The sequence below is a fragment of the Bacillus stratosphericus genome, from assembly GCF_020524495.1.
Taxonomy (GTDB): domain Bacteria; phylum Bacillota; class Bacilli; order Bacillales; family Bacillaceae; genus Bacillus; species Bacillus stratosphericus_B.
The window spans coordinates 57672-106048 of the sequence record NZ_JAIVLB010000006.1; the positions used below are offsets into that span (position 1 = coordinate 57672).

Sequence of the window (48377 nt, forward strand, 5' to 3'; positions counted from 1 at the left end):
GCATGGAACCCGTTCATTGATTTAAAACGGACAATAAAATCTTTCAAAATTTTATTGAGTGCGTGTCCCATATGAATGTCACCATTCGCATATGGAGGTCCATCATGCAAAATAAAAGTAGGGCGTCCTTTTGTCCGCTCTAAGACCATTTGATAGATATCTTTTTCTGCCCACTGCTCTTGAATTTCAGGCTCTTTGTTTGGCAAATTCCCTCTCATCAGGAATTCTGTTTTTGGCATTAATAAGGTGTCTTTGTAGTTCATACCCATTCCTCCATATGCAAATTCGTATTAAAAAAAACAATAAAAAAAGCCCTCTCATCCCTAAGGGACGAGAAGGCTTATCTCGCGGTACCACCCTTTTAGACAAGCGATATGAAACAGTCGCTTATCCACTCTAAAATCGTAACGTGATCAGACGCCTTTTCTTACTGATTCATTTCAGAAAAGGAACTAAAGGGGTGATCTCATTGCAGCGCTTCGTAATTTCAGGCTTCCACCATCCCTGATTCGCTTTATTACACATACAACAACTGCGAGTGTCCCTATCAAACGTTTATCTCTTGTTAATTTATGATGGTATTATATGCAACATGAGCACATCATGTCAAGATGATGCGCTTATTCTTTTTCGTCAAAGACAGCGTCAACTTCATATTCCAGCAAATGATCCCAATCATCATTTTTCAGAAGATCAAGCTGAGCTTCGATGAGCATTTGGAAACGAGTTCTAAAGACCTTCGATTGTTTCTTCAGCTCTTCGATTTCCATCGCAATTTTTCTTGATTTTGATAGCGCTTCGTTGATAATACGGTCTGCATTTTTTTCTGCCTCACGAATAATCAATTTCGCTTCTTTGTCAGAATGACGTTTCACGTCTTCAGCTGCTTCCTGTGCAACAAGAATCGATTTGTTTAATGTTTCTTCAATTGTCGCAAAATGACCTAGTCTTTCATCAAGCTCGTTGACTTTGTCTTCAAGTTCGTTTTTTTTACGAAGCACGATCTCGTAATCTTTACGTACTTGGCTTAAAAACTCATTTACTTCATCTTCGTCATAGCCACGAAAACTTTTTGTGAACGTTTTATTATGAATATCATTAGGTGTTAATGGCAACCTCGCCACCTCCAGATTCAAGTTCGTTATGTCAGAAGCTCAAATGTTACTTTAAATTTATCTTTTTTTGTCTTCCCATCAATTGTTTTTAAGTTAAAGCGGCCATATCCCCGCAATGAAAGCTGATCGCCTTCGCCAATCGTGAAGGAAGGGTCCTCAGTGACTTTCCAGTTTACTTTTACAAGGCCATTTTTGACTAAAAGCTGTGCTTTTTGCCGAGATTGCCGGCTGACTGCGGCACATACAGCGTCAAGTCGCAATGAAGAAATGGTATCTTCTTTGATATCGATCTTGCTGATGACTGGCTTTAAATCCGCCTGGCTAATTTCCTCTAATGAAACGGATGCTCTGCCGACATGTGTCAGCTGCACTTGAACAAAATCGGCTACATCGCTTGTACAAATAAACTGCACAGCGTCCTCTGAAAATAACAGATCACCGAATTTTTGTCGCTTCAAGCCTGTCCCAATAAGTGAGCCAAGGAGCTTCGGGTGTTCAATGGAAATAAACTTTTTCGCATAGTTCACCTGAAAATAAGACAGCTCAGAATCCCGAATAGACGGTTCTAAATAATCGGGATAGATCAGGGCTCTTTTGCGCTCCGCTTCCTCATACCCGCCAAAAAACATGATCCCGAGATCATTAGAATGCTTGATCACGGAATGGGTAAGAAACTGCTCACGCGGATTAAGAAAGTCTGTTAATTTCAAACGATATTGATCCAGTGCAATTTTTTTCCAGTCAAACACTTGATCGACAAATGGCTGTTCGTCTTTTCTAAAATGTTGATAAATATCGCTCATTTTGTTCCCCTTTTATGTAAAAGAGCCTGGCAGTTGCCAAGCCCGGCAGCCTGTTTACATGATTCCGGAAATCATCTGATAAAGACCTCTTAATCCATAATCTGAGGCAAAACGGATCACAAGCAATGCCACAATTGGCGAGATGTCAATCATGCCAATTGGCGGAATAATTTTACGAAATGGTTCTAAATACGGTTCACAAATGGATGCCAAAAATCGGCCAATCGTTGTTTCTCTTGCAGAAGGCACCCATGACATAAAGATGTAAATAATAATCGCGAATGAATAAATCGTTAATGCACTCTGTAAAATCTTAAAAATGTAATATAGAATCACTTTGATTTACCACCTCTGAGGTTCTTCCTCTGTTAATAACTCTGATATTGTGCCAGATACATCCACATTATCAGGTGTGCAGAGAAATATATTCGAGCCAATACGTTGAATGTCTCCACCGATTGCATAAACCGTTCCGCTTAAGAAGTCAATAATTCGCTTTGCTTGATCATGCTGAATGCGCTGCAAATTTACGACGACTGCACGCCTGTTTTTAATATGGTCTGCAATCTCTTGCGCCTCTGCATAAACCCGCGGCTCACTTAACACCACTTTAGAGGATTTCTGCATGCTTTGCAAGCTGACGACATTTTGTTTTCCTGTCTGCGGACGCTCTTGAAATGCCGCTTTGTCTTTTGTTCCTTTTTCTTCTTGAGCTGGTTCTCTTTCTTCATCAATGTATTCGTACTCATACTCTTCGTCATCGAGTGTGAAAAAGCTTTTAAACTTATTTTTTATGCTCATGTCACGCACCTCCTGTTTCATTTCCAACAAGTGAAGAGCCAATCCGAACAAATGTCGCACCTTCTTCAATTGCGATTTCAAAATCGTTTGACATGCCCATCGATAAATGCTCACAAGGTGCATTTACTTGGTTAAGATGTTTCACCTCTTCTTGAAGGCTTTTTAATGTTTTAAAACAGTTTCGAATCACAGCCTGATCATCTGTGAATGGAGCCATTGTCATCAGGCCAGCAATTTCAATATGTTTGAAATCTGCGAGCTGTTTGACAAATGGAGTCACGTCTTCGCTTTGTAAGCCGTGTTTTGACTCCTCAAGAGAGGTGTTCACCTGTACAAAACAGCAAACGGTGTGATCCGCTCTTTTTTCAATTTCATTCGCAAGGGACATTCTGTCAAGCGAATGTAAATAGTCAATTGTCTGAATGACAGATTTCACTTTTCGCGTCTGTAGACTGCCGATGAAATGCCAGCTAATGTTTTCATCAGTTATCGCTGCTTGTTTTTCAAATAACCCTTTGTCACGGTTTTCACCAAAGTGCAAAATTCCAGCTTCCTTGGCTTCTAGTGCTCGTTCAATCGAGACATATTTTGTCACAGCGACGACCGATATCTCTGCTGGATTTCTACCTACTCTTTTACATGCTTCGTTAATTTGTTCATTTATTTGTCTGAAATTCTCTCGTACATTCAATTGCAATTATTATGCCTCCTTAAACCCGACAAAAGACATCATACGTCCTGTTTTCCCTTGATCACGCCGGTGTGAGAAGAAAAGCTGATCGCTGCAGCTTGTGCACATCGAACTGACATGTATGTTTTCTTCTTTTATTCCTACATGAAGCAATACGTTTTTGTTTAATGTTTTCAAATCAATTTTGTATTGTCCTAGCGAAATCTCGGAATACACATAATCTGTTGAAAAAGGAAGCTTTTTTACTTGATCTATGACAACATCATCTACTATGTAGCAGCAGCTGCCAATTGATGGTCCAATGACCACTTGTATATGATCGACCTTGGCGCCTTCCTTACTGCACCATAAACCAATCATTTTTGCGCCAATTTGCTTGACGGTTCCTTTCCAGCCGGCATGAGCCGTTCCAATCAATCCATTTTGCGGAGCTAGAAAATAAAGCGGAACACAGTCAGCGAAGCAAAGAGCGAGCATCATGTTTAGTTCAGAGGTATATAAGCCGTCGGTTCCAGGCAGTGCCTCATGATAATGAAGACTTCCTCTTCCTCTTTGCTCTTTGGTGACTTTCATTATACGGTCCTCGTGTGTTTGGTCAGCAAACACCCAATCAGAGAGCGGCACAGCATTCGCATCTGCTATGACTTGACGATTCATTTTGACACTAGAAGCATCATCTCCTACATGGAGTCCAGTATTCATTGATTGATATGGAGAAAGGCTAAAGCCCCCATTTTTTGTCGTAAATCCGGCTAATACCTCTTTACCAGAACATGTCATGTTCGTCCAATCATGAATGGTCATTGCATAAGGTGATTTCTGCTGAAAGGGGTCATATTTGTATGTCAAAGCTGCCTCCCACCTTTCATTCATCTCTCTTTATATCGCTCCTATTTTACCACAAGACATGCATAGACAGTTAGTGGAATTCATTAAATATTACACTCAAATGTGCCCTTTCTACAGGATTTTTTTCAAATTGATATGAAAACGTAATCTTTTTACCCGAAAAAGACATTTGCTGAGAGTGGAGAGAAGGTTAATAAGGAAATTTCGATAGAGGGTTGGTATGAATTAAGAAGATAACCGGACAAGTATCACATCTTCGCCAATTTTTACTATATTTCGCCATGGGACGATCATTTCCTCTTCTTTTCCGAAAAATCCCATCATTTTACCTGTACCGCCTATAATAATCGCTTGTATTTTACCGCTCGTGACATTAATATCTATGTCACCAATTGTGCCTAGTTTTTTCCCGCTGGACACATCGACAACATCCTTAATTTGAAATTCAGAAATACTGATCATCTATCCTTCCCCGCCTTTCGTTTTCTACTATAATGTGTATGATGGAAAAGCAGGGATGCAGACCAATAGTTTCTCTTATCTACAATTTACATAAGTGAGGACATCCATTCCCCCACATGACTTCAACAGGACATTCAAAAAAGGAAAAAAGCAAGTCGCTTGTCATCATCTGCTTTGTCCTCCCCTTTACAAAAAACTGCCCTAACACTGTCATCTCACCTGACGTTGGAAAGTAATACGAGCACAGCACATTTAATAAAGCGGTTTTCCCCGCACCATTTAATCCACAAAGCATCCAGTGTTCCTGCTTTTTCACCTCCCAGTCGACAGAGACAGAATGACGTAGCCATTTCCCAATTCTTTTTCAAGAAACATCCTTCAAGTCAAGTGATTTTCCCATGGTAAAAATTCTGAATATACAAATAATGAAAGTCTACAGCATATCGGCAAATGCTCATTTCGGTAAACCTTACATAAAAAAAAGCTACTCCTTTTTAGGAACAGCTTTTCTGATCTCTTAAGAGATTTCTATACGTACGCCTTCTGTTATATCAGGATACGTATGCGGGGATGCAAAGACAGCTCCCGGTAATACATCATCAAACGGCTCTTGAAAGTAAATCGAAATATGACCAAGCTCTTTAAAGTTGTCATTTGCTTTTTTGCCAAGTGCTGTGATCGTGTAAGTTTGGTCTCCGACTCGAATGGTTCCTCCTAGTTTGAGCGGCTCTTCTTCTATATGTTCGAACTCATGAATAACGGACATGTCTTTTAATTCCTGCGGTGCTGCTGGTCCAAATAAAACAATCAGCTTTTCTTCTTTAAACTGCGGTACTAATATCCCAATTTCTTTTACAACAGATTGTGTGATCATGTATCTCGATTCCTCCTTTAAGACGTTTAATACATACCGAAGCTGGCAACATATGCGATCATAACAGATAGAATCCCTGTAATGAGACGGCTATACAAAACAGCTGGTACCCCATATTGTACCGTTTCCGGCTTCGCTTCACCAAGTGATAGCCCAACTGGAATGAAGTCACACCCTACTTGACCGTTGATAGCAAATAGTGCAGGAAGTGCAAATTGAGGCGGAATGTTACCTAGTGCAATTTGACTACCAATGAGTACACCGATGACTTGCGCAATGACTGCTCCAGGTCCTAAGACAGGTGATAGAAATGGCAATGTACACACAACAACGAGCAGTAAGAGCCCCCATAAAGATCCCGCCAAAGGTGATAGGAAATGAGCAATTAAATCCCCGATTTTTGTATAATTGATAATTCCTATTAACATACTGACAAATGCCATGAATGGGATGATGTTTTTCAAAAGCATATCAACAGAATCACGACCTGCTTGATAGAACGTGCCAGTTACTTTCCCTATTCCTCTTGAGAATCTCATGAGGAAATCACCTTTTTCCTGACGCTCGATATTTTCCTGTTTTAGCTTTGAATACGTTTCTTTAAAATTCTCTTTGTCAATGGACTCACTGCTTTCTTGACCTTCTGGTTTCGCCTCGCCATCTGATTCTTCCGCATAGGAAATATCTTTTTCTGTCACTCCTGATACGAAGATATCCTCTGTAATATGTTTTGCAAGCGGTCCAGAAGGAGAGGATGCCAAAACATCTACAGTTGGAATACGCTTCATCGGATAAAGTCCAATTCGTGCAGTTCCTCCGCAGTCAATGACAACACACATCATTTCATCTTCTGGAATGGAATTTTTAAAGCCATCACATGCTTCTGTCCCTGTCATTTCCGCGATTTTACGTGCAACTGGGTGAATACCTCCCCCTGTAATGGAAACGACCTTTCTTCTTTTACTGTTTGGTTCAAGCTCTAAGCCAGTTCCCCATCCGCCAGCACCTTTTGCAACAAATACTTTGTGGTTTGTCATGTCTAACCCTCCTCTATTATGAATCCGCTTTCATTTTTCCTGCTAAGTATTTTGTAATCCATTCAGTAATGATTCCTCGAAGTAAAATGACGACGATCCCAACTAAAAAGTAACGAACAGCAAGCTCTGACATTGAATATCCAGCTTCTTTAATCCCATTAGCAATTCCTAGGTAGACAAACAGTTCTCCTGCGTTAGCATACGGAAACAGTGATGTCACCGGATGAACAAATGAAACAGCTGAATCATAGAATGCTGGTTTTTGTTTTTCAGGTAAGAAGCGGCCAAACGTATAAGCCATTGGGTTTGTCAAAATAAGAACGGATAAGATCGGCATTAACGTATAGCGTAAAATGGTATATTTTGCTGCAAACTGGATCGCTCTATTCACTCGCTCTTCTCCAATAAACTTCATCACAGCATAGGTGAAAGTAAGCAACACAACAAGCGTTGGAACGATACCTGTGACAAGACCCATGAATTGCTTTCCGCCGGCTTCAAACATTCCGATAAAGTGCTCCCCAAACCATTGAATCCATTCCATGTTTTATCTCCCCTTTCTTTAGTTCACATTTGTTATATTTTTTTCGAAATCGAGACAAGTGCCTGCTCAGCTGCCATTGAGAGTGCTTGTATGACAGCTGATCCTTTTTTGCGTTTATTCAATGTTTGCTTCATCATATGGTGCTCATCTAGCACAGCACCTACATGCTTGCCTTCATATGAAGGGACTTCCTTAAATTTAGACAAAATCGAGACCCCGCCAAGCACATGACATTTTTGAATGATATACGATTCATCCACAATGATGAGCGCAATGGCCCCAGGACCAAATTTGCGCCGCTCCATTCCTGAAAACAAGTGATAGCCTTTCTTCCCTTTGTAGTCATCAATGAGTGTATCCATGCTTTTACGGTAGTACTTGATTTGAAAAAAAGGTAAGCCATACTGCACAATGAGAATGATACAAAGTACGATTGCTAATTTTTCCATAGCCTCACGTCCTTATGATTGAAATAGATGATCTTGTAATGAACGCAGCTTCCAGACCGTTGTGTTTGAATCAAGTTCTACATCATCATGAGATAGGAATTGTCCTAATTTAATGTCTTTTTTTGCAACCACTTTCCCGCTGATTAAGCCAATTGGAATGTGACCGTTTGTTTTCATGTCTTGATGCGTTACAAGTACACCTCTTACAGAGTAACCACCAATTCCGTCAAGTGTTTCGCCTGCTTTAATATCTCTTTTCGCAACGGCTACCGTTTCTGAAACTGGTACACCAATTGGATGGATGGAAGAATCATGCTGTAAGACCGCTTTTGCGATGGTAACTGGTGTTTCAAGACTCGCTAAGTGGAACGGACGATAAAGCGTGTAGTGAGGACCTTTTCCAACTTTTAAGTAGCGAAGCTCTTCATCTACTGGCTCAAGCTCACTTTTGACGATGACAAAGACGCCTGGTGCAAGTCCATTTACATATTCAACAACTCCGAAGTTATCCAGCACGCCGCCCTGTTGTTTTTGATTCAATTTATCTGCTACATTCTCTAAATTCGCTTCTACTCCGTGCATGCCCACTTTATCTGGCAAAAGCCCTGTCGCATTACTCAATAAGTTCATTTCTGCCATTGTTTTTGTTCCGTCCTGGAACGCAGCCAACATATGCGTACTCATATGTTTACTATCTGCCTCTACTTTACACGTATCTGGATTCGCTTCTGGGAAGAATGGGTTGTTTTTACCTTTCCCAGCAACTAATACTTCAAGCCCCATTGTTTTCGCAAATTCATATAATTCTAGCGTTGCGGCTGGTTCATCTCCAGCTGATCCAGAGTAAACAAGTCCTGTATTCGTGAATAATTTATGCATCACCAAACCAATTGTAATATCGACCTCCACATTTAAAAGAACGAGATGTTTTTTTGAATTAAGCGCTTCCAAAGAAATGTTAGCTCCGACCTCTGGAACACCTGTTGCATCCACAACAACTTCCACGCCATCTGATTGAATCACTTCTCTGTAATCATTTGTGACAACCATTTGATGAGGCTTTGTATGCTGCTTGTAAAAATTCGCTGCCTTCTCTGCTGCATCAAGCTGAATATCACAGACACCTGCTACAATCATGCCTGGAATTTTAGAAATTTGTGAGATGAGTCCAAATCCCATTTGGCCTGCGCCGATAATCCCTACTTTGATCGGGTCGGCACTGCGTTCTCGTGCTATCAACTGTTGATAGATTGACATCTAAATCATCCTTTCAGTTTTTTATGCTTTACAATAGATTGCTAGAAAAAATCTGAAACTTTTAACAAATGTTATTAAAATTAACAAAAATCGATTTATTGTAACATTTGTTATTTTATTTACCATTTGTTATGAATTCAGTTTATATGATGTGTCAACTTTGTGTCAAGCTAAAATAGATGGAATTTTCATTCTTTTTGAGTCTAAAGACTTAAAAAACTACCTATCATATTAGGTAGTTACTTTAATAAGGCATCTCCAGTTCGTTCATCCGTAATTAATACATGAATTAATCCACCCTCTAATACCGCTCGGATGGCTTCTATTTTTGCTTCTCCTCCAGCGACACCAATGACAAGCGGAATTTCTTTCAGCTTTTGCGGGCTTATGCCCATCACCTGGTCGTTCCATGGATGCGGATAAATTTCTCCTTTATAATCAATAAAATTGTAGCAAATGTCACCGGCCACATCCTTCATTTGGAGTATATCCCCCTCGCCGTTTGTCATGTAAGATTTCACCATCGTTGAATGCTGCGGAACCCCGCCTATTCCGACAACGGCAATATTTGATGATTCTCCTAGCTCAATGACTTTTTTTATTGATGGCTGTCTAATCAATACTTCCTTCGCTTCTTTCGTATCAAGCATGACAGGAACATGTAAAAATTCACATTTTGACTTGAGTGCTTCTGTACATCTCGCAATAATATAATTGGCATGGATATCAACATCTTCATTCCCAACCCCTCCGACAAGCGGAACAAATGTAACGGATGGAAAGTGCTGAACAGACGTAAGCGCTTTCGCCATTTCATGTAAAGTTGTTCCTGATGAAAAGCCGATGACTTGTCCATCCTTCATAACTTTTAATAAAAAACCCGCAGCCGCAGCTCCGATTCGACTTTTTGTTGCTTCTTGACTGAGAGATTCAACACATACGACTTCTCGTAGCCCATATTTTCGCTCTATTTTTCTTTCTAACGACCCGTATTGTTGATTGACTTCATCATGAATAATGATTTCCACGATTCCTGCTTCCCGTGCTTTTGCCAAATATTTCGATATGAGCGAACGGCTAACCCCCACAGCTTCTGCAATTTTAGATTGGGTGGCGCCTTCTTCATAATACATATGCGCAACCTTAATAAGCACCCTTTTTTCATCATGGAATGTCATAATAACCCTTCTTTCCGTTTATGTGTTCCTTAACAAATGATATATGAAATAACATTTGTTAGAAACAGATTAAATGAAAAAAATAACAGAGTCAATACTAGAGGCGTGTTCTCTAGAAGAATGAAAAAAGCCGCACATCAAGTGGCGGCTTTAAAAAATGTTTTTATTCATTTGTTTGATGGCTGCTTTTTCAAGCCTTGATACTTGTGCTTGAGAAATCCCGATTTCTTCAGCGACTTCCATTTGTGTTTTGCCTTGGAAGAAGCGTTTTCGAAGAATCATTTTTTCTCGATCATTTAATCTGCGCATTCCCTCTTTTAAGGCCAATTCTTCCACCCATTGTGTGTCTTTGTTCCGTTCATCACTAATTTGATCCATCACATAAATCGGATCTCCTCCGTCATTATAGATCGGTTCAAACAAAGAAACAGGATCTTGAATCGCATCTAGGGCAAAGACAATTTCCTCATGAGGTACTTCTAGCACTTTGGCAATGTCTTCTGCCGTCGGCTCCTTGCTTGTCTCACTAATTAGCCTCTCTCGGACTTGGAGTGCCTTGTAGGCAATATCTCTAAGTGAACGAGACACCCGAATCGGGTTGTTATCACGCAAGTATCGACGTATTTCTCCTATGATCATAGGAACCGCATAAGTTGAAAATCTGACATTGTGGCTTAAATCAAAATTATCAATTGATTTCATTAATCCGATACATCCTACTTGGAAAAGATCATCAACATACTCGCCTCTGTTGTTAAAACGCTGAATCACACTTAAGACCAACCGCAAATTGCCATTGACTAGCTTTTCTCTCGCTGTATCGTCACCTTCATCTTGCAGCTGTCTGAACAATTTTCTCATCTCTTCGTTTTTCAGAACAGGCAGTTTGGAGGTGTCGACTCCGCAGATTTCCACTTTATTTTTGGACACTTTTTTCCCTCCCTACAGGAGCTGTTGTACAAAGTACAGTATCTCCTTGGGATGGAAAAATATGCACGAGCTATGACGAGAAACATGTGAAAAAATGATGATCCCTTTGACAGCACAGGGAAAGAGCTTTCAAAAAATTTTTTTAGACCATTTTATTAAATTCTTTTTGCAATCGTTTAATAATTCTTTTTTCGAGTCTTGAAATATAGGACTGTGAAATACCTAGCATGTCAGCGACATCTTTTTGCGTTTTTTCTTCACCGCCAACTAAGCCGAACCTGAGTTCCATGATCTGCTTTTCACGGTCATTTAATTGCTCTAACGCTTTTTTCAGTAATTTTTTATCTACATTTGCTTCAATATCCCTGGTGATAATATCATCATCTGTTCCAAGTACATCTGACAAAAGCAGTTCATTCCCGTCCCAATCAATGTTGAGCGGCTCATCAAACGATACTTCTGAACGGATTTTATTATTTCGGCGCAGGTACATCAAAATCTCATTTTCAATACACCTTGAGGCATATGTCGCAAGCTTGATCTTTTTTTCCGGATTAAATGTGTTGACTGCCTTGATCAGTCCTATCGTTCCTATACTAATTAAATCCTCAATATTAATACCAGTGTTTTCAAATTTCCTTGCAATATAGACCACTAATCGCAAGTTTCTTTCGATAAGAATAGCCCTTGCTGTTTGATCACCCTTCGGTAATTTGACAAGCAGTTCTTGTTCTTCATCCTTTGATAAAGGAGTCGGCAGTGCTTCACTTCCACCAATATAATAAATTTCATCACTCTTTAGACCTAGCTTCATGAGAAGTTTATACCAGTAGTAAGTGAGTTTAAATTTTAATTTTTTCATCTTCTTCTCCCTTCTAAATGTCAAATTGACCTCGTAAGATAAAAGACATCACCAAAAAACTACGACACCCCTTGTATGATTTTCCCGTCTAACATATCTGGATGAATGATGGATTGAAATTCCTGATCTACTGATAAGCCTCCGAGGCTCATCCCAACAAAACACTTCGATGGTTCGATGATATGCGTTTTTGAATAAATGACGACAGTATCTGGCTTTAAACATAGTAGAAACCCGTGATCATGACCGACGGCACGATATGGAACAAGTCTTAAACGATCGAGCAGTGGAAAACGATCATCAAGCTTCTGCATCACTTCAACAGGATGACACTGTTTCATCAGCTCTAAAAACGGCTCCCCGCAAATAGACGTTAGCTGATCAAGCTGAACGATCATAACAGGTGTTTTTGTCATAGGATCATACAGACGATTGCCAGAATCAACGAGTCCATTTAAGCGAATGGTCTCTCCATCAATGTGTATCTCCACAAGTACTTGTTCATCATACTGTCTTTTTTTCACACCAACCTCTCCTAATCTTTTCTTTGAAAACAGCCAAATGGCTGGAAAGCCAGTTAAAACGAAAAACCAGCTAACGGGATCACCAAATCCATCATTTTGTGAAATAAACAGTCCGTCTTGAATGATTGTATTTGTTTGCAAAAACGAATGAACCCCGATCATGCCTCCTCCCATTAAAAATGTGACAAAATAAAAAACAAACAAGTTTTGAAAAAAGGAACGAAATCTTTGAAAACCAAAGGTTGCAATCACGATCAAGACAGAAAAGAGTAGCTTGCCTAAAGGGTGTGACGCAAACATCGCAAATGGTGTAAAGAGCAAGAGAACCATACTCGATCCAATCAGAGCTCCTAACATATATCGCCATTTTTTCACTTCTCGTTTGAGAATAAATGCAGTGAGTAAGAGAAGCAAGAGATCAAAACAAAAGTTTAACAGCCCAATTACGTCTAAATAAATGACCACCTTCTGCTCCTTTCATCTGAACCAAAGAATCAAAAGCAGTACTTGCACTTGTTTGTACCAGTATAAAACAGTCATCACAAGGAAGTCTGTCAATTCTTGTTGGGGATGATGGAGAACTTTTGATGGATTGTTATTGTTTTTGTCGAGGAATGAGAGTGAGAGAATTGGGTGCAGTGTTCGGTACTAAAAAGACACGCTCCAAAGAGTCGTGTCTTTTGTTGATGGTTACTTCTCATTAATGTTTACTGTTCCTGATGCCTTTTGTCTTGTGACATTTCCATAATCATGTCGCACAATGACTTCAATCAGCACGCCTTTTGCTTCTGCGGTAGATGTAGCCGTACAGTATCCTTTATATGTTCCTTCTGCTACTTCAAGCTTATTCAGCTTTTTTGTTTTTTGGAGCTTTGATCTAGCGCGTGTCAGGGGCATGACAAAGGTTGCCTCTAGCTTTTTCCTGCTTTTAAATGAATCTTAACAGATTCTCCTGATGATAGCTTGACATCTGTTTTTGGGGTCAGCTCAGAAATGTCAGGTGCCTCATGAACATCGATGTCAACTTTTCTAGTCGTTAGTTTCCTGTTACATCTTTCGCTATCACTTCGTATTCTTCCGTTCTTAAACAGCACTCTTGCGGAATACTTCCCATCTTTCATTGTAGCCTTCTTCCCATGGACTTTGACTTTATCAAGATGATCGTCCGCTACTTTTCCTTCCAAAGTGAGCAATTCTCTATTTGATTTTTCTCCATTTTTCAGTGTATCAATGGTCAAAGTTGGTGCTGTTTGATCGATGACAATCTTTACCGGCTTTGATTATTTCGTTGCACCTTTATCATTTTGACTAGGAAGGTGACCTTGTCTTCCTGTTGAAACTGTTTCATTAAACTAGATGAAATCTTTGCTTTTGTTTCTTAGAAGAAACGGCTTCCCCCTAAATGAGGTGGAAGTCGAATTTGATTGAAACCATCCCAAAGCTTGTCATCGTTAACGTACCAATCATCAAAACACTCATAAAACGATAGACGGCGGTTTTACGAAACTTCACTTTTAATAAAATCCCTCATCCCCAAATGATAAAGCAGAGTATAATCCTCATCCCCCTCTTCCCTTTTGCTCATGACAAGATTCATGGTGTTCTATTTAATGTAGTCAAACAAAGTTCATCATTTTGTCGTTTTTTGCAAAGGAATCCAAAAATGATTTTTTGTATTAATATGTATAAGTCAAAATACATATAATAGATTGAGTGACTCTCACATATTTAAGACTTTCCGATCAAAAAAACAACAGGCCACTTTATACTTTTAAACATTAAAAAATCCCCTTCCAATGAAAGGGGATGAGCTATGCTCAATTAGCTTTTGTTGCGGTTACGCAAGAACGTTGGGATATCCAGCGTATCATCGGTTGATTGTGTATTTTGTCTTGGCTGAGATGATGTTTGCTGATGTTCCTCACGTTTGAATTCGCGCTTTTGAGGAATGGATTGATTTTGCTGTAATCCTTGTGCTAATGGATTTCTTTGTGGTTTTGTCACTTCTGGCTCTTGCTCAATAAATCCAGTTGCGATTACTGTCACCACAATTTCATCCTTCAAGTTATCATTAATGACAGACCCGAAAATCATGTTTACATCTTCATCAGATGCAGATGCAACAATATCAGCTGCTTCTTGTACCTCATAAAGACTTAGGTTTGTACCACCCGTAATATTCATGATAACGCCTTGTGCTCCGTCAATCGCCGTTTCAAGAAGTGGTGAAGAAATCGCTTTTTTCGCTGCTTCAGCCGCACGGTTTTCACCTGTTGCCACACCAATGCCCATAAGAGCTGAACCTTTATTGGACATGATTGTTTTCACATCAGCAAAGTCAAGGTTAATCAAACCTGGTGTTGCAATTAAATCAGAAATTCCTTGTACACCTTGTCTTAACACGTTATCCGCTGCACGGAACGCTTCAAGCATCGGTGTGTTTTTATCAACGATTTCAAGTAAACGATCGTTTGGAATCACGATTAAGGTATCAACAGCTTCTTTCATAGAAGCAATTCCTTCAACTGCTTGAAGCTGCCGCTTTCTTCCTTCAAATGTGAAAGGGCGAGTGACTACTCCAACTGTCAAAGCCCCTGAATCTTTTGCGATTTTTGCAATAACAGGTGCAGCACCGGTACCAGTTCCACCGCCCATACCAGCTGTAACAAAAACCATGTCAGCTCCTTTTAATACTTCTTCAATTTGTTCCTTGCTTTCCTCAGCAGCCTTTTTACCGACCTCAGGATTCGCACCTGCTCCAAGCCCTCTTGTCAGCTTAGCACCGATTTGCATTTTCGTTTCTGCTTTTGATAAGTTTAATGCCTGTGCATCTGTATTCACTGCAATAAAATCGACACCCTGTACGTCATTTTCGATCATTCGGTTGACAGCGTTATTTCCGCCTCCACCTACTCCGATTACTTTGATTGATGCTAGGCCGTCTATATTTGTTTCAAACTCCAACATGCTGAATCCTCCTAATCCGTCAAAAATCTAATTCTATTCCCAGAACATATTAAATAGTTTTTTCATTTTGCCCTGTTTTTTATTTGTCTCTTGTTGTGCTTTTTGTTTTACTTTCGGTCTTGGCTGCGCTTCTTTTATTTGTGGTGTAGAAGAAACCGGCTCCATAGATGTGCCTACTTCATAAAACGCCTCATCCGGCATTTGGAATCCAACCTGTCTGCCCTGAATTTTTGCATTGCGATAAGCAAAATGGATCAGACCCACTCCTGTCATATATTGAGGCTCTCTCACCCCAATATAATTAGGACTTGCAATTCTTACATTGTTTTGTAAGACCGTTTGTGAAAGTGAAAGGATACCAGGTATGGCCGCCTGTCCACCTGTTAGAACAAAACCGCCAGGCAAATCATGGACACCCATATTTCTTAACTCTTCTGCCACAAACAACAGGATTTCTTCCAACCGTGCCTCAATGATATTGACCGCTTCAAGTTGTGTATACGTCTGTTTTTGGTCGGTACCAATGACGGAAACTTCAAATGTTTCCTCAGACGATGCCTCATCATAGAACGCATGTCCAAATTGTTTTTTGATTCGTTCAGCTTCTTCCGTTGAAGTTCTCAATCCTATAGACAAATCTTTTGTAATGTTCTCTCCGCCCAAGGGGATACTGTGAGTAGAATAGAGATGCCCGTTTTCAAATACTGAAATCGTTGTAGATCCGCCGCCAATATCGACAAGAGCTACCCCTAGATTTTTTTCATCTTTCGATAATGCTGCTGAGCCCGATGCGAGTGACTGCAGGCAAATATCCATAATTTCAATTCCAGCTCGCTCTACACATCGGAGCCAGTTATGTAGAATCGTTTTAGAACCTGTAATTAACGATCCGTCCACCTCTAGTCGAACGCCAAGCATTTTTTTGGGATCTGTAATCTCATCTCTTCCGTCGACAATAAATTGCCTTGGGATGACGTCTACTACGAGATGTTCTTGAGGAATAGATACTACCTGAGCAGCATCTAAGACACGTCTTACATCTTCAGCATGTATTTCTTTGTTTTCACTAGAAACTGCGACCACGCCGCTCGTATTCTGAATATGAATGTGGTTCCCGTTAATTCCAACAATCGCCTTTTGTAAAGGAAAACCTACCATTCTCTCAGCCTGTTCAAATGCTTGTCTAATAGAATGAACTGTCTCATCTATATCAACAATCGATCCTTTTTTTAACCCCTCTGAAGGGACATTTCCAACACCTATAATGTTAAGCGAATCATCCGCCATTTCTCCGACGATGACTTTTATATTGGATGTACCGATGTCAAGGCTGACGTAAATTTCATTGTTGTTCATTCTATGGCACCTCCTCACATATCAATACTTTCTATTCTATTATTTGCTGAACAACAATACAATGAATGTGTTTTTACAAGTGTGTAACAGAACTTAAAAAATCAACATTTTTTATTAGGATTACTGAAAATATTCGTTACATCATATGTATATCCTTTTTTATGACTCACTTTTTTTCTTTTTTTCTCTAGAAATTGTCCATTTAGTTAGTAGAATTCTTCGAATAACTGCTATATTTTGAAACAACCTAACGCCGAACGCAAACATTCCGACTAAATACAAGTCTACACCAAGATGGACGCCCAGAAAAGCTAAACTTATTGCTAGTATAATATTAAAGAAGAAGCCTGATACAAACACGAGTTCATCGTATGCCCCTTGCAGATGTGCTCGAATTCCACCAACCAAAGTATCAAGCGCAGCAAGCACAGCAAGGGAAAGATAGTTAGAATACTCATTCGGTATCGTAAAATTAGTTAAGAAACCGATCGCAACTCCTATAATTAAACCAAGTACAGGAAGCCACATTAAGATTTTCCCTCCTTTACATCGTCAAGAGGCTTCAATTCGTTTAATTGAATTGCACCGTCATATGCTTTTAAGTGAATTTTTTTCTTCGGCTGACTAATACTCAAGCTGAAATTTTCTTGAGCGAACAAATCGCCAATATCTGTTACATTTAAACGGCTATACAATTTGTCGGCCTGCTGGCTAATCATCTTAATAGTGACGACATCTCCATCTAAGCTGTAGCCATCCATTTTCGTTGTACCATTAATATCTCGAATGACACTTGTATTAATTACTCTGTGGCCATTAATAGAGATATGTTTCGCCCCAAACATATTGGCTTCGTTTATTAATTTTTTGAAAAGGTCAGGAGGAATATTTTTGACTTCTTCTCCGGTCAGATCCTTGGAAAAGAGCTGAGTGATTTCAACTTCAATTCCTTCCCCCACTACCTCTGTAAAACCAGCCTTTTCTTTTAAATCCTTTAACGTTTTTGTTAGTTGTGCTTCTTTTGATTGATCTTCTTGCTTACCATACTTTTTCAGCATCTCGTCATATTTATCAATCTCTTTCAACAAATCCAATTCTTTATTTTTGGAAGCGGATAAATCCTCTCTTAATTCCCAAACATCGCGAGTATCACGAATTTCAGGCTTTTTTAATGAGTTAAATTGGATGGAGACCATCACGCCAAATATCACCATCAAAGCAGTCAAACTAAGTAAAGGCTTTTTTTTCCTCAACACCACTCACCTTTTCACTTTTAATCTTTGTTTCTTAAAAGAGGATTCATGCGAATATCCTTTTTTTCAATTGTCATTGAAATGTGATCACTTGTCAGTTGATCAACCACCCCACCTACAATATTTAAAGCAGGTATTAATACAGCAGGATCACCGATAGCAGATATGACAAAAGGCGCTGGATGCTGAACTCCATCAACTGTGACAACTGGGCCGTTACAATGTATGGATGATTGGTGTGTAATTCTTTGTCCATTAATCGATACAGCAGATGCCCCTGATATAAACAATTCGTTTATCACATGAAAAATGTGGCTCTCATGAACAATGTAATTATTTACATTTTTTCCACTCGGGATATAAGATGCATCTTCAAGAGATACTTTTATTCCTTTCCCTTTTACACCTATTTCCCCAGTAAACATTCTATATTTTTCAACATCTTCCAAAACATTAAAATACTGCTCTTTTTCATTCTTTAAACTGGACTCTATCGCTTGAACCTTTGTTTGAAGGTTATATAGTTCTTTTTCGAGTTTCTGATTTTCCTTTTCTTGCTTTGTCTGCTGACTTTTCAATGAATATTCTTTTTTCCATTGTTCTGTTCGATTGACATCTGCCTGATGTTGCTTGGTATATTGATATGAAAAAGAAATCAGAAACCCAAGAACAAGCATCACAATTGAGAATATCACTGTTTTGCCTCTCAATGTTCATCTTCCTTTTTTCTAGACTTGAAAGCTTCAAAATACGTCGCTACTTCCATATGAATAATGCCTTTCTCAGATGAGGAAAGTTCTTTAACAATGGCTGGATAGGTTTTCATTTTATCGGCGAATGTTTTAATTGATGCGATTACAGTGTTTCCATCATTCATATAAAATTTCACAAGCCACTGATTTGAACTTGTTGGCACATAATACGCTTCTGAGATGAGTTCCTGAATAGAGACTGGCAGTTTATTCAAAGATCTAACTGTTTGCTTCAATTTCTCTTTATTGTCCCAATCGACAAAAATAGGTCCTGCCTGACTTGGCGTTACTTCATCTGGTAAAGTTGTCCCATTTTCAAGAAGCTCATAATATAGATTTCCCTTTTGAAGATACGCAATGTTTGAATATTCCTTTACATCAATACTGACCTTATTAGGAAAATGTTTTTTAATAGTGACACTTTTAATTAGTTGATTTTGCTTAATATGATCTGCTGTTACATCTTTATTTAAATTCCAAAACTCTGTCTCGCCTTCTTTAATTTGTGAAAGATTAGCAAGCTGTTTTGTTGATAAATGCTCGTTACCCGTAATGGTTAAAGAAGAAACTTTACTAATAGGTGTTTGCAAATAAATAATGATTAAAACCATGATAAAAAACAACAGAATAAAAGAAATCAGTCTCCGATTCGCTTTCTGCTTTCTTTGTTCTTTAATTTTAGGAATTCGCTCTTCTATATTGACGATCTTTTCATTTTCATGATCAGGCCGCATATATACTCTTCACCTCATTCAAAGCTGCTTGTCCACACCTTTGGGTCAATGCTTATCTCATTTTGATTAGAAAACAAACGGCATGAAAGAATGCCGTTTGTTTGCCTGCGATGCCATCATTCATAAAAACTAGCTTTTAATTTGCTTCACCAATAATCTCTACTTCTGTATGCATATCCACATTGTAGTCTTCTTTAATTTTGTTTTGAATGTACTGAATTAAGTCCAACACATCTTGAGCCGTTGCGCCACCAGCGTTGACAATAAAGTTTCCATGCATATCAGAAATTCTTGCTCCACCAATCTGATATCCTTTTAAATTCGCCTTTTCTACAAGCTGTCCTGCATATTCAGGTAATGGATTCCGAAAAATACTGCCTGCACAAGGTCGATTATAGGGCTGTGTTTCCTTGCGATAGTCTTTATTTTGCTGCATTTTTTTTGTAATTTTCTTGCGATCATTCTGTTTGAGCTTGAACACTGCTTCAAGGACAATGCCTGGTCGTTCTTTTTGAAGTACAGAAGTTCGATAGCTAAAGTTCATTTGCTCATTCGTTAACCATTCAATACTTCCATCTTCAAATAAGATTCTAGCTTTCACAAGAATGTTACTGATATCTGACCCATGTGCCCCTGCATTCATATAAACAGCACCACCAATCGATCCCGGGATACCGGCTGCAAATTCCAATCCTGAAAGACCCTGCTTACTAAGAGAAGTTGCAAGTCGTACAATAGAATATCCGCCGCCAACTGTAATTTCTTCTTCATGAACAGTTAAATGATCCAGTCCTGCACCTAACTTCAAAACCACACCACGAATTCCTTTATCAAGTACAAGTAAATTAGACCCTCTCCCAATGACCGTCCAATTCGCATGCTGTTTTTTTACATGATCCATAATCGTTTTGACTGCGTTAACATCTTTTGGGATAACCAATAGATCTGCTGGCCCACCAATTTTCATAGTCGTATGATTTGCAAGCGGCTCATTTTCAAGCACTTTACCAACCTGCGCTTCTAATAATTCATTCTTCAAGTTCTCCATATTACCCTCCGCTTTACCTATTATCATTCACTCATCTAGTCACAATTTCTTTTAACACATTATATAAACGTGTGGCCGCATCTGGAACTCCGAGTTCTTTCGTTAAACGGCTCATTTGGTTTAGTTTCTCTTCATTACCAGCAACTTCATCAATTGCATGCAACAATCGATTTCCTGAAAGCTCTGATTCTCTTAATACGATAGCAGCATCATGCTTTTCAAGTGATCTCGCATTGATTTCCTGATGATTTGCCGTCACGTATGGACTTGGAATGAAAATAGTCGGTATTCCAAGAGCTGTGACTTCAGCAATCGTTGTCGCTCCTGCTCTTGCAACAATGACATCAATTGATTTTAAATACTCCGGCATTTGATGCAAGAAAGGCTTTGTGATCATATTCGGTGCTGCACTTTTTTCTTTTAATTCGTTCAGCACTTTTTCATAATGAACCTCACCTGTAATATATAAAAGCTGGTAGTTCTTTGCCTTTAATTCATCTTGCATGTCAATCACTGCTTGATTGATTGGAGCTGCACCTCTGCTCCCGCCAAAAATGAGAACCGTTTTTTTCTTCTCATCCAGCCCGAACTCTTTAAGGGATTTCCCCTCTTTAATAGAGACGACTTCAGAGGCTCTTGGGTTTCCCGTAAAAACAACCTTTTCAGAAGGAAAATGTTCCTTTGCTTCTTCAAAGCAGATGGCTACCTTATTAACATATCTCGCCAGAAACTTATTGGTGATACCAGGCAGGCTATTTTGTTCGTGAATAATGGTCGGTATTTTCAGCTTAGAAGCCGCATAAACGACAGGACCACATACATAGCCTCCTGTTCCAATGACAGCATCTGGCTTAAACTCTTTTAAATAAGCTTTGCTTTTTTGAACTCCCTTTAGGAATCTCATCACCGTTTTTACATTATCAAAGGAAAGCTTTCTTTTAAAACCTGAAATTTCAATTGACTTAAAAGGTATATTTTCTCTTTCTACAATTTTCTTTTCAAGCCCATTCTCAGTACCAATATATAAAAATTCCACATCAGGATGCAGTCTTTTCACTTCTTTAATAAAAGCTAGCGCCGGATAAATATGTCCGCCTGTTCCGCCTCCACTAATAACTATACGCATTATACCATTTCCCCTCAATTTTTTTTTGCTCTGAACAAAGTATAAACCCTGTTTTAAACAACAGGGCTCCGTCAAAACCTGTAAAGAAGAGTCAAACATCATGTTTTCGAAACAGAAACTGCCATTTTCACTCTTCAAATCATTTTTTTATACTTTTGCAAAATAAAAGTCTATATGGTTTGATGAACTAGCAGCACATTAGTATCTAGCGTACCTGCTTACATTCAAAAGCACGCCAATGGCCATCAGCATTAATGTCAGTGATGAGCCTCCATAACTTAAGAATGGGAGCGTGATACCTGTCACAGGGATAAGACCAGTGACAACTGCGATATTAATCATTACTTGAATAGCAACCATTGAAATGATGCCTACTGCTAAGAAACTTCCGTATAAGTCTGGTGCTCCAAGTGCTATTCGTATGCCTCTCCATAACAGAACACTAAAGAGTAACAAAATGAGCGATCCGCCTATAAAGCCGAGTTCTTCAGACAATATCGCAAAGATAAAGTCCGTTTGAGGCTCAGGCAAATAGAAGAATTTTTGTCTACTTTGACCAAGACCCATTCCAAACAAACCGCCTGGACCAACAGCGTATAAGGATTGGATAATTTGAAACCCGCTGCCTAGTGGATCCTCCCAAGGATTTAAATAAGAAGTGATTCGTTTTATTCGATAGGGTGCTGATAAAACAAGTGCAGTAAATCCGCTAAGCCCTAAAAGACCGAGAAAGATAAAGTGAGCAATTCTCGCACCTGAAACAAATATCATAATAATACAGGTTCCAACCATTACCGTTCCTGTACCCAAATCTGGTTGCAGCATAATGATGGCAAATGCAGAAAATACAATGCCTAACGCTGGCGCAAAGCCTTTACGGAAAGACGTGATATTCTTTTGCTTTTCAGATAAGAATTTTGCAAGAAACGCAATCATCGCAAGCTTCATAAATTCAGAGGGCTGAATACTAAACGCACCGACACCGATCCAGCTTCTTGATCCATTTCTCTCCATACCGATCCCAGGAATGAGTACGAGCAATAGGAGAAGAAAACAAAAAGCAATCAATATCTTTGACCAAGTCCGCCACGTCCAATAATCGACTCGCATAATGAAAAACATCGCGATAACTCCGATTCCAGCAAACAAAAGCTGTCTTTTTGCAAAATAAAACGAATCATCAAATTTATACGATGCCCACACAGCACTTGCACTGTACACCATAATTAAACCAATCGTCAATAAAAGTAACGTAATGACAACAAGCAAAAAATCCGGAGAAGTTTTCTTATTCGTCAAGAGACCGACACCCCAAGCATAATTTCATTTGGGCTGTCAGTCATATGAGAGACAAGCCCTTATTTAAGCATATGCACGGCGTTTACAAACATGTCTCCACGTTCTTCAAATGTTTTATGTTGATCCCAGCTTGCACAAGCTGGAGACAATAAAATCACGTCTTCTTCTTCAGATATGCTAAACGCCGCAGGTACTGCTTGTTCAACATTATCGACATGTTTTACGTGATGTATTCCCAGCTCTTCACCAAGCTTCACAAACTTAGGTGCAGTCTCACCAAATGTGATAATTCCTTTCACATTATTCATAAAAGGTTTTAATTCATCAAATTCATTGCCTCGATCTAGTCCGCCCACTAGTAAAATGGTCGGCTGTTCGAAGGCTGATAATGCTTTACTTGTAGCAAGTATATTTGTCGCTTTACTATCGTTATAAAATTTTCTACTTTGAATCGTATCCACAAACTGCAAACGATGCTTTACTCCACTAAATGTTGTGAGAACGTGGACAATCGCTTCATTTGAACAGCCTGCATTTTTCACAACACAAATGGCTGCCAGAATATTTTCTAGGTTATGCTCACCAGGAAGGACAACATCCTTCAAGTCGATGACATGTTCATTCATATAGTAGATAGCACCATCTTTTATAAAAGCTCCATATTTTACTGGCTCTTTTACCGAAAAAAACATTTTTTTCGCTTTTGATCCTTCTGCTAATTTGACGACAGATGGATCATCTAAATTTATTACAGCTATGTCATTTTCATGTTGATGTGCGTACACTTTCTGCTTTGCTTTTTCGTATTCTTCACGAGTGTGGTGATAGTCTAAATGTGCGTCAAAAATATTTAATATTAAGCTGATTTTGGGTCTGAATTCAACTGTTCCCATTAATTGAAAGGAAGAGAGCTCAGTAACGATCCATTCATCATCTTCTGCATTTGCAGCGACTTCACTTGCAACCGTTCCAATATTACCTGCTACTAGCGTTTTTTGACTATCTTTTTTGAGCATTTCATAAATCAATGTGGTGGTAGTGGTTTTTCCATTCGATCCGGTTATTCCAATAAAAGGAGATGAGGTCAAATAATAAGCTAATTCTATTTCAGTCCAAACTGGAATTTGGCGGCGAATCGCCTCTTGGACCATCACATTCTCATAAGGAATTCCAGGGTTTTTAATTAAAACCGTAATTTCTTTATCATCGAACATACGAAGAGGATGAGAGCCACAAATGACATCAATCCCCTTTTCAGAAAGTAGCTGAGCAGGCTCATTTTCTTCAAACGATTTTTGATCATTTACCGTTACATTTACTCCGTATTCGTGAAGAATTGAGGCTGCCGCATATCCGCTTTTTGCAAGACCTAGTACTAGTACATGTTCGTTTTTTAACATTTGCATCTTATTCAATTATAACCACACCTCGATGTAAATTCCTAAAACAGCAAGCAATAAACCAGCTGTCCAGAAGGTGACAACCACTCTCCACTCAGACCAGCCAACTAACTCATAGTGATGGTGAAGCGGGCTCATCTTAAAGATTCTTTTTCCAGTTGTTTTAAAGGAGATGACTTGAAGAATAACGGATAACGTTTCAACAACAAATACTCCTCCAATAATGACGAGTAAAATTTCAAGTTTCGTTAAGATCGAAATCGCTACAATGGCACCGCCTAAAGCCAGGGATCCTGTATCACCCATAAATACTTTTGCAGGGTGCGCATTAAAGACAAGGAAACCAAGGACGGCTCCAGCGACAGCGACAGAAAAGATTGCCACATCATATTGAGATTGATTCCAAGCCAGTATTGCAAAAGCTCCGAAAGCAATAGCAGCTGTTCCAGATAATAGACCATCAAGTCCATCCGTTAAGTTCACCGCATTAGAACCACCGACAAGCATGAAAATAACGAGGATAAAGTAAGCCCATCCTAAATCAAAGCTCACATCCGTGCCTGGAATGCGTATCGTAGTTGCAAACTGATAATAATGGAAGACTGCATAAAATACCACGGCAATCACAATTTGACCGACCAATTTCTGTTTTGACGTTAATCCAAGATTCCGCTTCATCGCTACTTTAATATAATCATCTAAAAATCCTAATAAACCATAGCCAAGTGTGACAAATAGAAGTAAAAACATTTCTGGACTAATTTCAGAGAATTTGTTGATCATCACAATCGTTGTAATCGTGATAGAAAAGATAATCATAATTCCACCCATTGTTGGGGTACCTGATTTCTTTTGGTGAGACTGTGGGCCTTCTTCTCTAATACTCTGGCCAAATTTAAGCCTTCTTAAAAACGGAATAAAAATCGGGGATAAAAGAACACTGATTAAAAATCCCATTATAATTGTAAACAATATTACCTGTTCAAGCATCGTTCTTTACTCCTTCCGAATTTCCAAAGCCGTTTTCCATCAGAAAATAGCATTCATTTTTATGATATTCATTCGTGTCTTTCATATGTTGTTTTTGTACAAAATGCTCCATTACATTACACTCTTTTCATCATTTTAAGATTTGTTTAGATCTAAAATAGCGTCCACTGCAACCTTTGCATCATCAAAGTCGTAGACTTGATCGCCAATAATTTGGTACGTCTCGTGGCCTTTTCCCGCTATTAAGACTGTATCGCCTTTGTTGGCATTGGCAATCGCAAAAAAGATCGCTTGTTTACGATTCACAATGCTATGATAATATGCTTCTGGCACTCCATTTTCCATGTCTTTGAGAATAGCTGTTGGATCTTCACTTCTTGGGTTGTCTGATGTAAATACGGGCTCATCTGCATATTTCACAGCGATTTGGGCCATTTGTGGGCGCTTTGTTTTATCACGGTCCCCACCGCATCCTATCACGCAGAAAATTCTACCTTCTGTTAATTCTCTACACGTTGTGAGTACATTTTCTAAGCTGTCAGGTGTGTGCGCATAGTCAATGATGACAGGGAAGTCTTGATCACAGTTCACAAGTTCAAATCTTCCTTTGATTCCCTCCAGTTCTTCAATTGCACTGACGATCATATTAAATGATAAGCCGGATACAATGCCTACTGATACACAAGCCAGGATATTATACACATTGAACTTCCCAATGAGGGCAACTGTCACATTTTTTGTGCCAATTGGTGTGATCAAATCAAATTGTGTTCCCTTTGGCTTAATTTGAATATTCTTTGCCATCACATCTGCTTCTTGCTCTAAGCCATAAGTCATGATTTCAGCACCTGTGACTTTCTCAAAATAACTTGAAGCTTCATCATCGGCATTTAAAATGGCATGCTTTGGCTTATCATGCTGAAAGGCACTTCCTAGCTGGGAGAATAGCAAGCTTTTCGCGTGTTTGTATTCTTCCATTGTATTGTGGTAGTCTAGATGATCTTGCGTAAGATTTGTGAAAACGGCAATATCATAATCACATCCATGAACCCGGCCAAGATGCAATGCATGTGATGATACTTCCATAATAGCTGTGTCTACATCTCGATCAAGCATCTGTTTAAAGGTTTTTTGAAGGGTGACACTCTCTGGTGTTGTATTTTTGACTTCAAGGATTTCATCGTTCACCTTCATATACATCGTACCAATTAAGCCTGTTTTCTTATCGGCTTTTCTCATCATTTGCTCTATCATGTGTGTTGTTGAGGTTTTCCCGTTTGTTCCAGTGATACCTATTAGATTTAGTTTATGCGATGGCTGCCTGTAAAACGCATCAGCTATTCTTGCAAGTGCTCTTTGAGAGTGTTTCACAATAATGACTGGTACATCTGTTATGTTAAGAGGGTGTTCTGCTACAATAGCAGCAGCTCCGCTTTTCACCGCTTTTTCAGCGTAATCATGTCCATCTACTGTATAGCCTTTTATACAGACAAAAAGGCTCCCTTTTTTTACCTCTCTTGAATCCATTTCAATGGAAGTGATATCGGGATTTTCGTTTATTGATTCGTTGTTTTCATTTTTAAAGTATGTAAGGAGTTCCTGTAATTTCATTTCATATCAAACCTCTCAAATTCGTTCACGTGCATGTCTTGTGAAAAAAACACACAGTCTATATTTTATCGTAAAAAAAAGGATACATCCAGCGAATTCCTTAAGTTTCTCTTGGAAAAAACACACTTTATGCTCATTTTTTAAAACTGTCCATCCCTTTCAACAGAAAGAAGTAGCCGAATGAGTGCGGCTACCCTCTGTTCATTCTTTATTATTCGTCGTTTAAGTATAGTCTGATCGTGGAGCCTTCTTTTACTTTTGTACCGGCAGCAGGCGATTGCTTCACAACTTTACTGCCAGTTCCTGACGCATCGATCTTTAAGTTAATGAGGAGTGATTCAAGGTCAGAAACAGATCCCCCTACAAGATTCGGTATCTCAATGGTTTTTGTGTCCAGCCACTGGTACTTCTTTTCAATTTGTCCTGTTCTTTTTTTTACACCCATCTCAGGCAGGCTATCGCGCATAATATGGCCGACGATTGGTGCTGTTACTGTACCACCAAATTGGATCGTGCCCTTTGGGTTATCAACGGCTACATATACAACGATGCTCGGATCATCAGCAGGGGCAAATCCGATAAATGACACAATGTGGTTATTTTCCATATACTTACCGTCTTTTACCTTCTGTGCTGTTCCGGTTTTCCCACCAACCCGATACCCTTCAACAAATGCATTTCGCCCAGTACCTTGAGCTACTACACTTTCAAGTGCATATCTGATTTCTTTTGAGGTCTCATTTGAAATCACTTTCTTCTTAGCAATAGGTGATTGCTTTTTCACTACCTCTTTTGTGGTCGGATCCATCCATTCTTTTGCAATATAAGGTGTGTAAAGCGTTCCACCATTTACCGCTGCAGCCACTGCGGCTACTTGCTGAATCGGTGTTACGGATACACCTTGACCAAAGGCAGTTGTTGCCTGCTCTACAGGACCTACACGATCAAGAGGGAACAAAATACCTCTCCCTTCTCCTTGAAGGTCGATTCCAGTTTTTTGTCCAAAGCCAAAATTTTTAATATAGGAAAATAATTTATCTTTTCCAAGACGCTCACCTAACTCTACAAATCCTGGGTTACAGGAGTTTTGAACCACTTCTAAAAATGACTGTGATCCATGCCCGCCTTTTTTCCAGCATCTGAGTCTTGCTCCATCCACTGTCACAGATCCGCTGTCAAAAAAATGGTCGCGTTTTAAATTTACTTTATTTTCTTCTAATGCTGCTGCGAGTGTAATGATTTTAAACGTCGATCCCGGCTCATATGTGCTCCAAACCGGTAAATTCCGGTTAAACACTTTCGGATCAACTGATTGATAGTCAGCTGGATCAAAATCAGGTCTGCTTGACATTCCTAGCACTTCACCATTTTTCGGGTTCATTGCAATGGCGATCATGCCATCTGGATTATATTTTGCCTGTGCATTGTCTAATTCTCGTTCAATGATGGTTTGTACTTTAGAATCGACCGTTAATTTCATATCAAGACCATCTTTAGGCGGTGTATAATCATCTGCTTCATCTGGCATTTTTTGTCCTTTTGCATCAGAATAGAATTTCACAGATCCTTTTTCACCTTTTAGGTCATCATCATAGTAAGCTTCCAGTCCAAGTAAGCCTTGATTATCAATTCCAGCAAAACCTAATACATGTGATAAGAAGCTTCCAAATGGATAATGTCTGATACTGTCTTCTGCTACATAAATCCCATCTAAATCAAGCTTTCTCACTTCTTTGGCTTTTTCATGAGATACTTTTCTACCCTCTGGAGAAATTCGCTCTATTGATGTTTTCTTGGTAACGTGCTTGTACGCTTTCTCCTCAGACATATTAAGCACGGCCGCTAGTTTCTTGCTTGTTTCTGCTGGGTCTTTAATTTGGCGAGGCACAGCCAAAATGGATGGAGCACTTTTGTTCGTTGCAAGCTCTACCCCATTCCGGTCCAAAATATCCCCTCGTTCGGGTTCAAATGGGAGGTTACGGCTCCATGAATCTTTTGCTAAGCTTGTCAGCTTTTCGCCCATAATAAACTGTACATAACCTAATCTAGTATCTATAATAAAAAAAATGATCACCCCAAACAGCAGCACGAAAAGCAATCGTTTTCTCACTGTTACACTTGACACTCGCACGCCCGGTTCACTCCTTACATATGGCTTGTTTCCATGATATGCAGGCCCGTCCTTTTATAGAACGGTCTAAGTGTCTCCCTACACAACAAAAGAAAAAACCTAGCAACGATTTGCTAGGTTTTGCATTTAATTTGGGCTTTTAAAAGTCACAGTGACGACTTTATCTGAAATCTTTGCTCCACTTTTCACACTTTGTTTGACAGCATATCCTTGACCATTTGTTTCTATATGCACACCGGAAATGGACGCATATTGAAGTACTTCCCTTCTGGACCAGCCCGTCATATCAGGCATCTTAATGGTTTTTCCTGCTGTTTTCAAAAAGACTTTCTGGCTTTCAGAGAATTCAGAGCCTGCACTCGGCCACTGGCGTTTAATGGATAGACCATCGCCAATGACAACAGGAGTTAAGTTTTTATTTTTGGCTTCGGTTTCTGCCTGCTTCACTTCTAAATCTAGGAATGAAGGCATTGTTTCTTGTTTTACCTTTTGTTCGCCTGATGTTTTATCGCCTGTTTTCGTTGGTGCGATATTTAAATAGAGCAGACTATTTTTCATAACAGGGTTAAAGATTTCCGAAACTGGGGCAGAGCCTGTTTGTGTTTCAGATAACTGAGGCTGTTGTACGGCCACATAAACAAGTAGCTTCGGATCATCCTTTGGCGCCATACCCATAAACGAAAAAACGTAATCGTTTCTGCCTTGGAGGTAACCGCCGGCCCCGCCAATTTGTCCTGTTCCTGTTTTTCCAGCGACGTCAAAGCCTTTGATTTGATACGGCTGACCTGTACCAATTTTCGATGAAACAACCTCACCTAAAATGTCACGAACTTGCATGGCTGTATCAGAAGAAATCGGTTTTCCAGCCACTGTTGGTTCGTGCTGCAAGATCGTTTTATTTGTGTTCGGGTCTGTAATATGGTCGATTACATATGGCTTCATCATCGTTCCGCCGTTTGCAATAGCTGTAGCTGCTTTAATTTGTTGAATTGGTGTAATGGCGGACGCTTGACCATAAGCAGTCGATGCTTTGTCATATTCATATCTGTAATTGATTTTACTAGACGCTTCGTTCGGCAAGTCTATTCCCGTTTTGTCATGAAAATGGAATTTTTGCAAGTATTGTTCGTATCGCGTGAAGCCTAACTTTTCCTTTGCCAGCTTCGCAAAGGCCACGTTTGACGAACGAAGAACACCTTCATGAAAATCAATTTCCCCCCAGCCATTTCCGTTGTTGTGGTCTCTTACAAGGTCGCCGCCTACTCTATAAGTACCAGATTGATAATTGTCACTTCCTTGGTATACCCCTTCTTGGATCGCTGCAGCGAGTGTAAAGATTTTCATCGTTGAACCAGGCTCAAACGCATATGAAATGACATCATTGTTATAATTCGTAATGTCGAGTTCATTTAAATTAAAACTTGGCCGCTGTCCCATAGCGAGAACTTTTCCAGTTTTCGGATCAACGACTGTTGCAATGATTTTCTTCGGCTTATATTTTTTAGCGACCTGCGTCATACTTTCTTCAAGAAACGCCTGAATTTTTTGATCGATCGTTAACGTGACGTTTTTCCCATCCTTCGGGGCGACAATGTCTTCTTTGCTATTTGGAAGAGCCCAACCGCTTCTGTCACTATTATACGTAACATAGCCGTCTTTTTCTTTTAAATATTTATTCAGCGCCTTTTCAAGACCCATCGCACCTGACATGTCCTTGGTTGCTTCATCTAATCTAGCATAACCGATTAAGTTAGAAGCAAACATGCCGTTTGGATAATACCGCTTTGTATCTTTTTCAAAGGCGATCCCAGGAAGCTTTAGCTTCTCAATTTTTTCCTTTGCTGAAAAACTAATATCCTTCCCGGCTCTGCCAAACTCGACTTGGAACGCATCCTTTGTATTCAGACGCTTTAAAATTTCACTTTCGCTCATATCAATTACTTTTGACAGCTCTTTTGCTGTCTTTTCTTTGTCGACGACATGCATCGGATGCTTTGGATCCACCGTCATTTTCTTGCTCATGATCGCAATGAGCTTATAAACAGATGTATCCTCTGCAATTACTTTTCCATTTCGGTCTAATATTGATCCTCTTTTGGCTTCAAGTGTTTTCTTCGATTGATATTGTTCATTTGCCTTTGCGGCTAACACTTGTCCATCAACCGTTCCAGTAATCTGAATATAAATAAAACGTGCAAGGATGATAAAGAAAAACAGGGCGAAGCAAATACTCGCAATTGCCGCGCCTCTGTTCATCATTTTATTCTTTTTGGGCATCGCCATGTTAATCGACCTTCTTAACATCTTTCGATATGCTTAAGCCTGCTTTTTTAGCGGCTTCAATAATTCTCTCTGGTTCACTCAGCAGGTCTTTTTCCTTTTGTAGCTCTGTAATCTTTTTCGATTCTAATGACACTTGCTGTTCTAATTTCTGCACTTCGATATTTGTGTGATAGACAGCAAAGGCTTTAGAAATGATGAGAATGGAGCTGCACATAAGAGCCATGACAAACATGACAAATAAGATTTTTTCACCAAGAGTAATAGGACCTCTTCTTCTAATGACAACCGATTGGCCTTGCTGCTCTGTTTGATATTGCTTTACTTCTCTTTGGTAAGCCAAATTACTCATAAGAAACCTCCTTTTTATTATCATCTATGGTGTCGTTTACTTTTTTTCTGCAATTCGGAGCTTCGCTGAACGGGCACGGTTGTTATGTTCCAGCTCTTGTTCTGATGCGACGATCGGTTTTCTTGTGATCAGCTTCAGTTTTGGTTCAAGTCCTTCTGGAATCACTGGTAGTCCGTGCGGAAGTTCTGGAAGAGAAGACATCTCTTTAAATGTACTTTTACATATCCGATCTTCAAGTGAATGGAATGTAATGACAGAAATTCTCCCCTTCGGATTGAGTAACTCTACTGCTTGTTCTAGTGCTTCTTCAAATACTTTCAATTCGTCATTTACGGCAATTCGGATCGCTTGAAACACCCTTTTCGCTGGATGTCCGCCAGTTCGTCTTGCAGGTGCAGGAATTCCTTCTTTGATAATGTCTACAAGTTGACCAGTTGTTTCAATTAGCGCTTTTTTTCTAGCTTCTTCAATTTTGCGTGCGATTTGCTTGCTGAATTTTTCTTCCCCATATTTGTAGAAAATCCGAATTAGATCTTCAAATGGCCATTCATTCACCACTTGTTTAGCTGACAATGCAGCTGATTGATCCATTCGCATGTCAAGAGGTGCATCATGATGATAACTAAAACCTCTCTCTGGGGTGTCGAGCTGAGGAGATGAAACCCCAAGATCAAAAATCACACCGTCTACGCTTGTTATGCCTTGTTCATTCAGGCGTTCTTTTAAATATAGGAAGTTGCTTTTTATGAAAAGAATGTTCGCTTTTGCATCCGCGAGCTTCTTTCGTGCATGATCCAGTGCAGCGTCGTCTTGGTCAAATCCAATAAATGTACCTTTTTCTGATAATTGAGATAGTAAGTATGAGCTATGACCTGCGCCACCTAGCGTGCAGTCCACATAAGTACCGTCTTCTTTGACATTTAAACCGTCAACTGTTTCTTTTAATAATACTGTCTCATGTTGAAACATGATGTTATGGTCCCACCTTTTTCAAATAAAAATGAATGTGTAGAAAGCTTGCTGCACAAGGGATTATTATATATCAAATCCAATCATGTTTTCAGCAATTTCAGCAAATGAATCTTCTTGCTCTTCTGTATATTGTTCCCAGATCGACTTACTCCACAACTCAATTCGATTTGAAACGCCGATGACCACACATTCTTTTTCGAGTTTTGCATATTGGAGTAGGTTTGATGCGATATTTATGCGTCCCTGCTTGTCCAGCTCGCATTCGACTGCGCCAGAGAAGAAAAACCGGGTAAACGCACGTGCATCTTTTTTCGTTAGCGGAAGTGCTTTGAGCTTCTCTTCGATTAGTTTCCACTCACTCATAGGGTAGCCAAATAAACATTGATCAAGCCCTCTCGTCAGCACAAACTGTTCTCCGAGACCATCTCTAAATTTAGCAGGGATGATCATGCGCCCTTTTATATCAATCGTATGTTGGTATTCACCCATGAACATGATTCAGAGCCCCACTTTCTCACCCTTACTCTCCACTATCCACCACTTCTCTCCACAAAACTTATTTTACACTGTTTCTACATAAAAAAAAACCCTGAACTATTCAGGGTTCATTAAAACTTTATTTCAAAGTTTGACAATTTGTTGCTTGTTTCGAAATGAAAATGGCAGATTTTTGAATGTTTTGAAGAATTCTGGACCATATTTGTTTAAAAAATACATGATATTCCAAATTCTTTCTTGTGGTGCGTCAAGAGGTTTTAAACTATTTTCAATCCGTTCAAAGTCGCGAAGGATATATCCTTCCTTCTCTTCAACACGCTGAGCGACCTTATGATAGACAAATTGAAGTTGGTCTTCAATAAATTGGGCATTTTTATCCAGCATCTGCTCAAAGCTCGGTTCAATCTCTAACGCTTCTTGTCTCATCGCCTCATGAACAATCGCTAATTCACGTTTCGCATGATAAACCGATTGAACGAAGCTGTCTGGAAGACTTTGCTGAAAGTGCGCGTCCTTCTTTTCTTTCACTCCATTTGTCAGCACTTCTTCTACCGACAGCTCTCTCATCGGCAGTTTCTTGTCAATGTGCCTTTCAAGAATGGTCACATGAAGTCTTGGAAGAACAGGTGCCATCTTTAACTCAAAGTGCTCAACGATTCCTTTTAGCTCTCCCCAATAGTTCACTTCACCGTGACCTGCCATAAAAGCTAGTGTTGGGAGGAGAGTTTCCTGCATCAATGGGCGCGTCACCACATTGTTGCTAAACCGCTCTGGGTGCTCCTCGACTTCCTGCAAAAGCTCTTCCTTTGTCCAAGTAAGACCCACTTCTGATACAGAAAACTGTTGCTGCTCTTTTTCAATCAGGAAACGCTCCTCATCATATTCGTAAAACAGGTTTGCCTGGTGGTCACCAGCTTCAATAATTGGATGATACCCCGCTTTCTTCATGGCAGCCTGCGTTTCATGTAAGCGAGTTGTGATCGCATCATTTGTCTGTACAATGTGCTTGAATAACATACGCTCAAGTGGTTTGACCCCTAAGTCTCCTGAATTAAATAGCAGCAGCCCATCTTCTTCAAAAAGCTCGGAAACAATCCATTCAAAGAAATCAGTAAACGTTTCTGATTTGCGTAAACATCGAAGAAGTTGATCAAGCAAGTCATTTGTGTAAGCAGATTCCTCATAGGTTGAAAATACATCACGAAGCCATTTCTCTGTTTTCTCTTGATCCAGCGGTGTTCTTTTCGCAGCAGTTTTTTTTACGCTATGTAAGGGCAGCTTTTGTTTGACTGGACCTTTTTCGCCAGACGTATACACAGCATTTATTTCGTCTACGTCATGATCTTCCCCAGCTACCCAAAAGACCGGAATCACAGGAACTCCAAGCTCTGACTCTTTTTCTTTTGCAAACTTAATTATCGAAATGATTTTATGTATGGTATAAAGCGGCCCTGTTAATAGGCCTGCCTGCTGCCCTCCAACCACCATGACACTCCGTTCATCACGAATCTTTTCAATGTTATACCTCATAGCTGCCGATTCAAACTTTGCATGATATGCACTCATATAATCGGCTAAAGCCTCACGAGGGAAGCTCCTTTCCATGAGATCGTCGTATCTCTTTTTCCATGTATGCTCAGAATGTATATTATAATCAAAAAAAGCCGTCATCTCTTTTTTTTCTTCTATATAATCACGTATGAATAAATTCTGACTTCGGATGGAAAGTTCAGTCAATTGCATGTTTAGAACTTCCTTTCTTCAATAAATAGTTAGTTTCCCGAAAAAAGTATAGCATGTAAATGAGCTCACTCAAAAGATTTTGTTTGCTTTTTTTCCAATACTTCCAAGATTCTATTGAAGAAAGTAAGATGCGGGGCATGAATCCCTTGAGCTTGAGCCTTTTCCAAAAGATAGCCAACGATGGCTTTTCTTTCCGTTTGGCGTCCTTTCACGACATCTTGAACCATCGATGAATGATTGGCAGCCGTTTTATCACATATAGAGATTACATGGGCCCAGAGCCGATCTTTCTCAGTACTATCTAGAATAGAAACCGCCTCATCAAATGCACATCGCATCATGTATTCATATGATGGATTTGAGATCAGCTCCCCATTTTTCACATGCAATAAAGCCGTCAGTGGATTTATACAGACATTGACAAGCAGTTTTTCCTCCAGCACCTTTTTCCATTTAGCTGTGTAGACCATTTGAAAGTGAGTTGATACTTCATTCAATTCATCACTAATATCTGCTGTTGCCTCATGATGAAATGCCCCCCATTTAATTACACCAATGCCTGTATGGTTAACTGCATGATCTGACATCTTCATCGCGCCATGCTCTACCACCCCTATATATAATTGATGGGCCACTTCCCAATTCTTTAAGTCTAATAGATGGGCCATCCCGTTCTGTAAAAATAAAATCCGCTGACGAGGTAATGTCGATAGTTCACCCAATACATCTTGCAGTTGATGATATTTCACCGTCACAATGAGTAAATCAAATATTCCTGTTACCCCTGTCTGTGCATCGACTATTGCTCGAAACGTTTCTCCTCTCACCGTTCGTTCAATTCCTGACGCTCGAATTTCTTCTGCCTGTTCTTTTCTTCTTGTAAATAGGGTGATGTCATGGTGCTGTGATAAATAACTGGCACAAAGCAGACCAATCGCACCCCCGCCAATGATTCCAATTTTCAACTGCCGCACTTCCCTTTTTCTGTTTACTTCATCATATCAACTATTTTACCAGTTATATGTCATGATGCAAAAAGCAGAAAGCGCAGCATGATTGAATTTTTTTAATTTAAAAACTATAATAATAAGTGTAAAAACTTTTTTAGGCGGATGGGGTGAAAACGCCTTCAACGACATCACTGTCGACATTATTGTGTGTAAGGGGGAAGATCACATGACACAAGTAAAGCGTCTTCTAATTAATTACAAAACATTAGAGGAATTTAAACAATTTAAGGAATATGGCATTCAAGAACTTTCAATGCTTGAAGACCTTGAAAGTAATATGATTGAAAATGACAGCAATTCTCCATTTTACGGGATTTACTTTGGAGATAAGCTTGTGGCACGTATGAGCTTATATCAAGTTGATGGCTCGACGACTACGTATTTTGACCATAATCATGATTATTTAGAGCTGTGGAAGCTAGAAGTGCTCCCTGGGTATCAGCGTAAAGGATATGGAGAAGCACTTGTTGAATTCGCAAAATCTTTCGGACTGCCAATTCGTACAAATCCACGCGTCAAATCTGCTGGTTTTTGGGATAAAATGGGCTTTGAAGCGGTGAAATATGATATGGAACGCGATAAAGGTGAAAATCCACTCATTTGGGAGCCTGCGCATATCCAAAAGAAAACAGGAGAGTCAGCTTAACGGTTGATGACAAAAAACGCCCCTCCTTTCATCTGCGAGGGGCGTTTTCTTATTTTGCATAGTCTTTTAAGCTGATATTCTGTTTGACTCTTTCAACAATACCAATGAGTGCCCGGTAATCTTCTTCTGTCATTTTCAATTGACGCTTCAAGTGTTCATTTTCTTCTGTGAGCAACTTTAATTGATGGTGTGCATCCTTTAGCTCCTCGCATAAATAAGCTGGACCAGACGGTTCTTTCTCAAGCTGCTCTAAAAACTGAATCACTTCTCGAAGGGTCAATTCAGCTTGATCTGAAGATGTCTTCTCCTCTATTGTTAACGCCTGCTGTGGTAAACCTGAGGAATGGATACCGATCTTTTTACGCAATTCTTTCCGCTGCTTTTTCGCCAGCTCAATTCCTGCTTGATACTGTTTTCGGACGTAAGAATTCCACCTGAATCCACATGCTGCAGCTGTTCTCGACAGTGCTTTCCCGACCTCCTCAAATGCGGAAAGCTGGGTCCCGCCATCTCGAATATGCCTTAAGACGACTTCTGCTAACAGTAAATCTTCATCTTGTGTCCATGCGTCCTGCCTTGTAATCGTCAATTGATCATCCCCCCTGAATCTGAATACCACATCATATGCGCTTACTAGAGTAGATAGACTATTTACAGGACATAAACCTAAAAAATAGACAAATAAAAAAAACGCAAGGGAAGATTCCCTCACGCTTTTTTATTGATTAGTTGCTTTTTACGTCTTTGCCTTTGTATGTTCCGCAAGATTTGCAAACACGATGAGAAATTTTCATTTCACCGCATTCTGGGCAAGCTACCATACCAGGTACTTGTAGTTTGAAATGCGTACGACGCAATCTTTTTTTCATTTTAGAAGTTCTTCTAAAAGGTACAGCCATTATTCCCACCTCCTTAAAGAGTTAAGATTCATTATTTTCTTCTAATAGCTTCTTCAAGCCTTCCAGACGCGGATCAATTCGGTTTTGATGTGCATCTTCCGAAATGACAGCCCAGTCATTCCCTTCTTGTGGTGCAGCACCTTTTACGTCTGTTTGGTCGCAAAAGATTTGCATCGGCACTTCAAGAAGAATTTCTTCCTTGACTATAGGCGTTAAGTCGATAATATCGTCTTCCACAACGGAAACGTCTTCATCTTCTATATCGTCTGTCTTATGAAGTACAAATAGTTCTTTTGTTGAGATCGCAAATGGATAATTTACATCAACAAGCGTTCTTGAACAAGGCAATGTCATTTCACCTGTGATGGTTAAGTAAAATGCGACTTGCTTTGATTCGATCACTCCAGTCCCTTTCACCTCTACTGGTGAAATACGACGTATATCTGAATGAAGGCTAGTAAGTTCATTTAAGTCAACCGTCTCATGAAAATCGAAGCTGTTTTTGGCTTTTTGATGTAACTGATAAACTGTCCATTTCAATTGTATCACCTCTAAGAGCAACAAACATGATTATAGCTTTCATCATGCTATTTGTCAATATTTTTTCTTTACAGTCCTTCGTGATGTCAGAGGGTTGTTTGACATCAGTTCCTTAAATGCCTACACTGAAAAAAATGGGCTTCATTTTTCCCTTATGCTACTGTAGCATAGACCATTTAACCATAGCAAGAAAGGCGGAGCATATAATGAAAGCAGTGGGAGTCGTTGTAGAGTACAATCCATTTCATTATGGACATGCCTATCATGTTCGTCAGGCAAAAAAACAAACCTCCTCAGATGTTGCCATTGCCGTTATGAGCGGTTCCTTCCTTCAGCGCGGAGAACCTGCAATCGTCTCAAAATGGGCACGTACAAAAATGGCACTGCAAAACGGTGTAGACATTGTGTGTGAGCTTCCATACATATACGCGGTACAAAAGGCAGAAACTTTTGCAGGTGGCGCTGTGTCTATCCTAGATGCTTTAAAATGCCGCTCTCTTTTTTTCGGAAGCGAGGATGGGGACATCACGGCATTTGAGCGCACAGCACACGCTTGGCATGAGAAAAAAGCAGAGATTGACTTTTTAACAAAAAAGAGGGTAAAAGAAGGTCTTAGTTATCCGGCAGCAGCAGCCACTGCGTTTCAAGAGGCCATTTATCCTGGGCATTTACTGGACCTGTCGAAACCGAATAACATCTTAGGCTTCCATTATGTAAAGGCCATCTTAGAGAGATTTCCTCACTTGCAGCCCTTTACCTCTCAAAGAATTGCATCTGATTACCATGATGAAGAACTTCCTGAAAACCAGAAAATCGCAAGCGCAACAAGTATTCGAAAAGCCTTAAAAGAGCACAGCTCTTTTGAAGCGGCTACACCTTACCTTACGGCCGCTACTTTAAAGCAATTACAGGCCTATCAATCTTCATACGGTCTTTTACATACACAAGAAGCCTATTTTCGTTTCTTAAAACATGTCTTTCACACAATGGATATGGCCGAACTAGAGGAGATATACGAAATTGAAGAAGGCATTGAACACCGTATGCAAAAAGCGATCACACACGCATCTTCCTATGAGGAATATCTATCACACGTGAAAACAAAACGATATACATGGACAAGGTTACAGCGAATGAATACGCACCTTTTAATGAGAGTAAAGAAAAAGACAATGCATGAGCTAATTGAAGAGAAAACAGCGCCCTACATTCGTTTACTCGGTATGTCAAAGAAAGGGCAGCAATATTTGTCACTTGTAAAAAAAGAATTGGATGTTCCGCTCGTGAGTAAACTGTCTTCCTTTTCACATCCCGCACTTGATGTTGACATTCGCGCTGCTCGCGTCTTCAGCCTTCCCATCTGCGAGCCAATGCAAACGGACTTAACGGAAGCAGAATTTAAAACATCACCAATTCGATATGATGAAGTTACTGGTCTCTTTCAATCTCGATAAAAAAGAGCAGCCTTGACGAGGGCTGCTCTTTTATTATGATGCTTTCTCTTTTAATTTGTTTACATAATTCAGTGCATCTTGCATCGTATCAACAGGGACAATTTTCATATCACTTTTAATATCTTTTGCTGTTTTGACTGCATTTTTGTAGTCTGAGTTAGGATCACCTTTATCGTTTGGTGCAAAGAATATGTCTTTCCCTGCTTTATCGGCGGCAACGACCTTTTGATCAATTCCGCCAATTGGTCCAACCGTACCATCAGCATCAATCGTTCCAGTCCCCGCAATCGCATAGCCGTGAGTTTCGTCTTCTTTTGTCAGCTGATTATACATTTCAAGCGACATCATTAAACCTGCCGATGGGCCACCGATATTTTCAATATCTACTTTAATAGAAGGTGATACTTTTACATGACGGTCTGTATACAATGATACGCCAATTCCCACCCTTTTTGGCTCCTCTTTAAATGGTTTTAAGGTCACTTGCTTTGTGACCTCTTTCCCATTACGTTCGAGTACAAAGCGGACAGATGTACCTGCTTTTTTGCTGCTGATATACGAAACCATTTTATCAGCAGAATCATAGGTCTTGCCGTCAACATTTTTAATCCGATCGCCCACTTCAATTTTTCCGTATGCAGGCATGCCTTTCATCACGTAACTTGCATATACCCCGTTAAACGTATAATCCACTTTTTTCCCTGCTTTTGTATACGCTGCTATCATCGCATTTTCTTGAGAGCTTTTCATCAGCTGAAGCTGTCGTTTCATATAATCTTCATCTGATTCTCCGTCTGCTTTAATGTTTTCTTCTGGGACAATCTCGTCATACTTGTTCATTTTAGCAAGCAAATACGTATATGGATTGGCTGGACCTACTTTAATGGTCATCAGCGAGAAGCTGCCCTTCTCACCATACCCTCCGTCCACTTTAATGTGCGGAGCAATCTCTGTTGCATCACCCGGCTTTGTCACGTAATACGGCAGTTTGACAAAAGTTAAGCCAAATAATACAAGGACAACTACAAAAAAGCTAAGCCAGCGAATATTCATTTTTTTCATTCGATTAACACTCCCATTTATCAATGACATCTTTCAGTTTAACTTTTAGTTGATCTGCTGCGAGTTCACCTGCTTCAATCATTTCTTGAACTTGAGTAAACGCGCTAGAGCTAAATGTTTCAAGCTTCGGCCTGATCATGAGATCTGCGTGAATGGTTTGATGACGAACCAATTCATTTTGAAGGATGTCCAAACTTTGCATAATGACATCCGATAATCTCGTCGCCTTTTCTGTTTTTTTCACTCTTGATACATCAGAGGCGATAATGAGGTCTGCACCCATTTCTTTTAAAACTGAAACAGGAATGCGGTCAACAACCGCTCCATCTACCAATTGCCTGCCTCCTATTTCGTGCGGAACAAACACGCCTGGAATGCTAATGCTCGCTCTGACTGCTTGCGAGACAGAGCCTTCTTTAAACACAAGCTTTTCTCCTGTCTGTAAATCACAAGCAACAATCGCAAGTGGCATTCGCAATTCCTCGATTTTTTTTCCATATGTAAACGTGTGGATCAGCTGCAAAATTCGATTCCCTTTTAAAAGACCGATTTTTGGCAGTGTATAGTCAGCATAATACTTTCTTCTGAAGACAAGTGCAAGTTTTTTCATTTTTTCTACGTCTTGTCCTGCCGCATAAAAGCTGCCAACAAGTGCGCCAATACTGCTTCCCGCAATCATATCCACCTGAATTCCTTGTTTTTCAAGACTAGATAAAACTCCGATATGCGCCATTCCCCTAGCACCCCCGGAGCCTAGCGCAAGCCCGATGATCGGTCGCTTCATGAAAATCCAACCTCCTCTTTCTATGCATATATACGAATCTATAGGTCTAAACATGCCCCTTCTGCTCGTATAGTAATAGAAGACAGGCTCGGCTAATTTCTTTCTTTTTCTTTGATCACGAGCTCGCCAATAGATCATAACGGCAAGGGGCGAAATCTTCATGAAAAAATGGAACACTATGTTCATCGCTGCTTTTTTTATCTTTTTAACCGCCACTGTGATTACACATCCACAAGCCTCTTTGCAAGCATCAAAAAATGGACTTGCAATGTGGTGGGAGGTTGTATTTCCATCATTGCTGCCTTTTTTTATTTTGTCCGAGCTATTAATTAGTTTCGGGATTGTCAGATTCGTCGGGGTGTTATTAGAACCATTTATGCGCCCCATCTTTCGAGTGCCTGGTGTAGGCGGATTTGTATTGGCTATGGGAATGGCCTCAGGCTTCCCCTCTGGCGCTAAATTGACGACAAGGCTCAGACAGGAAGGACAGCTGACGAGAATCGAAGCAGAACGCCTTGTTTCGTTTACGAATTCATCGAATCCATTGTTTATTTTTGGAGCGGTGGCTGTTGGTTTTTTTCATCACCCAGCTTTAGGGATTGTCTTAGCCTGTGCACATTATTTAGGAAACCTTGCTGTCGGTGTGACGATGCGCGGGTATAAAGCACGGCATGATGCGCATCTTAGAAGCCGAAAGGGATTTTTATTTCCACCTTTTAAAGAGGCATTCAATGCCCTTCATACAGCAAGGCTCGCAGAGAAAAGACCGCTCGGCCAAATTTTAAGCGATGCTGTCATGTCGTCAGTACAAACACTCTTTATGATAGGCGGATTTATTATCTTATTCTCTGTCTTTAGTAAAATGTTGTCCGTTGTTCATGTGACAGATCTTCTCTCCATAGGCATCGGATTTATGCTGCAAACGATGCACCTTCCACCAGAATTAGATCTAGCCATGATTGCCGGTTTATTTGAAATCACTTTAGGAAGTCAGTTAACAGGCTCACAAGAGGTTATACTTCTCGCCAAAACAATTGTTGTCAGCTTTATTTTAGGATTTAGTGGGTTCTCCGTTCAAGCCCAGGTAGCCGGCATTTTAGCCGCAACAGATATACGCTTTAAACCGTTTTTCTTCGCCCGTTTGCTTCACGGGATTTATGCATCTTTCTTTGCGTTTTTATTATTCGAACCGCTTTATGTATCTCGGTCAGACATGGTTCTTCCGGCAGGAACATTTGAAACAAGCCATCAAGTCGTCATGTTCAGCAGTGTGTTGTGGAATCAGCTTGTGCAAGCTGGTCCTTTAATCACCTTGTTCAGCCTGATCGTGTATATTGCTTTATACTATCAGAAACTAAAAAATGAATGAGTGCACGATTGCACTCATTCATTAAATTTTTCTTTCAGCGCTTCTTCTACCTCTTTTGGTACAAGCTCTTTGACTGATCCATGATACTTCGCTACTTCTTTGACAATGCTTGAGCTTAAGAAGGAGTATTGATTATTGGTCATCATGAAGAACGTTTCAATTTCATCATTTAAGACTTTGTTCATCGATGTACCTTGCATCTCATATTCAAAGTCCGTCACAGCTCTTAGTCCACGTAAAATCACTTTGGCTTCTTTCTGTTTCGCATAATCGACAAGCAGTCCATGAAAGGATTCAACTTTGATGTTTGGCAAATCCTTTGTCGCTTGCCGAATGAGTTCGCAACGTTCTTCAACTGTAAATAACGGTTTTTTTGAGGAGTTATTTAATACACATACATACACTTCATCAAAAATATTTGCTCCTCTTTTGATAATATCTAAATGGCCCAATGTGACTGGATCGAAGCTACCTGGACAAACGGCTATATTTCCCATGCTTCATTTCCCCGCTTTCTATAGATCGTAATGCCAGTCAATCGGTACAGTTCCTGCCTTGATATGTGGAGCTGTCCAGTTTCATTTGGCAACATGACGTCTTTATCGTGCTCACAAACAATCACGCCATCATCTGCTAATAGGGAGTGCTCATCAATCATATCAAGAAGTGCTTTCAGCTTTTGATCTTGATAGGGCGGATCAAGGAAGATGGCTTGAAACGATTCTCCTCGCTTCACAATGGCTGCTAATGCACGCTGGGCATCATTTTGAAATACTTCACTTTGATCCATCAGCAACAGTTGACTCAAGTTTTCTTTAATCGTCTGAATCGCCTTCATATCTCGATCAATGAATATGCAATGATCGAATCCTCTAGAAAGAGCTTCAATTCCTAAACCACCGCTTCCTGCAAATAAATCAAGAGCCCATCCACCATCAAAATACGGGCCAATCATATTAAAAATAGATTCCTTTACTTTATCTGTTGTCGGTCTTGTTGATTGACCTGGTACCGCTTTGAGCGTACGGCGTTTTCTCGTTCCAGAGATGACTCTCATTTTCCCACCACTTTTTCTGCTTGCATCTATGATCATTGTCTTATGACAAAAATTCCAACATTATCTTACCACATCCACTCCACATGGGACAATGCGTAGATTTTCATCATTTTATATGTATACATGACAGGCTAAGGGGTCATACTACTTGTAACAGCATCTGATGTGGTGCTGTGCCAACCGCGGAGAAGACTTACGTTTCCCCATAAGTTCTTCCTCCGGTTTCTCCTCTCCCTTTGCCTTCTCCTTAATGAAACATTAAGAATAGAAGGACCCCGCGGGTGATGCCGTGGGGATTTTTTTGTGGCTTTAAAAGCCCACCTTATAATCATACTCTTTTGCTTTGTCCAATTTGGATTCGTACTCTAATTTAATAAAGGGCTTATATGAAGGCTCAACACGTTTCACAAATGGTAATGAGCTTAGCTTTGCCATGTGGCGGTCGAGCTCATTCATATTACAATAGATCACTGCATATTTCATTTTCCTTGAAATATAGTGAACATTCCCAAATTTCCTTAGCGCATTTGACTGCTTTAACGAATGCAGCCAAACAACCATGCCTTGACGTTTGGTTTCCATCTTTTCACCTGCCGTTTTTAATTCTTTTCAGCCAATATGGAAAAGACGAGACGTTCAAGTCTCGTTAAGATACTTTACAGCCACAGCTGCCTCCTGATTGACAGCCCCCGCCGCATGATGATAGACCATCAAAATATGGGTTCCCTGTTGGAACTTTAATATATGCTGATACAGCTTGACCGAATTCAATACTAATCTCATCTAAAATGCATTGAATCGCTGTTTCTGCTTTCTTGAAATCAACCACTGTATCGTGAAGATCTAGCTTTCTTTTGACCTCACGCATTTCCTTTGTGGTCGTTCTATAGTCTGGATGGTATTTGCCGAACCGCTGCACACCCTCATATTGCTCTTTTACTTTTGTAAAATGGGCAATAATTTGTTGGGCTTCTTCGTCTTGCTGGAGACGCTTAAAGCAGTTTCGGTAATGTTCAGCCTCCTCCGACTGAAGAATCATGGCAGCCAATTGATTTGCTTCCTCTTGGAGCTCCACAGATTCGATTGTCGCATACATAAATGTTGCACCTCCAATCATAGTTTACCACGAAACCTATTGATCAGAAAATCCTTTTACGTAACAAATACATCCAATGTTTCTCTTTTCTGTTTATATTCAGGGTGACGGGAATTCAGCACAACGGTCACTTTATGCTTTCCTTTTGAAAGGTGCTTGACCACAAATGCAGCAGTATACTCATTGTCCGCACGCTTCCCATCTACATATACTGTGAAGTATCCCGCCTTCTTATTCTTTTTTCCAAGTGAAGGCTCAAGATGGAAATCTTGAAGCGTACTTTCTATATAGACAGCTGATCCCTGCACTTTGTATTTTAAAAAGCCTTGCTGCTTTATTTCAATTTGGGCTTGCTGCATCACTTGTACTGCTGGTTCTTGCTTGATCACTTCCTCTTGTTCATGTTGACTTTGACACCCGGTCACAAGAAAAAGCAATGCGCATATTGACAGAATCCATTTCATCTTCTGATTCTCCTTTCGTCTACTTTCATAGGATGCTCATGAACTAGACATCTTAATCAACTCAAAAAAGCCTCATTCGGCTCCATTTTGATTGCGCATTGCTTGGAACATTTGAATCATCATTTCGGCCATTTGGACACTATTGCTTAACTGACTCACACGATGAGGAATGGTTTTTTCGTAAAAGTTCATTTTATCTAATTCAAAGGAAGATAGATTTTCAGGATGTCGAGTCAGCTGTCTGTACCAGAGAGGACGTTGTCTAATGAATTTGATTCGATCCTCTTCTGCCATGACAAACTCCTGTACTTCTCTCCGCACCAAAAGCATCCCCTTTCAATTAATCTTTCCTGAAGGAGAATGGGTGCTGACTGCCTCCAGACGAACCCTTCTTTGAGCCATTTGATGAAAATTGGCCAAGTAAGCTTTGTAAAGAGGAAATAGACTGGCTCATTTTGTTAATCTGCTCATTCATTTGATCAGCGTCCATTTTTTTCACAGCAGAAACCATTTTAGACACAAAATCTGCTTTTCCCGGTTCACTGTGCTTAGAGGCTTTTTCTTCTTTTACTTCTTCAGATTGCGTTTGCCTGTAAGGAGACCACATCTCATCTTCCTCACCAAACATAACCCAATTCTCATATAGAGTTTGCCAGCTTTTTTCTTGCGTCTGCACTTCTTGAATTAATTTCGGATGGCGTTTGACAAATTGTTTAAATTCATCAATGGATGTTTGCTTTTGCTTGTTTGTCATATCCTCACCCCCCATACAAATGCCTACTATACTATATACACCAATATTTGTTTTGGTGAGCCCCTTTTTTACAAAAAAACAGCCGCATTTGCGGCTTTGTTTTAAGATGTTTTCTTGATGAAGTTTTGCGTATAATATTTTTCTTTCACACCTACGCCAAGGTGCGTGTAATCTTTATTTAATAACGCCTTCCGGTGACCTTCGCTATTAAGCCAGCCTTCTACAGCTGCTGGTCCATCTACATAGTTGTAAGCAATGTTTTCACCTGCGAGCTGAAATGTAACCTCTCCCCTTTCTAATCTGTCTTTCAGCGTACCGTATTTTTTAGATTCGTGGGAGAAATAATGATTCTCTTTCATGTCCTCACTATGCATGAATGCCACCTCGGAGGTTTCATCGTCCCACTTTAAGGTTGGAAGATTGTACTTATGGCGGATAATATTGGTCATATCAAAAATTTGTTTTTGACTAGAAGCTTGGATTTCTTTCCATTTTTCTCCTGATATCGTTTCAGGTTCTATCAATTGACCTCGATAGACGACTTCATAAGGCTTTTGTTTCACAAATGTATCCGCATTAAAGACCCTGATACTTGAAAGGGTGCTTTCAAACTTATCCATGTAGAGCTGAACATAGACATCATCTCCCACTTTCACCGTTGGCCTTGTATTCATATCATCTTCTGAGAATTCAAAGCGAAATGAATTTTGCTTATCCTCTACATGAATGTAAGGAGCGATTTGTGTTTTTTTAAATACTTTACTTGTGGCTTGACCGATTTTAAACGGTTCCACATTGAGCCCGTCTCCTGTTGCAAACAAGGTGACCACTTGACTATCTTTTACCCCTACTTGAATATAGTGCTTCTTCGATTGATTGTAAATCCACCAGTCATAATCATATGCTGAAGGATCAATGCGATCTGGTTCCCCCAGCTGTTTAAGCACTTCGTTTGATGATTTTCCCATAAAGGACATGAGGCCCTTTTTTGGGATGTTAATCGGCTTATCGCTAGATGTTTCTTCATTAGACACCTTCGGTTCATTGCTGTTATCTTTTTCTGGTGAAGATCCATATTGAATGAACAGAACGTACGTTCCGGATATAATCAGGAGGATGAAGAGTGTTTTGAGCACAGTTTTCAAATAAACACCTCCGTTAAATTGGCAAGGCACAAAAGTACCTTCTATTGTCATTTAAACAAAACTTGCTCCATTTATCAACGACAATACAGCCTATTTAACACGAATTTAAAATATGCCCCTCTTAGTGAAGAAATCCTTGTCCATGATCTTGATCTTGTTGAGAGATTTCAGTAAGCGCATCCCCCGCACGATCATTTGACAAATCTTCAACTGATAAATCTCCAAGAGCTACGATACCCGTTAATGCTCCGCTTTTTACAATGGGAATACGGCGGAGCTGATGCTCTGACATCAACCGGACAATCTCTTCAAGCGTCGCATCTTCTTCAGCTGTCAGTACTTCCTTCGTCATGAGCGCGCCAACTTCTTGTGAGTTTGGCTTTTTTTCAGCAATACCTCTGAGTACAAGGTCACGGTCTGTCAAAATTCCAACGAGTTGATCTCCGTCAACCACTGGAATGGCGCCGATGTCAGCATCTCTCATTTTCACTGCCGCTTCGTAGGCATTGTCGTTCTTTTGGCAAGTCACCACTTTTTTTGTCATAATCTCTTTGATTTTTTTCGTTTTCACGTTGATTCCTCCATCCGTTATTTTTTCTTTATTACTATAACCAGCTTATAAAAGAACATACCTTTCACAGTTGAAAGTTTAACGCTTTCATACTATGATTGTCAGTAAAGGGAATTTTTAAAAGGAGGGGTTTTGGGTGAAGTTTGAAGGTACAGGGATTGAAAAGGTATCATCTGACTTAAATAAATTGGATTTCATCATGGAAAGTGAAGGATTTGTACGAGCCGATCAATGGGATTATGAGCGTGTGACGTTCGACAGGAAGTATAGCATGGTCGAGGGAACATTTTATTTACGCATTTCTGGCTACGCCACTGAAGGAGATGTCGGTTCCAAAAAGGCACGCATTCAGCTACTAACACCTTTACTTGGAAAACACTATTATCCGCATGGTGTTGAATATGGCGAGGGCGAAGATTTCCCTAAATCCCTTATCCAATCAAGTAAAAAAACACTTGATCGGCTGAAAGAAAAACTAGAATCAATGACTGCTGAAGCATAAAGAAAAGCACAGCCCAGGGGACTGACCCCCTAAGATGAGACAAATAAAAAACACCTTCAAGTTTGAAAACGGACCGTTGTGATCCGAAATAAAACATGGAGGTGTTTTTTCTATGGGGACAAGAGTGAGTTATCCA

At 39.8% G+C, this 48377-nt stretch carries 56 protein-coding genes, 1 pseudogene and 1 other annotated feature (1 of these 58 only partly in view); of the genes and pseudogenes, 4 read left to right on the forward strand and 53 right to left on the reverse strand.

Translation table 11 applies throughout. The features are described from left to right. From ileS to LC033_RS03880, 39 genes and pseudogenes are all read right to left on the reverse strand, one after another. Positions 1-263: the beginning of an isoleucine--tRNA ligase gene (ileS, locus tag LC033_RS03690; protein ID WP_226566917.1), read on the reverse strand. 2503 nt of this gene lie to the left of the window's left edge; 263 of the gene's 2766 nt are visible here — the first part of the coding sequence; its start codon is at positions 261-263; its stop codon lies beyond the left edge, outside the window. 60 nt (positions 264-323) lie between these two features. After that, positions 324-561, reverse strand: a binding site (T-box leader). 59 nt (positions 562-620) lie between these two features. Further along, the gene (locus LC033_RS03695) at positions 621-1115 is read right to left on the reverse strand and encodes a DivIVA domain-containing protein (RefSeq protein ID WP_008344947.1); all 495 of its coding nucleotides are present in this window, start codon (positions 1113-1115) and stop codon (positions 621-623) included. 26 nt (positions 1116-1141) lie between these two features. Further along, entirely contained in the window at positions 1142-1918 is a 777-nt protein-coding gene (locus tag LC033_RS03700) for a YlmH family RNA-binding protein (RefSeq protein ID WP_226566918.1), read from the reverse strand. A gap of 54 nt (positions 1919-1972) precedes the next feature. Continuing rightward, on the reverse strand, positions 1973-2254 hold the full coding sequence (locus LC033_RS03705) for a YggT family protein (protein WP_226566919.1): 282 nt from the start codon (positions 2252-2254) through the stop codon (positions 1973-1975). A 6-nt stretch (positions 2255-2260) separates the two neighbouring features. Further along, positions 2261-2719, reverse strand: coding sequence for a cell division protein SepF (locus LC033_RS03710; RefSeq protein WP_226566920.1), 459 nt, complete (start codon positions 2717-2719; stop codon positions 2261-2263). A 1-nt stretch (position 2720) separates the two neighbouring features. Next, positions 2721-3410, reverse strand: a complete 690-nt coding sequence (locus LC033_RS03715; RefSeq protein WP_226566969.1) for a YggS family pyridoxal phosphate-dependent enzyme — start codon at positions 3408-3410, stop codon at positions 2721-2723. Positions 3411-3419: 9 nt separating this feature from the next. Continuing rightward, positions 3420-4283, reverse strand: coding sequence for a peptidoglycan editing factor PgeF (pgeF, locus tag LC033_RS03720; RefSeq protein WP_376776398.1), 864 nt, complete (start codon positions 4281-4283; stop codon positions 3420-3422). Positions 4284-4484: 201 nt separating this feature from the next. Continuing rightward, positions 4485-4721 (reverse strand): YlmC/YmxH family sporulation protein, encoded by a 237-nt coding sequence (locus tag LC033_RS03725; protein ID WP_008344958.1) that lies wholly within the window; start codon positions 4719-4721, stop codon positions 4485-4487. Between the two features lie 184 nt (positions 4722-4905). After that, positions 4906-5079: pseudogene (locus tag LC033_RS16780) on the reverse strand (ATP-binding cassette domain-containing protein); the annotation flags it as partial. A gap of 159 nt (positions 5080-5238) precedes the next feature. Further along, entirely contained in the window at positions 5239-5595 is a 357-nt protein-coding gene (locus tag LC033_RS03735; RefSeq protein WP_226566923.1) for a PTS glucitol/sorbitol transporter subunit IIA, read from the reverse strand. Between the two features lie 26 nt (positions 5596-5621). Further along, positions 5622-6632: a PTS glucitol/sorbitol transporter subunit IIB gene (gene srlE / locus LC033_RS03740; protein WP_226566924.1), complete on the reverse strand. Its 1011-nt coding sequence runs from the start codon at positions 6630-6632 to the stop codon at positions 5622-5624. 16 nt (positions 6633-6648) lie between these two features. Next, on the reverse strand, positions 6649-7176 hold the full coding sequence (gene srlA / locus LC033_RS03745; RefSeq protein WP_226566925.1) for a PTS glucitol/sorbitol transporter subunit IIC: 528 nt from the start codon (positions 7174-7176) through the stop codon (positions 6649-6651). 32 nt (positions 7177-7208) lie between these two features. After that, positions 7209-7625, reverse strand: coding sequence for a transcriptional regulator GutM (locus LC033_RS03750; protein WP_226566926.1), 417 nt, complete (start codon positions 7623-7625; stop codon positions 7209-7211). A gap of 12 nt (positions 7626-7637) precedes the next feature. After that, positions 7638-8882 carry an NAD(P)H-dependent oxidoreductase gene (locus tag LC033_RS03755; RefSeq protein WP_226566927.1) on the reverse strand — a complete coding sequence of 415 codons (1245 nt, stop codon included), beginning with the start codon at positions 8880-8882 and terminating at the stop codon, positions 7638-7640. 239 nt (positions 8883-9121) lie between these two features. Further along, the gene (locus tag LC033_RS03760) at positions 9122-10060 is read right to left on the reverse strand and encodes a sugar-binding transcriptional regulator (RefSeq protein WP_226566928.1); all 939 of its coding nucleotides are present in this window, start codon (positions 10058-10060) and stop codon (positions 9122-9124) included. 150 nt (positions 10061-10210) lie between these two features. Continuing rightward, a complete protein-coding gene (sigG, locus tag LC033_RS03765; protein WP_226566929.1) occupies positions 10211-10990 on the reverse strand; it encodes an RNA polymerase sporulation sigma factor SigG in 780 nt (259 codons plus the stop codon). A gap of 142 nt (positions 10991-11132) precedes the next feature. Next, positions 11133-11852 (reverse strand): RNA polymerase sporulation sigma factor SigE, encoded by a 720-nt coding sequence (sigE, locus tag LC033_RS03770; RefSeq protein WP_226566930.1) that lies wholly within the window; start codon positions 11850-11852, stop codon positions 11133-11135. A gap of 59 nt (positions 11853-11911) precedes the next feature. Continuing rightward, entirely contained in the window at positions 11912-12841 is a 930-nt protein-coding gene (gene spoIIGA, locus LC033_RS03775; RefSeq protein ID WP_226566931.1) for a sigma-E processing peptidase SpoIIGA, read from the reverse strand. Between the two features lie 225 nt (positions 12842-13066). After that, complete coding sequence (locus LC033_RS03780; RefSeq protein ID WP_226566932.1) at positions 13067-13273, reverse strand: hypothetical protein; 207 nt, start codon at positions 13271-13273, stop codon at positions 13067-13069. Between the two features lie 14 nt (positions 13274-13287). Beyond that, positions 13288-13614 (reverse strand): hypothetical protein, encoded by a 327-nt coding sequence (locus tag LC033_RS03785; RefSeq protein WP_226566933.1) that lies wholly within the window; start codon positions 13612-13614, stop codon positions 13288-13290. A gap of 583 nt (positions 13615-14197) precedes the next feature. Then, complete coding sequence (ftsZ, locus tag LC033_RS03790) at positions 14198-15343, reverse strand: cell division protein FtsZ (RefSeq protein WP_226566934.1); 1146 nt, start codon at positions 15341-15343, stop codon at positions 14198-14200. A gap of 33 nt (positions 15344-15376) precedes the next feature. Then, positions 15377-16699 carry a cell division protein FtsA gene (ftsA, locus tag LC033_RS03795; RefSeq protein WP_226566935.1) on the reverse strand — a complete coding sequence of 441 codons (1323 nt, stop codon included), beginning with the start codon at positions 16697-16699 and terminating at the stop codon, positions 15377-15379. Positions 16700-16858: 159 nt separating this feature from the next. Beyond that, on the reverse strand, positions 16859-17227 hold the full coding sequence (locus tag LC033_RS03800) for a small basic family protein (RefSeq protein ID WP_226566936.1): 369 nt from the start codon (positions 17225-17227) through the stop codon (positions 16859-16861). Beyond that, positions 17227-17952 carry a DUF881 domain-containing protein gene (locus LC033_RS03805; RefSeq protein ID WP_226566937.1) on the reverse strand — a complete coding sequence of 242 codons (726 nt, stop codon included), beginning with the start codon at positions 17950-17952 and terminating at the stop codon, positions 17227-17229. The genes LC033_RS03800 and LC033_RS03805 overlap by 1 nt, the downstream gene beginning before the upstream one ends. A 20-nt stretch (positions 17953-17972) precedes the next feature. Next, complete coding sequence (locus tag LC033_RS03810) at positions 17973-18662, reverse strand: DUF881 domain-containing protein (protein WP_226566938.1); 690 nt, start codon at positions 18660-18662, stop codon at positions 17973-17975. Then, positions 18659-19438, reverse strand: coding sequence for a cell division protein FtsQ/DivIB (locus LC033_RS03815; RefSeq protein ID WP_226566939.1), 780 nt, complete (start codon positions 19436-19438; stop codon positions 18659-18661). The genes LC033_RS03810 and LC033_RS03815 overlap by 4 nt, the downstream gene beginning before the upstream one ends. Before the next feature lie 136 nt (positions 19439-19574). Next, positions 19575-20486: a UDP-N-acetylmuramate dehydrogenase gene (murB, locus tag LC033_RS03820; protein ID WP_226566940.1), complete on the reverse strand. Its 912-nt coding sequence runs from the start codon at positions 20484-20486 to the stop codon at positions 19575-19577. Positions 20487-20517: 31 nt separating this feature from the next. Next, the gene (gene murG / locus LC033_RS03825; RefSeq protein WP_226566941.1) at positions 20518-21612 is read right to left on the reverse strand and encodes an undecaprenyldiphospho-muramoylpentapeptide beta-N-acetylglucosaminyltransferase; all 1095 of its coding nucleotides are present in this window, start codon (positions 21610-21612) and stop codon (positions 20518-20520) included. Between the two features lie 198 nt (positions 21613-21810). Then, positions 21811-22911, reverse strand: coding sequence for a stage V sporulation protein E (spoVE, locus tag LC033_RS03830; protein ID WP_226566942.1), 1101 nt, complete (start codon positions 22909-22911; stop codon positions 21811-21813). A 59-nt stretch (positions 22912-22970) separates the two neighbouring features. After that, positions 22971-24317 carry a UDP-N-acetylmuramoyl-L-alanine--D-glutamate ligase gene (gene murD / locus LC033_RS03835; RefSeq protein WP_376776400.1) on the reverse strand — a complete coding sequence of 449 codons (1347 nt, stop codon included), beginning with the start codon at positions 24315-24317 and terminating at the stop codon, positions 22971-22973. Between the two features lie 9 nt (positions 24318-24326). Next, on the reverse strand, positions 24327-25301 hold the full coding sequence (mraY, locus tag LC033_RS03840; RefSeq protein ID WP_226566944.1) for a phospho-N-acetylmuramoyl-pentapeptide-transferase: 975 nt from the start codon (positions 25299-25301) through the stop codon (positions 24327-24329). A 135-nt stretch (positions 25302-25436) separates the two neighbouring features. Then, positions 25437-26912 (reverse strand): UDP-N-acetylmuramoyl-L-alanyl-D-glutamate--2,6-diaminopimelate ligase, encoded by a 1476-nt coding sequence (locus LC033_RS03845; protein WP_226566945.1) that lies wholly within the window; start codon positions 26910-26912, stop codon positions 25437-25439. Positions 26913-27123: 211 nt separating this feature from the next. Further along, positions 27124-29043 (reverse strand): stage V sporulation protein D, encoded by a 1920-nt coding sequence (locus LC033_RS03850; RefSeq protein WP_226566946.1) that lies wholly within the window; start codon positions 29041-29043, stop codon positions 27124-27126. Between the two features lie 126 nt (positions 29044-29169). Further along, a complete protein-coding gene (locus LC033_RS03855) occupies positions 29170-31320 on the reverse strand; it encodes a penicillin-binding protein (protein ID WP_226566970.1) in 2151 nt (716 codons plus the stop codon). 7 nt (positions 31321-31327) lie between these two features. Next, positions 31328-31675, reverse strand: coding sequence for a cell division protein FtsL (gene ftsL / locus LC033_RS03860; RefSeq protein WP_226566947.1), 348 nt, complete (start codon positions 31673-31675; stop codon positions 31328-31330). Between the two features lie 36 nt (positions 31676-31711). Further along, positions 31712-32644 carry a 16S rRNA (cytosine(1402)-N(4))-methyltransferase RsmH gene (gene rsmH, locus LC033_RS03865; RefSeq protein ID WP_226566948.1) on the reverse strand — a complete coding sequence of 311 codons (933 nt, stop codon included), beginning with the start codon at positions 32642-32644 and terminating at the stop codon, positions 31712-31714. Between the two features lie 66 nt (positions 32645-32710). Continuing rightward, complete coding sequence (gene mraZ, locus LC033_RS03870) at positions 32711-33142, reverse strand: division/cell wall cluster transcriptional repressor MraZ (protein ID WP_226566949.1); 432 nt, start codon at positions 33140-33142, stop codon at positions 32711-32713. A 126-nt stretch (positions 33143-33268) separates the two neighbouring features. Continuing rightward, positions 33269-34888, reverse strand: coding sequence for a bacillithiol biosynthesis cysteine-adding enzyme BshC (gene bshC, locus LC033_RS03875; protein WP_226566950.1), 1620 nt, complete (start codon positions 34886-34888; stop codon positions 33269-33271). Positions 34889-34953: 65 nt separating this feature from the next. Then, positions 34954-35853: a 2-dehydropantoate 2-reductase gene (locus LC033_RS03880; protein ID WP_226566951.1), complete on the reverse strand. Its 900-nt coding sequence runs from the start codon at positions 35851-35853 to the stop codon at positions 34954-34956. Positions 35854-36064: 211 nt separating this feature from the next. On the opposite strand from LC033_RS03880, the gene LC033_RS03885 reads away from it, so the two are divergent. Beyond that, on the forward strand, positions 36065-36544 hold the full coding sequence (locus LC033_RS03885) for an N-acetyltransferase (RefSeq protein ID WP_226566952.1): 480 nt from the start codon (positions 36065-36067) through the stop codon (positions 36542-36544). A 49-nt stretch (positions 36545-36593) separates the two neighbouring features. Here LC033_RS03885 and gerR read toward each other — a convergent pair whose 3' ends face one another. The 3 genes from gerR to LC033_RS03900 all read right to left on the reverse strand — a co-directional run bounded on the left by gerR (position 36594) and on the right by LC033_RS03900 (position 37983). Next, the gene (gene gerR, locus LC033_RS03890) at positions 36594-37133 is read right to left on the reverse strand and encodes a sporulation-specific transcriptional regulator GerR (protein WP_226566953.1); all 540 of its coding nucleotides are present in this window, start codon (positions 37131-37133) and stop codon (positions 36594-36596) included. 136 nt (positions 37134-37269) lie between these two features. Continuing rightward, positions 37270-37443 (reverse strand): 50S ribosomal protein L32, encoded by a 174-nt coding sequence (rpmF, locus tag LC033_RS03895; RefSeq protein ID WP_008354700.1) that lies wholly within the window; start codon positions 37441-37443, stop codon positions 37270-37272. Positions 37444-37464: 21 nt separating this feature from the next. Beyond that, on the reverse strand, positions 37465-37983 hold the full coding sequence (locus LC033_RS03900) for a YceD family protein (RefSeq protein WP_226566954.1): 519 nt from the start codon (positions 37981-37983) through the stop codon (positions 37465-37467). Positions 37984-38189: 206 nt separating this feature from the next. Here LC033_RS03900 and LC033_RS03905 point away from each other — a divergent pair, with 206 nt between their 5' ends. After that, entirely contained in the window at positions 38190-39437 is a 1248-nt protein-coding gene (locus LC033_RS03905; protein ID WP_226566955.1) for a nucleotidyltransferase, read from the forward strand. Positions 39438-39470: 33 nt separating this feature from the next. Here the strand turns inward: LC033_RS03905 and LC033_RS03910 are convergent, their stop codons facing one another. Together LC033_RS03910 and LC033_RS03915 are read right to left on the reverse strand one after the other, a co-directional pair. Continuing rightward, entirely contained in the window at positions 39471-40499 is a 1029-nt protein-coding gene (locus LC033_RS03910) for a SepM family pheromone-processing serine protease (RefSeq protein ID WP_226566956.1), read from the reverse strand. Positions 40500-40503: 4 nt separating this feature from the next. Then, positions 40504-41283, reverse strand: coding sequence for a patatin-like phospholipase family protein (locus LC033_RS03915; RefSeq protein WP_226566957.1), 780 nt, complete (start codon positions 41281-41283; stop codon positions 40504-40506). 160 nt (positions 41284-41443) lie between these two features. Between LC033_RS03915 and spoVV the strand changes: the two genes are divergently transcribed. Beyond that, positions 41444-42652 (forward strand): dipicolinic acid transporter SpoVV, encoded by a 1209-nt coding sequence (gene spoVV, locus LC033_RS03920; protein WP_264188624.1) that lies wholly within the window; start codon positions 41444-41446, stop codon positions 42650-42652. A 14-nt stretch (positions 42653-42666) separates the two neighbouring features. Here spoVV and coaD read toward each other — a convergent pair whose 3' ends face one another. From coaD to LC033_RS03965, 9 genes are all read right to left on the reverse strand, one after another. Further along, entirely contained in the window at positions 42667-43149 is a 483-nt protein-coding gene (coaD, locus tag LC033_RS03925; RefSeq protein WP_226566958.1) for a pantetheine-phosphate adenylyltransferase, read from the reverse strand. Further along, positions 43137-43745 (reverse strand): 16S rRNA (guanine(966)-N(2))-methyltransferase RsmD, encoded by a 609-nt coding sequence (gene rsmD / locus LC033_RS03930; protein ID WP_264188625.1) that lies wholly within the window; start codon positions 43743-43745, stop codon positions 43137-43139. Before rsmD ends, coaD begins: the two co-directional genes overlap by 13 nt. Positions 43746-44018: 273 nt before the next feature. After that, entirely contained in the window at positions 44019-44291 is a 273-nt protein-coding gene (locus LC033_RS03935) for a YlbG family protein (RefSeq protein ID WP_226566960.1), read from the reverse strand. A 64-nt stretch (positions 44292-44355) separates the two neighbouring features. Then, complete coding sequence (gene ricF / locus LC033_RS03940) at positions 44356-44805, reverse strand: regulatory iron-sulfur-containing complex subunit RicF (protein ID WP_226566961.1); 450 nt, start codon at positions 44803-44805, stop codon at positions 44356-44358. A gap of 56 nt (positions 44806-44861) precedes the next feature. Continuing rightward, entirely contained in the window at positions 44862-45269 is a 408-nt protein-coding gene (locus LC033_RS03945; RefSeq protein WP_226566962.1) for a hypothetical protein, read from the reverse strand. Between the two features lie 72 nt (positions 45270-45341). Continuing rightward, positions 45342-45590: a YlbE-like family protein gene (locus tag LC033_RS03950; RefSeq protein WP_099680444.1), complete on the reverse strand. Its 249-nt coding sequence runs from the start codon at positions 45588-45590 to the stop codon at positions 45342-45344. A 19-nt stretch (positions 45591-45609) separates the two neighbouring features. After that, the gene (locus LC033_RS03955; protein WP_226566963.1) at positions 45610-46023 is read right to left on the reverse strand and encodes a YlbD family protein; all 414 of its coding nucleotides are present in this window, start codon (positions 46021-46023) and stop codon (positions 45610-45612) included. A 101-nt stretch (positions 46024-46124) separates the two neighbouring features. Then, positions 46125-47168, reverse strand: coding sequence for a CAP domain-containing protein (locus LC033_RS03960; protein ID WP_226566964.1), 1044 nt, complete (start codon positions 47166-47168; stop codon positions 46125-46127). Positions 47169-47289: 121 nt separating this feature from the next. Continuing rightward, positions 47290-47712 (reverse strand): CBS domain-containing protein, encoded by a 423-nt coding sequence (locus LC033_RS03965; protein WP_226566972.1) that lies wholly within the window; start codon positions 47710-47712, stop codon positions 47290-47292. 163 nt (positions 47713-47875) lie between these two features. Between LC033_RS03965 and LC033_RS03970 the strand changes: the two genes are divergently transcribed. Next, on the forward strand, positions 47876-48241 hold the full coding sequence (locus tag LC033_RS03970; protein WP_226566965.1) for a YugN family protein: 366 nt from the start codon (positions 47876-47878) through the stop codon (positions 48239-48241). Positions 48242-48377 lie beyond the last annotated feature (136 nt).

Excerpts from the sequence above, each read along its gene's own strand:
- murB (WP_226566940.1), bottom strand. The coding sequence starts at position 20,486 with ATGGAGAACTTGAAGAATGAATTATTAGAAGCGCAGGTTGGTAAAGTG.
- ricF (WP_226566961.1), bottom strand. The coding sequence starts at position 44,805 with ATGTATGCGACAATCGAATCTGTGGAGCTCCAAGAGGAAGCAAATCAA.
- LC033_RS03800 (WP_226566936.1), bottom strand. The coding sequence starts at position 17,227 with ATGTGGCTTCCTGTACTTGGTTTAATTATAGGAGTTGCGATCGGTTTC.
- LC033_RS03755 (WP_226566927.1), bottom strand. The coding sequence starts at position 8,882 with ATGTCAATCTATCAACAGTTGATAGCACGAGAACGCAGTGCCGACCCG.
- spoVV (WP_264188624.1), top strand. The coding sequence starts at position 41,444 with ATGAAAAAATGGAACACTATGTTCATCGCTGCTTTTTTTATCTTTTTA.
- murG (WP_226566941.1), bottom strand. The coding sequence starts at position 21,612 with ATGCGTATAGTTATTAGTGGAGGCGGAACAGGCGGACATATTTATCCG.
- LC033_RS03780 (WP_226566932.1), bottom strand. The coding sequence starts at position 13,273 with ATGCCCCTGACACGCGCTAGATCAAAGCTCCAAAAAACAAAAAAGCTG.
- LC033_RS03905 (WP_226566955.1), top strand. The coding sequence starts at position 38,190 with ATGAAAGCAGTGGGAGTCGTTGTAGAGTACAATCCATTTCATTATGGA.
- mraY (WP_226566944.1), bottom strand. The coding sequence starts at position 25,301 with ATGCTTGAACAGGTAATATTGTTTACAATTATAATGGGATTTTTAATC.
- sigE (WP_226566930.1), bottom strand. The coding sequence starts at position 11,852 with ATGAAAAAATTAAAATTTAAACTCACTTACTACTGGTATAAACTTCTC.
- LC033_RS03855 (WP_226566970.1), bottom strand. The coding sequence starts at position 31,320 with ATGCCCAAAAAGAATAAAATGATGAACAGAGGCGCGGCAATTGCGAGT.
- LC033_RS03955 (WP_226566963.1), bottom strand. The coding sequence starts at position 46,023 with ATGACAAACAAGCAAAAGCAAACATCCATTGATGAATTTAAACAATTT.
- mraZ (WP_226566949.1), bottom strand. The coding sequence starts at position 33,142 with ATGTTCATGGGTGAATACCAACATACGATTGATATAAAAGGGCGCATG.
- LC033_RS03915 (WP_226566957.1), bottom strand. The coding sequence starts at position 41,283 with ATGAAGCGACCGATCATCGGGCTTGCGCTAGGCTCCGGGGGTGCTAGG.
- LC033_RS03760 (WP_226566928.1), bottom strand. The coding sequence starts at position 10,060 with ATGACATTCCATGATGAAAAAAGGGTGCTTATTAAGGTTGCGCATATG.
- LC033_RS03700 (WP_226566918.1), bottom strand. The coding sequence starts at position 1,918 with ATGAGCGATATTTATCAACATTTTAGAAAAGACGAACAGCCATTTGTC.
- LC033_RS03750 (WP_226566926.1), bottom strand. The coding sequence starts at position 7,625 with ATGGAAAAATTAGCAATCGTACTTTGTATCATTCTCATTGTGCAGTAT.
- rpmF (WP_008354700.1), bottom strand. The coding sequence starts at position 37,443 with ATGGCTGTACCTTTTAGAAGAACTTCTAAAATGAAAAAAAGATTGCGT.
- rsmD (WP_264188625.1), bottom strand. The coding sequence starts at position 43,745 with ATGATCATAGATGCAAGCAGAAAAAGTGGTGGGAAAATGAGAGTCATC.
- murD (WP_376776400.1), bottom strand. The coding sequence starts at position 24,317 with ATGCAAATGTTAAAAAACGAACATGTACTAGTACTAGGTCTTGCAAAA.
- ftsZ (WP_226566934.1), bottom strand. The coding sequence starts at position 15,343 with ATGTTGGAGTTTGAAACAAATATAGACGGCCTAGCATCAATCAAAGTA.
- LC033_RS03710 (WP_226566920.1), bottom strand. The coding sequence starts at position 2,719 with ATGAGCATAAAAAATAAGTTTAAAAGCTTTTTCACACTCGATGACGAA.
- ftsL (WP_226566947.1), bottom strand. The coding sequence starts at position 31,675 with ATGAGTAATTTGGCTTACCAAAGAGAAGTAAAGCAATATCAAACAGAG.
- bshC (WP_226566950.1), bottom strand. The coding sequence starts at position 34,888 with ATGCAATTGACTGAACTTTCCATCCGAAGTCAGAATTTATTCATACGT.
- srlE (WP_226566924.1), bottom strand. The coding sequence starts at position 6,632 with ATGACAAACCACAAAGTATTTGTTGCAAAAGGTGCTGGCGGATGGGGA.
- LC033_RS03845 (WP_226566945.1), bottom strand. The coding sequence starts at position 26,912 with ATGAAATTACAGGAACTCCTTACATACTTTAAAAATGAAAACAACGAA.
- LC033_RS03885 (WP_226566952.1), top strand. The coding sequence starts at position 36,065 with ATGACACAAGTAAAGCGTCTTCTAATTAATTACAAAACATTAGAGGAA.
- LC033_RS03735 (WP_226566923.1), bottom strand. The coding sequence starts at position 5,595 with ATGATCACACAATCTGTTGTAAAAGAAATTGGGATATTAGTACCGCAG.
- coaD (WP_226566958.1), bottom strand. The coding sequence starts at position 43,149 with ATGGGAAATATAGCCGTTTGTCCAGGTAGCTTCGATCCAGTCACATTG.
- LC033_RS03815 (WP_226566939.1), bottom strand. The coding sequence starts at position 19,438 with ATGCGGCCTGATCATGAAAATGAAAAGATCGTCAATATAGAAGAGCGA.
- LC033_RS03910 (WP_226566956.1), bottom strand. The coding sequence starts at position 40,499 with ATGAAAAAAATGAATATTCGCTGGCTTAGCTTTTTTGTAGTTGTCCTT.
- srlA (WP_226566925.1), bottom strand. The coding sequence starts at position 7,176 with ATGGAATGGATTCAATGGTTTGGGGAGCACTTTATCGGAATGTTTGAA.
- ftsA (WP_226566935.1), bottom strand. The coding sequence starts at position 16,699 with ATGAACAACAATGAAATTTACGTCAGCCTTGACATCGGTACATCCAAT.
- rsmH (WP_226566948.1), bottom strand. The coding sequence starts at position 32,644 with ATGTTTCAACATGAGACAGTATTATTAAAAGAAACAGTTGACGGTTTA.
- LC033_RS03725 (WP_008344958.1), bottom strand. The coding sequence starts at position 4,721 with ATGATCAGTATTTCTGAATTTCAAATTAAGGATGTTGTCGATGTGTCC.
- pgeF (WP_376776398.1), bottom strand. The coding sequence starts at position 4,283 with ATGAATGAAAGGTGGGAGGCAGCTTTGACATACAAATATGACCCCTTT.
- LC033_RS03945 (WP_226566962.1), bottom strand. The coding sequence starts at position 45,269 with ATGAAATGGATTCTGTCAATATGCGCATTGCTTTTTCTTGTGACCGGG.
- LC033_RS03935 (WP_226566960.1), bottom strand. The coding sequence starts at position 44,291 with ATGGAAACCAAACGTCAAGGCATGGTTGTTTGGCTGCATTCGTTAAAG.
- LC033_RS03965 (WP_226566972.1), bottom strand. The coding sequence starts at position 47,712 with ATGACAAAAAAAGTGGTGACTTGCCAAAAGAACGACAATGCCTACGAA.